Raw genomic sequence first — 41,115 nt, forward strand, 5'->3', positions numbered from 1 at the left:
ATTTTCGCCCGTATCCTGCGCGGCGAGATCCCGAATGACACCGTGGCCGAGAATGATCACGCGCTGGCCTTTCGCGACATCACGCCGCGCGCGCCGACGCATGTTCTGGTGATCCCCAAGGGGAAATATGTCAGCTTTGACGATTTCGCGACCAACGCCCCGCCTGATGAAATCACCGGCTTCATGCGGCTTTGCGCCGATGTGGCCCGGCAAGAGGGCGTGTCGCTGGAAGGCGGCAACGGCTTTCGCGCTATTGCCAATGCAGGCCCCGACGGCATGCAAGAGGTGCCGCATTTCCACCTGCACATCCTGGGCGGCCGCCGTTTGGGTGCGCTGGTGGCGGACGGGTAACGGGGGGCAGGTCAGCCCCGCGTCAATTCGACAAAGACATCCTCAAGATCGGGCTGTTCGCTGGCCACGTCGATGATTGGCACGCCCGCGCCGCGCAGCGCGTCCAGCAACTGATCGGCGCGGATGCGTGACGGGGGATAGCTGATCGCCAGTCGCCCGTCGTCGCGCCATTCGGGGCGGGCACCATCGGGCAGGGCGGGCAGATCCATCCGGCCGCCTGCGTCGATCACCAGCGTCTTGCCATCGGTGCGGCCCAGCAATTCGCGCGTGCCCTGACGCACGATCAGTTCGCCATGATTGATGATGGCAATCTCGTCGCACATCTGTTCGGCCTCTTCCAGATAATGCGTGGTCAGGATGATCGTCATACCGGCGTGATTCAGCTTGCGGACATTGTTCCACAGCATTTCGCGCAGGGTGATGTCCACGCCCGCCGTCGGCTCGTCCAGAACCAGAATGCGGGGGCGGTGAACCAGCGCCTTGGCCAGCAGCAGCCGCCGCTTCATGCCGCCCGACAGGTTGCGCGCATAGGCGTTGGCCTGATCGGTCAGGCCCACCAGTTCCAGCAGTTCATCCGTCCAGCGTTCGGATTTCGGCACCCCGTACAGTCCCGCCTGCACCTCAAGGCTGGCGCGAGGGGTGAAGAACGGATCCATGTTCAGTTCCTGCGGCATCACCCCGATGGCGGCGCGGGACTGGCGCGGGTTCACGTCCTGATCAAAGCCCCAGATCGTGACCTTGCCCGCCGTCTTGTTCACCAGCCCGGCAAGAATGTTGATCATCGTCGATTTGCCCGCACCGTTCGGTCCCAGCAGGCCAAAGATGCTGCCCGCGCGAATCGCCAGATCGATGCCCTTCAGCGCCTCTTTCGCCGGGGCATTGCCCTGCGCGGCATAGGTCTTGCGCAGATTCTGGATTTCGATGGCATTTGACATGGTTCAGGTCCTGGCAGAGCTTGCGAAAACGGGCGGTGCTGGGATAATGGGTTAGATCAGATGATGCCCTCCGCGACAAGAAGGCCCGCCATGACCCAAGTGACGCCCGGAACTTTGCTGTCCACCGATCAGGAACCCGACGCGATGAAAATGCCCGCGCCTGAAACGGTGACTGTGACCAGCCGCAAGGTGGCCTGCGACGGCGATGACGCGCTTGGGCTGGGTCATCCGCGTGTCTGGCTGGTGATCGCGCCGGAACAGGGCTTTGTCGATTGCCCCTATTGCGACAAGCGTTTCGTGCTGGATGCCGAGCACGCGCAAGAGGATCATTAACGAAATCTCGCCAGCAGTCGCCTTTTGGGGGCGCAAAGCCCCCCGGCCTGACGCTTATTGCCTGCCGCGCGCCGCATCCAGCGCGTTGACTGAACTTGCGCGGACGCCATGTTCAAAGATCAGCCATGTCTGCGACGATTTCACTTTCAGGACGCCACCATAAAATTCCATAGCGGTGGCCGATTGCAGCACCGAGAGAAAGCGGTTTTCCAGCTTCATGTCCTTGCAGGCCATCTCGGTCGAGACGATGGGCGACAGGGCCAGCAGCGGCAATTCCGCATTGTTGTCGGCGGAATAGCTGTTGCAGGGGCCCTGACCGGACAGGCGGCTTTCCTCGACCAGCATGGTCACGTCGCGCAGCGGCACGGTCTGGCCGTCCATGCCGACCAGCACGTAATTGCCGCCGGGAATAAAGCCCGTATCCCTGACGCCATCGGGCGTCGCCTGCGGCGCGGGTTCGCACGCGGCAAGGGCAAGGCCGGCGGTGATCAGAACAGTGACAAGGCCGGGTCTGGCAAGACGGGACATAATGCTTCTCCGCAAGGACAATCAGGTTTTATGCGCGGCGAATCCGCTTTGATGCCAGCACTCTAGCCCGTTTTCCGCTATCCCAACAAGCGCCGGGCGATGACCTGCGCCTGAATCTCGGCCGCGCCTTCAAAGATATTCAGGATCCTTGCGTCGCAAAGGACACGGCTGATCTGGTATTCCAGCGCAAAGCCGTTGCCACCATGGATTTGCAGCGCATTGTCCGCCGCCGCCCATGCCACCCGCGCGCCCAGCAGCTTGGCCATCCCGGCCTCAAGATCGCAGCGATGGCCGTGATCCTTTTCCCAGGCGGCGAAATAGGTCAACTGACGCGCGATCATGATTTCGACGGCCATCATCGCCAGCTTGTCGGCGACGCGGGGGAAATGGATAAGCGCCTTGCCGAATTGCTTGCGGTCCAGCGCGTATTGCAGGCCCAGCTCCAGCGCGTTCTGAGCCACGCCAATGGCGCGGGCGGCGGTTTGGATGCGCGCCGATTCAAAGGTTTGCATCAACTGCTTGAAGCCTTGGCCGGTCACGCCGCCCAGAAGGTTCTTGCCCTTGACCTCGAATCCATCAAAGCCAAGCTCGTATTCCTTCATGCCACGATAGCCCAGAACCTCGATCTCGCCGCCGGTCATGCCGGGGGTTGGGAAGGGGTTCACGTCGTCGCCCGGCGTCTTTTCGGCGATGAACATCGACAAGCCGCGATAATCGGTCGTGTCGGGTTCGGTCCGGGCCAGCAGCGTCATGATATGGGTGCGCGCGGCATGGGTGATCCAGGTCTTGTTGCCCGTCACTTTCCAGTTGTCGCCGTCGCGCACGGCGCGGGTGCGCAGGCTGCCCAGATCGCTGCCGGTATTGGGTTCGGTAAAGACGGCGGTGGGCAGGATCTCGCCGCTGGCCAGTTTCGGCAGCCACTGTTCCTTTTGCTCATCGGTGCCGCCGCCCAGGATCAGTTCTGCCGCGATCTCGCTGCGGGTGCCAAGGCTGCCGACGCCGATATAGCCGCGCGACAGTTCTTCCGAGACGACGACCATCGCCGCCTTGGACATGCCCAGACCGCCCAGATTTTCCGGTATGGTCAGACCAAAAACGCCCAGTTCAGACAGCTCGTCGATGATCTCGATCGGGATGAAATCGTCCTTCAGATGCCATTCATGGGCATGGGGTACGACTTTGTCATCGGCCCAGCGGCGGAACTGATCGCGGATCATTTCCAGATCCTCGTCAAGGCCGGACTTGCCGAAGGTTGCGGCCCCCTTGTTATCAGCGATCAGCGCGGCCAGCCCGGCGCGGGCCTCGGGCGAATTGCCGGCCATCAGCGCGCGCGCCGCATCCGAGGGCTGCCAGTCCACGCCCAGATCGGCGAGGCGGGCGAATTCGTTCTGGCTCATCAGGATGCCGCCGGCGATCTGGGACAGGTATTCGCCAAAGCCGATTTGCAGGATCAGCCCCTCGATCCCGCCCGAGACGCGGCCCGACCATGCGGCAAGCTGTTTCAGTGCCTCGACATAGGTGGCCAGCCAGGACAGGGCATGCGCGGCGTGCTGATGCGTTTCCAGCAGCGCCGCGTCCACCTTGCCGCCCGGCGCAACCACGGCGCGCAGGTTTTCGACGGCACGGGCCTGAAGGGCCTCGATCTCGGGCAGGACTGTTGCGCTAAGCTGGGACATGTCTTTCATCTCGATTCGACCTTTTGCGGCATCGCGGCATTGCTAGTGACTTCGCATGTGCAGCGCAACTATTTTGCGCCAATCGGGCAATCTGCGACCTAAAATGTCTTGCGCGCCGGCCGGGTCTGCATATTGGCCGGGCAGGATTTTCAATTTCTGTGTGCTGGCATAATGTCCGGCGCATGTTCGGGCTGGACATCTGGCAATTCTGGATCGCGTTCGCGATCACCGCCTTCGCGGGTTTCGTGAAGGGGGCGATAGGCTTTGCCATGCCGATGATCATGTTGTCGGCATTCGGCTCGGTCATGCCGCCGACCACGGCGCTGGCGGCGCTGATCCTGCCGACGCTGCTGTCCAATGTCCAGCAGACATTCCGGCAGGGCCCGGCCGAGGCACTGCGTTCGGCCACGGAGTTCCGCTGGCATATCGCCATGGTGCTGATCTTCATCTGCGTGTCCGCCGGATTTGCCCGCGCCATTCCGCAGGGCGTGATGCTGATCCTGCTGGGTGTGCCCATCGTGATCTTTGCCCTGTGGCAATTGTCGGGCAGGCCGCTGCGCCTGCCGACCGATCACCGCCGCCGGGCCGAGATCGTCACAGGCATCGTCGGAGGCTTGTATGGCGGCATTTCGGGGATCTGGGGACCACCGTTGATCGTGCTGCTGCTGTCGCTTGGCGTGGACAAGCGCGAACAGGTCCGCGTGCAGGGGGTGGTTTTTCTGATGGGGGCGGTGGTGCTGACAGCGGCGCATCTGACCTCGGGGGTGCTGAACGCCCGGACGTTGCCATTGTCGGCGATCCTGTGCCTGCCCGCATTTGCGGGCATGCTGGCCGGGTTTGTCTTGCAGGACCGGCTGGATGTGGTGCAGTTTCGGCGCTGGACGCTGGTGCTGCTGGTTCTGACCGGGCTGAATCTTGTCCGCCGTGCCTTTGCGATCTGGATGTAAAATGACCGACCCCGCCGACCTGACCGCCCGCCTGATCCGCTGCCCCTCGGTCACGCCTGACGAAGGGGGAGCGCTGATTTTGCTGGCCGATATGCTGACCGCCGCCGGATTTCATGTTCGGCGCGTGGATCGGGGCGGCACGCCCAATCTGTTCGCGCGTTGGGGGGCAAAGGGTGCCAGAACCTTTGGTTTCAACGGGCATACCGACGTGGTGCCTCCGGGCGACCCGGCATCCTGGAAGCATCCGCCCTTCAGCGGGCATCTTGCCGACGGGATGATCTGGGGGCGGGGGGCCACCGACATGAAATCGGGCGTCGCGGCCTTCGTCGCGGCGGCCATCGATTTCGTGACCGAAACACCCCCCGAAGGCGCGGTGATCCTGACCATTACCGGCGATGAAGAGGGGCCGGGCAAGCATGGCACAACCGCTCTGCTGGACTGGATGACCGATCAGGGCGAAAGGATGGATGTCTGTATCGTGGGCGAGCCGTCCAACCCCGACCATATGGGCGAGATGATGAAGATCGGGCGGCGCGGCTCGGTCACGTTCCGCATCCGGGCGAAGGGGGTGCAGGGACATGCCGCCTATCCGCACCGGGCGAAAAACCCGCTGCACGCGCTGACCCGTTACCTGAACGACCTGATCGCCGTGCCGCTGGACGCGGGCACCGACCATTTCGACCCCTCGGGCCTGCAAATCACCAGCATTGATTGCGGCAATCCGGCCTCGAACGTGATCCCCGAGACGGCGACAGCGGTGGTCAATATCCGTTTCAACGACCTGCATAGCGGCATGTCGCTGACCCGCGACCTGACCGCGCGTGCCAGCGCCATCGGCGATGAAACCGGCGTTTCCATCAGCATCGACACCGACATCTCGGGCGAGGCCTTCCTGACCCGGCCTGGCCCCTTTGTCGATCTGGTCCGGGGCGTGGTGCAGGCGGAAACCGGGCGCGTGCCGGAACTGTCCACCTCGGGCGGGACGTCGGATGCGCGTTTCGTCAAGGATCATTGCCCGGTCGTGGAATTTGGTCTGGTCGGGCATTTCATGCATCAGGTGGACGAACGAGTTCCCGTTGCGCAGATTCATCAGCTAAAACAGATTTATCAGCGCATTTTGCAGGAGTATTTTGCATGAGGATCGAACTGACCGATGACGTCGCCGCTTGCCGGGCCCTGCGCCACACCGTCTTTGTTCAGGAACAGGGTGTCCCCGAATCCCATGAATGGGACGAACTGGACAGTCAGGCAATTCATCTGATTGCGTGGCAGGATGGCGAGGCGGTGGGAACTGCGCGCATCCTGCCCAAGGGCAATATCGGCAAGATCGGCCGCGTCTGCGTTCTGCCCGAGGCGCGGGGCACGGGGCTTGGATCGGCCCTGCTGCGCGCGGCGATGGATGTGCTGCGTTCGCGGACGGGGATCACCCATGCCCGGTTGGGCGCGCAGGAACATGCGGTGGGTTTTTATGAAAAGCTGGGTTTCATCCCCGATGGCGATGTTTATGACGAGGCCGGAATCCCTCATCGCGACATGATTCGCGAACTTTGACCAGACGGCAGGCCCGGTGATGACCCAGATCCCCAGCAAGCAGCAGATCATGGAATGGGTCGCGGACAATCCCGACGCCAATTCCAAACGCGACATCGCCAAGGCGTTCGGGATCAAGGGTGCCGCCCGGATCGAGCTGAAGCGTCTGCTGAAGGAATTGCAGGCCGAGGGGCTGCTGGAGCGTCGCCGCAGGCACTATCTGGATGCTGAAAAGCTGCCACCGGTCACTGTGGTGGAACTGCTGGCCCCCGATGGATCAGGCGATCTGTTCGTGCGCCCGCTGGAATGGCGGGGCGAGGGGCCGGTACCGCGCATCCTGTACATCCCGCGCGACAGCGACCCGGCACTTGGGCGGGGCGAGCGGTTTCTGGCCCGCCTGACCGAGGTTGCGGGCGGGGATGTTCAGTATCAGGCGCGGCTGATGCGGCGCATTACCGCCGCGGCCCATCGCATCACCGGCATTTTCCGCAAAGAGGCCGAGGGCGGGCGCATCCTGCCCATCGACAAGGGGCAGGATCGCGAATGGCGCGTCCGCCATGATGCCACGCTTGGCGCCGAAAACGGCGAGCTGGTGCAGGCCGAACAAGCCGGGCCAAGGGGGCGGCTGGGTCTGCCCATGGCGCGCATCGTCGAAAGGCTGGGCGATCCTTCCGCACCTCGCGCCGTCAGCCTGATCGCCATTCATCAGCACGGCATCCCCGACGAATTTCCCGATGCCGTCATCCGTGAGGCCGAGGCACAAAAGCCCGCCACGATGACGGGGCGCGAGGATCTGCGCGGTCTGCCTCTGGTCACGATCGACCCGGCGGACGCGCGGGACCATGACGATGCTGTTGCGGCCTTTGCCGAGGATGACGGCGGCGCGACGATCTGGGTGGCCATCGCCGATGTCGCCCATCACGTCCGCCCCGGCAATGCGCTGGACCGCGAGGCCTGGGCGCGCGGCAACTCGACCTACTTTCCCGACCGCGTGGTGCCGATGCTGCCCGAGGCTCTGTCCGCAGATCTGTGTTCGCTGCATCAGGGCGTGGACCGTCCGGTCATCGCCGTCAGGATGCGGCTGGACGGGCAGGGCAACAAGATCGCCCATGATTTCCACCGCGGCATGATGAACAGCCGCGCATCGCTGGCCTATGAGCAGGCGCAGGCGGCGGCGGATGGTTCCCCCGATGACCAGACCGCGCCGCTGATGGACAGCGTGATCCGGCCCCTGTGGCACGCCTATGCCTTGCTGAAACAGGCCCGCGAAGGCCGTCAGCCGCTGGATCTGGACCTGCCCGAACGCCGCATCGAACTGACCGCCGATGGCCGGGTGAAATCGGTGAATTTCCGTGACAGGTTCGACGCGCACCGGTTGATCGAGGAATTCATGGTTCTGGCCAATGTCGCCGCCGCCGAGGAACTGACCCGCCGTCAGCGCCCGCTGCTGTTTCGTGTCCACGAAGAACCCAGCCCCGACAAGATCGACGCGCTGCGCGAGGTGGCGCAGGCATCCGGCTTTACGCTGGCAAAGGGGCAGGTCTTGCAGACCAGCCATCTGAACCGGCTGCTGGCCCAGGCGCAGGGCAGCGATTTCGATGAACTGATCAATATCAGTACCCTGCGGTCCATGACGCAGGCCTATTACCACCCTGAAAATTTTGGGCATTTCGGGCTGGCGCTGAAAAGCTATGCGCATTTTACCTCGCCCATCCGCCGCTATTCCGATCTGGTCGTCCATCGCGCGCTGATCAGCGGGCATGGCTGGGGCAAAGACGGGTTGTCCGCTCAGGATATGGACCGAATGGCCGAAACCGCGATACATATCAGCGAGACCGAGCGCCGTTCCATGGCCGCAGAACGCGACACGACCGACCGTTATCTGGCTGCCTATCTGTCCGAACGTGTGGGCACGGAAATGTCTGGCCGGATCAGCGGCATCCAGCGCTTTGGCGCGTTTGTGAAACTGGATGAGACCGGTGCCGACGGGTTATTGCCGATCCGTGAGATAGGGCAGGAATATTTCCATTTCGACCCCGACGCGCAGATGCTGATCGGGGCCGATACCGGGCTGGAAATCGGCATCGGCCAGCGCGTGACCGTCCGCCTGTCCGAGGCGATTCCGATGACCGGCGGGCTGACGCTGGAGCTGATCGAGCTGGAGGGCCGGACCCTGCCGCGCGGTCCGCAAAAGGGTAAACGCGGTCGCGCGCCGCGCCGCATGTCCACGAAATCGCGCCTGTCCGAGATCAAACGCGCGGCCAAGCGCAGGCGCAAGCGTTAGGGAGGGGGGCGGCGCGCCGCCCCCGGTTGGTTACAGCAGCAACAGCAGCCCGCCGATCACCACCCCGGTGATCAACAGCATGACCACGCAAAAGCCCATGATGTCGCGCGCCTTCAACCCGGCAATCCCCAGCATCGGCAGCGCCCAGAAGGGTTGCAGCATGTTTGTCCATGCATCGCCCCAGGCCACGCCCATGACGACGCGCGGAATATCGGCCCCCAGCGCCTGCGCCGCCGGCAGCATGACCGGGGCCTGAACCGCCCATTGCCCGCCACCCGAGGGCACAAAGACGTTCACGATTCCGGCGCTGATAAAGCTCCAGAAGGGCAGGGTCTGCGCGGTCGAGATCGAGACGAACCATTCCGAAAGGCTGGCGGCCAGCCCGCTGCCGGTCATGATCGCCATGATGCCCGCATAGAACGGGAACTGGATCACGATTCCGGCCCCGCCGCGGATGCCTTCGTCCAGCGCATTCAGCAGGTTGCGCGGTGTGCCGTGAAAGATGATGCCCAAAAACAGGAACAGAAAGTTCACCACGTTCAGGTTGATGCCGCCGTTATTGGCAAAGTGGATTGCCAGCCAGATCAGGCCGGGCACGCCGACCGCCCACATCAGTACGGGGCTGTTTTCCATGTACTCGGCCGGGGTGGCGTCACGGCCAGGGGGGGTGGGGGGCGCAGCCTCGGCCAGCAGGGCGGGGTTGACCAGAACCTGCTCGGCCGGGTCGGGCAGCATTGACAGATTGACCAGCGGTACGACGATCACCACTGCCGCCACGATGATCAGGTTCCAGACCGAAAAGATCGTCAGCGAGGTTGGGATGACGCCGATCTGTTCGGCGGTGAAATGCCCCTCGGTCGCGATGGTCAGCGGGATCGAACCCGACAGACCGCCATGCCAGATGATAAAGCCCGAATAGGCGGCGGCGACCAGAAGGCGGTAATCGACGCGGACCTGACGGGCCAGCTCCTTGGCGAAGATCGCGCCGACGACCAGCCCGAACCCCCAGTTGATCCAGCTTGCAGCGAGCGACACCAAAGACACCAGCACAATGGCCGATGCCGGGGACGAAGCCGCCCCGGCCAGCATCCGCAGCACCCGCTTGATCGGGGGCGAGCTGGCCAGAATGAAGCCGGTCACAAGCACCAGCAGCATCTGCATCGAGAATTGCAGCAGCGCCCAGAACCCGTCGCCCCACATGCGGATCAGCGCGACGGGGCTTGTGCCTTGGGTCGTGACGGCGGCAATGGCGGCAACGAGGGTCAGGACCAGAACGAAGATGAAGGCATCCGGCAGCCATCGCTCCATCAGGCGCGTGGCGGGCCGGGACAGGATTTTCAACATGAAACTCTCTCCCAGAAGTCCCTGACAGGCTGGGGCAATGTCACGAAAAGTTCAACCCGTCGGGGCAGGGTTTTCGCGCAGGCAGCGGGCGGGCCGCCTGCGCAAAGCCTCAGGATTCGCGGAAGGCGCGATTGAAATAATCAGCCAGCGGCTTCAGCAGATAGCTCATCGGGCTGCGTTCGCCGGTCTGGACGTAAACCTCGACCGGCATCCCCGGCACCAGGTCAAGATCGCCCAGCTTGTCAAGCTGTTCGGTCGGGATCGTTACCTCGGCCCGGTAATAGGGGGTGCGAGTCTGTTCATCCATCAGCGCATCAGCCGAAACCTTGGACAATTCGCCATCGATTTCCGGTGTGGTTCGCGACGAGAAGGACGAAAAGCGCAGAACGACCTGCTGTCCGACATGAATTTCGTCGACATTGATCGTTGGGATGCGGGCACCGATCACCAGTGGCCGGTCCTGCGGGATGACATAAAGCAGCGGTTCCGCCGGCCGGATGACCGAGCGCGGTGTCGTCACCTTCAGGTCATAGACGATACCCGCGACGGGCGCGCGGATTTCCAGCCGGTTGATCTGTTCGGTCAGGCTGCGCCGACGCTCGGCCAGTTCCAGTTCGCGATAACCAAGATCGCGCAACTCGGTTTCGGCATCCTCGCGGCGTTTGGCGTTCAGTTGCAGCCGCTCGATATCCAGTTCGGTCTGCTTGGTTTCGGCGGCGGCGCGATTGGCCTGCAATTCGCCGATCTGGCCCTCGATCCGCGCACTTTCGCGTTGCAGCGCCAGCACCCGAGACGCCTGTGCCAGGCCGCGATCAAGCAGTGTCTGCTGGTCTTTCAGTTCTTCGCCAATCAGGTCACGCTGAGAGGACAGCGCCTTGAGCTGTGCGTCGATCCCGACAACCTGGGCTTTCACCTGTTCGGTCTGCTTGGCAAGCTGTTCCAGCCCTTGCCGGATCGTGTCACGGCGGGCGACGAACAGGCTTTCCTGCCCCTTGACCATGTCGGCCACCTTGCTGTCGGTTCTGGCGAAGGTGACAAGCTCGTCGCTGAAGCTGATATTCTCGGCATCTGCGCGTTCGGCCTCCAGTCGACCGCGTCGCGCAAGAATTTCGAAATATTGCCCCTCGACGATGGTCAGTTCGGTTGTCAGCAATGTGCCATCCAGCCGGATCAGCGGCTCGCCGGCGGCGACCGATTTCCCCTCGGTCACAAGAATTTGCTCGACCACGCCGCCATCGGGATGCTGGACCACCTGACGCTGCTGTTCGACCTCGACCTGCCCATGGGCGACCACCGCGCCCGAGATGCGGCTTTCGACGCCCCAGACCCCAAAGCCGCCCACCAGCATCAGGATGGACAGCATGCCCACCAGCATCGGGCGGCGAACCGACCAGCGGCCCGGATCCGGAGGCGTCAGCGGCGGGGGCGGCGGCAGGGGCTGCGCGGGCGGGATCGCCGGCGGCTGGGGCTGTGGCCCTTTTTCGGCGACACCGGTCTCGGCCGGGCGGGTCGGCAATTGCCGGTTCTGGTCTGGCGGCGCGGAAGGGCCGGTTGCGGTTTTCGCGGACCCGCCCCGGACCGGCCATGGCAGGCTTTCGCCCGGACCCGGCGCTGGCTCTGCCGTGCCGCGTGTACGGCGCGGCTGTTCAGCGGCCTCGGCGTCAGGTTGTCCGTGCTTGTTTCCGGGCTTTTCGGGCCGGGTTTCGGGTGCCTCTGGCTCTGGGCCTGCTTCTGGCGCTGCCTTGCCTTCGGTGGCCGACGGCGGCTCTGCCGCAGTCTCGTCCGGGCGTGTTGCGGCTGGCTGCTGCTTTGCCGCCGGGGTGGTGGTGGCCTCTGCCGGCTGTTCTGAACCGGCGGGCTTGAGGCTTTCGTCCTCGCTCATGTCACGCCTCCTGCGCGGCCTGCCTCTTGCGATTTGAGAATCTGGGCAGAGTTCTGAACCATTTCCTTCAGGACCTGATCACGCGGGCCAAAGGCACGGCGCATGCCCTGTTCCATCACCAGAAGCAGCTCGCATTCGTTGATCGCGGCGGGGCGGTGAGCCATGATAATGACCGCGCCGCCCTGCGCCTTGACCCGGCGGATCGCCTGATTCAGCGCCTCGGATCCCTGATTGTCCAGATTCGAGTTCGGTTCGTCCAGAACCAGCAGAACCGGATCGGGATACAGCGCCCGCGCCAGCCCGATCCGCTGGATCTGGCCGCCCGAAAGCCGCCCCGAGGTCTGGCTGATTCGCGTGTCATAGCCGTTGGGCAGATCAAGGATCATCTGATGCGCGGCGGCGGCCTGTGCGGCGCGGACCACGCGGTCGGGGTCGGGTTCGGGCGACAGCCGGGCGATATTGTCGGCGATGGTGCCGTCGAACAGTGTCACCTGCTGCGGCAGATAGCCAATCAGATTGCCCAGAACGTCGGGATTGAACTGATCCAGCGTTGCGCCGCCCATACGGATCGAACCGGCCGCGACCGGCCATGCGCCGATCAGCGCCCGCGCCAGCGTGGTCTTTCCCGCGCCCGACGGACCGATGACCCCCATCGCCTGCCCCGGAGCCAGCGCAAAGCTGACCCCGCGCACCGTTGCGGCGTTCTGTCCCGGCGGGATCACGCTAAGCTGGCGGACATCGATATGCGCCTGCGGGCGGGGCAGTGGTGTCAGGTCACGGTCGGGCGGTTGCCGGCTGAGCAGCCGCGCCAGCCGGTCCCAGCCATCCTGCGCGGCCTGCACCAATGCCCAACCGCCGACAAGCTGTTCGACGGGGGCCAGCGCGCGGCCCATCATGATTGAACTGGCGATCATCGCGCCGGGCGTCACCTCTTGGCGCAGGACCAGATAGGCCCCGGCGGCCAGCATGGCGCTTTGCAGAAACAACCTGAAACTGCGCGAAAAAACGGTAAAGCCCGACGAAACGTCGGCCCCCTTGACGGCCTGTTCCTGCGCCTCGTTCCGGGCCTTGCGCCAGCGGGTATAGGTCGCGCCGCGCATGCCCAGGGCGCTGATCACCTCGCCCTCGTCGCGATAGAGATCGGCCATTCGTTGCGCCTGACCTGCCGCGATCGAGGCGTTTTGCAGCGGTGCCTTGGACATCATCCGGTTGGTGATGGTCGTGACGATCAGGATCAGGCCACCAATGGTTGCGACCACGCCCAGAAGCGGGTGGAACATATAGACGGCGGCCAGAAACAGCGGTGCCCAGGGCAGATCGAAAATCGCCAGTAATACGGGCGAGCCGATGAAACGCTGGACGGAATCCAGGTCGCGCAGCCCGCTGGCGGTCGCCATCGCCTCGTTCCCGCTGACCGCGCCCTCGCGCAGGGCGGCGGTGAATACCCGGCCCTCAAGCTGATCCATGAAGCGGGCGGCGATTCGCTGTGTGATACGGTTGCGGGCCAGATCGACCACGCCCATCATCAGGAACAGGAATACGACCAGCAGAAACAGCGCCGTCAGCGTCTCGACCGAGCGCGAGGCCAGAACGCGGTCATAGACCTGCAGCATGAACAGCGGCCCGGTCAGCATCAGCAGGTTCACCGCTGCCGAGAACAGGCCCACGGCCAGGAAAAGGTTGAACCCGGCCGCCCTTGCGCGGCGAAGTTCCTTGGCGCCATCGGCGGGAATTGGAGGTCTGGTCATTGAAAGCCTGTCATAATAATCCGTTCCGGCCGTGCCCTTCATTGCCGATCAGAGTGTGGCGCCCTTGCCGCCGGTCGTTCCGGCCAGTATTCCCTGACCAACGACCTTCCGGGCGGGCGTGACCGCCACCTTTGAAAATCCTAGCGGGAAAAGGTTAGAAATTCCTTTGCGTGTCAAGCTACAACCGGCCAGCATTTCATGCCTTGCACTGATCACTGCCTTGTCGGGCTGTGCGTCGAGGCCCGTAAATGAAAACGGGATCACGATCAACGATCCTTACGAAGGTATGAACAGACATATCCATAACTTCAACAAGGGACTGGACAGCCACGTTATCGGCCCAACTGCGGATCTGGTCAAGGGGGATGACGGCGCGCCGAAGGACGGGCAGCCGGGTCTGGCCGATATGGTCATCAATATTGGCGCGAATCTGTCCCTGCCCGGCAAGGTCGTGAACAGCCTGCTGCAAGGCCGGCCCGACCCTGCGGCGCAGAACCTGCTGCGCTTTGCTGTCAATTCGACGGTGGGCATCGGCGGCCTGATGGATCCGGCGGGGTTCCACATGGGCCTGACCGAGGTGGATACCGATTTCGGCCAGACCATGGCGGTCTGGGGTGTGCCGGAAGGGGCCTATGTCGAACTGCCGGTCCTTGGCCCCTCGACCCAGAGGGACACGGTGGGCAAGGCGGTCGATCTGGTGATCGATCCCTGGCGTTTCGCGCTGGATACGCCGGAATGGCTGGGGACGATCGGGCTGCGCGCTGCCTCAAAAGCCGGTGAGCGGGCGCGTTTCAGCGACACTGTGGATAGCGTCATGCAGGGCAGTACTGATAGCTATGCGCAGACGCGGCTGATCTATTTGCAGCATCGCCGCCACGATGTCGGAGAAAGAGGTGACGCAATTGACCCATATGCAGAAAATGACGCCGACCCCCATGCCATCGACCCTTACGCGGCAGAATAGCCGTCGTGCCTTTCTGTCGCTGATCGGCGCGGCGGGCGCGGTCGGGATGCTGCCCCGTGGCGCGTGGGCGATGACATCCGACGGCGCGCTGGCGCTGATCCGCAAGGCCACGTCCGAGGTTTACGGCGTCATCAACTCGGGTCAGGAACCCGCGCGGATGTATCAGCAATTCGAGACGATCTTTGCGCAATATGCGGATGTGAACATTATCGCACGATCCGCCCTTGGTCCCGCCGCGCGGCAGGTCGGCGCGCAGCAATTTGCCAGCTACCGGCAGGCGTTTCAGGGCTATATCGGGCGCAAATACGGCGCGCGTTTCCGGGAATTCATCGGCTCGAAGGTCGAGGTCCAAAGCGCGCGACCGCTGAAAAGCTTTTTCGCCGTTACCTCGGTCGCCTATCTGAACGGGCGCGCGCCGATGGAGGTCGAATGGCATGTGTCCGACAAGTCGGGCAGCCCGCGCTTTTTCAACCTGATCATCGAGGGCGTGAACATGCTGGCCACCGAAAGGGCCGAGGTGTCGGCCATGCTGGCCCGCGACAAGGGCGATATCGCCGCGCTGACGGCGGATTTGCAGCGGGCCGGTTAGGCCCCCGCGCCCCGCCTCGCTGGTGGCAAGGCAGGGCGAAAGCTCAGTTCCCGCCCAGAATATCCCGCAGCGCCTGACCCAGTGCATCATTGGATTCGCTGGTGGTGCTGTTGCCGGGGGTGCGTGGGGCTGTGCCGCCGCCGCCGCCGTTGATCGCATCGGCAAGGGCCGAGGCCAGCGGATCGTCGGCAGACCCCGAAGTCACGATCTTCGGCGTTCCGTTCGTGCCATCCGACAGGATGATCCCGCTGCCATCGGGCGAGACGGTGGACAGCGGCAGGACTGGCAACCCGTCATGGATTTCGGTCATCACCGCCTGCCAGATCTCGGCGGGCAGACCGCCGCCGGTCACGTCGCTGAGCGGCGTGTTGTCATCGTAACCCATCCAGACGCCGGTGACATATTGCTCGGTAAAGCCCAGGAACCACGCGTCGCGATAGCTGCTGGTAGTGCCGGTCTTGCCCGCTGCCGGACGCTCGCCCAGCTTGGCGCGGGTGCCGGTGCCGGACTGGATCACCTGTTCCATCATATAGATCAACTGGCCTGCCGCGCGCTGGCTGATGACGCGTTCGCCCAGCCCCCCCAACTGGCCCATCAGCGGCTGATCGTCGCCCTTGATGCGCAGCTCGATCAGGCCATAGGGCGCGACGGCGGTGCCGCCATTGCGGATGCCCGCATAGGCGCCCGTCAGCTCCAGCAGCGTTGCCTCGGATACACCCAGCCCCAGCGAAGGGCTGGAGGTCAGGTTGCTGACGATCCCGAAATCCTGCGCGACGCGCTGAACCGCCTTGCGGCCAATGGCCTCTTGCACGCGGATCGTGGCGGTGTTCAGCGACCGTTTCAGCGCATCGGTCAGCGTCACATCGCCATAAAACTTGCGGGTATAGTTCTGCGGAGACCAAGGCCTGCCACCGGGAATGCGGATCGTCAGAGGGCCGTCATGGACCCTGTCCTGTGGCGTATAGCCCGCATCCAGCGCCGCCGCATAGACAAAGGGCTTGAAACTGGAACCGGTCTGCCGCTTGGCCTGAGTGGCGCGGTTGAATGCGCCGTTCACCGTGGTGTCGCGCCCGCCGATCATGGCACGGACCGCACCATCCGCCGACATCACGACCACCGCAACCTGCGCCTTGCTGCCCGATTTCACCTTGCCGTCAAAGACCCGCGACATGGCGCGTTCGGCCGCGCGCTGGATGCGCTGGTCGAAGGTGGTGGTGATGGTCACGTCCTCGGTCGTTTCGCTGGTCAGGAAGCCGGGACCGGATTCCATCACCCAGTCGGCGAAATAGCCGCCCGCCCGCGCCGCCGCCGCCCGCGACAGCTCGGCCGGGTGCGTCTTGGCATCGGTATATTGCGCGTCGTCCAGATAGCCCTGTTCATGCATCAGGCCCAGAATCACGTCCGCCCGATCCTGCGAGCGTTGCAGGTTCGCGGTCGGTGCGAAATAGCTGGGGGCTTTCAGCAGACCGGCCAGCATCGCGGCTTCGGATGCCGTAACGTCGCTGGCATGCTTGTTGAAATAGCGCTGGCTGGCAGCCTCGAATCCGCGCGCGCCGCCGCCCAGATAGGAACGGTTCATATAGATGTTGAGGATGTCGTCCTTGGAATATTTCGCCTCAAGCGCAAGGGCGAAGGGAACCTCTTTGATCTTGCGCCAGATGCTGCTGACACGGCAATAGGCTTCGAACTCGGCCTCGTTCTTCCAGCGGATCGGGTCAAAGGTCTCGCCCAGGCACAAAAGCTTGGCGACCTGCGTGGTGATGGTCGAGCCGCCATGCCCGTCCAGCGCGCCGCGCCCCTCGGACCGGTTGATCCGCATCGCGCCCGCGATGCCGATGGGATCGACGCCCAGATGCATGTAATACCGCTTGTCCTCGGTCGCGATCACGGCTTCGCGCAGGACAGGGGCGATCTTGTCATTGCTGACCGCGCCGTAAATCTCGCCCCGCCAGGCGAATACGCGACCGTCGCGGTCCAGCATGGTGACGCTGCCGCGCTGTCGTGCATCGAACAGATCCTGTGGCTCGGGCAGACCCGCATAGTAATAGGCCGAGGCCCCGCCCACGATCAGCGCCAGCACCATCGTCAGCCGCCAGGCAGAGCCCCAGACGACCCGCCAGATCAGGCCGGCCGTGCCCGCGATGGTCCGCGTCAGGACATTGCCGCGCCGGGGCGGGCGGCTGCGGCGTTTCCGGGCCGGTTTCTTCGGCGGGGTGCTTGCGGTGCTGCGCTTGTCGGCAACGGGGCTGCGGCCCGTGCGCCTTGATGTGCCGGTGGGTCGTTTCATTTCTGCTTATGCCTGATCTGCTCGACCGACTGACGCGGCCATTGACCAAAGACCTTACAACAAGAATGCCGGGCAGGGAATTACCCTGACCAATCCGTGATCGGGGCGTCAGCAAAGGCCCGCTGGAAAGGCAAAAGGCCCGGTCGGAACCGGGCCTTCGCGCCTGTAGAGGGCTGGTCAGTTATAGGCGTTTTCGCCGTGGGTGGTGATGTCCAGCCCCTGCCTTTCGTCGTTATGGGGAACGCGCAGGCCGATTGCGGCCTTGACGATATGGATCGCGACAAAGGACACGATGGCCGACCAGACGATCGCGATCACCACGCCCAAGACCTGCGAATAGACCTGACCGGCCATGCTGAACGGGGCCACGCTGTCGGTCGCGTAATCCCACACGCCCGTACCGCCAAGCGACGGCGCGGCAAAAACCCCGGTCAGGATCGCGCCGACGATGCCGCCCACGCCGTGAATGCCGAACACATCCAGCGAATCGTCCACATTCATCCGCATCTTCAGGCTGACGACCACATACATGCAGATCAGTCCGGCGATCAGCCCGATCACGATGGCACCCATCGGCCCGACAAAGCCCGCCGCAGGGGTGATGCCGACCAGCCCGGCAATCGCACCGGACACCGCGCCCAGAAGGCTGGGATGGCCGCGCATCGCCCATTCGCCAAAGGACCAGGCCAGCGTGGCGGCGGCGGTGGCGACAGCCGTGTTGACCATGGCCAGCGCGGTCAGGCCGTTCGCCTCAAGGTTGGAACCGGCGTTGAATCCGAACCAGCCGACCCACAGCAGGCAGCCTCCGATCAGGGTAAAGGTCAGGTTATGGGGGGCCAGCAATTCGCGCTTATAGCCCAGACGCGGACCCGCGACCCATGCCGCGACCAGCCCCGCCACGCCCGCGTTGATATGAATGACCGTGCCGCCCGCGAAATCCAGCGCGCCATGGCCGAACAGCAGCCCCGAGGGCGCGTCAAAGGCGCTGGGGCCGCCCCACCACCAGACCATATGCGCCATGGGCAGATACGAGAAAAAGAACCAGATCACCACGAACATCAGGATCGCGGCGAATTTCATCCGCTCTGCCGTGGCCCCGACGATCAGCGCGCCCGCGATGCAGGCAAAGGCCATCTGGAAGATCACGAAGGACAGTTCGGGGATGACGACGCCTTTCGAAAAGGTCTCGATCACGGCATCGGTGCCCACACCCGCCAGAAACATCTTCGACAGCCCTCCGACAAAGGGCGTCAGCACCCCCGCCGAGGCCGCGTCGCCCGCCCCCGTAAAGGCCAGCGAATAGCCGAACATCACCCAAAGCAGCACCATCACGCAGAACACGCTGAGCACTTGCATCAGTACTGACAGCACGTTCTTGCCGCGCACCAGCCCGCCATAGAACAGCGCCAGCCCCGGCAGCGACATCATGATGACAAGGATCGCCGAGATCAGCATCCAGGTCGTATCCCCCTTGTCCGGCGTGGGCACGGCCTCTTGCGCAAAGGCGGGCAGGGCGGTCAGAAGGCCAAGGACGGCCAACAGCGAAACAGTTTGTTTCATTCGTTCAATCCCCGAAGTCACGGCGCGCTTTGCGCCGCCATTGCCGAATGCCTCGACAATTCGGCGGGCATGCACAAGGAAAGGGCAACGCCGAAAACGGCCGAAACCCGATATGCCCGAATTTTATGCAAATACGCACGCAATTGCCGATTTTGACGACAGTTCCCTTTTCCGTTCCGACCAGATGCCCCCCCGGCTTGTCCTGCCCGCGCCGCATTTCCCATCAAATAGGGGATGGCAGCCGGTCCGGCGGCTGCGCAGGCAGACAGGTGACGAACATGAAAAAGACGTTTTCCCTTATCGCGGCGCTTGGGCTGGGGCTTGCCCTGCCCGCTGTCGCGCAGGACGCCCCGACCGAGGCCGCCCCCGCTGTCAGCGCCGAAGCGGTCTATATCTTCAACACGCTGCTGTTCCTGATCGGGGGCTTTCTGGTCATGTGGATGGCGGCGGGCTTTGCGATGCTTGAGGCGGGGCTGGTCCGGTCCAAAAATGTCACCACCCAGCTTTTCAAGAACGTGTCCATCTTTGCCATCGCCGGGATCATGTATTGGCTGATCGGTTATAACCTGATGTATCCCACAGACTGGTCGGTTCCCGGCATCATCGGCGAGATATTTGCCCCGAAAAGCCTTGATCCGGTCGGGGTGGGGGTCGCGGATGACGGCTATTCCGCAGGATCGGACTTCTTCTTTCAGCTCATGTTCTGCGCCACTACCGCCTCGATCGTCTCGGGCACTCTGGCCGAACGCGTGAAGCTGTGGCCCTTCATGATCTTCACCGTCATCCTGACCGGAGTGATCTATCCCGTCGAGGCAAGCTGGCAATGGGGCGGAGGCTTCCTGTCCGAAATGGGCTTTTCCGATTTCGCCGGATCGACGCTGGTGCATGCAACGGGGGGGTTCGCGGCATTGGCGGGTGCCATCATCCTTGGCGCACGCCGGGGAAAATATCGCGCCGATGGCCGAATGCAGCCGATGCCGGGGTCAAATCTGGCGCTGGCGACATTGGGGACATTCATCCTGTGGCTGGGCTGGTTCGGCTTCAACGGTGCTTCGCAGCTTGCCATCGGATCGGTCAATGATGCCGCCGATGTCAGCCGGATTTTCGTGAACACCAACATGGCCGCCTCGGCCGGGGCCATAGCGGCGGTGGTCGTGACGCAGCTTGTCTATGGCAAGATCGACCTGACCATGGTGCTGAACGGCGCGCTGGCCGGGCTGGTCTCGATCACCGCTGAACCGCTTTACCCGTCGGTCTTTGGCGCGCTGCTGATCGGGGCCGTTGGCGGAGGGATCGCGGTCATGGTCGTGCCGATGCTGGACAGGCTGAAGATCGACGACGTGGTCGGCGCCATTCCCGTCCATCTGGTCGCGGGGGTCTGGGGCACGCTGGTCGTTCCGGCTTCGAACCCCGCGACCAGCTATGTCACGCAGTTGACCGGAATTGTCATCATTGGCGCCTTTACCTTCGTCCTCAGCGCCGTGATCTGGAGCGTTCTGAAAACGACCATGGGCATCCGCGTCGATCAGGAAGCCGAGATCACCGGCCTCGACGTGTCCGAGATGGGCATGGAGGCCTATCCCGACTTCGTTCAGGCCAAATGACCCGGACGACAACCTCTCCTCCCTGGGAAGGGTGGGCTTTGGCCCGCCCTTTCTGGTGGGTCAGGCGACCCGGCTGACGACGAAATCGGCCAGATCGGACAGCATCGCACGGATCGGATGCGACGGCAGGGCCGACAGCGCCGCCTTGGCGCGGCCCGCCCATTCCAGCGCGTCGGCCTGCGCGGCCTGCATCGCGCCATGCCGCGCCAGCAGGGTCAGCGCATGTTCCAGATCGCCGTTGCGCTGATCGCCCTGTTCGATGACCCGCTGCCAGAAGGCGCGTTCTTCGGCATCCGCCTTGGCAACGGCCTTGATCACCGGCAGGGTCAGCTTGCGTTCGCGGAAATCGTCGCCGACATTCTTGCCGATCGTTTCGGTGGCGCCGCCGTAATCCAGCAGGTCATCGACAATCTGAAAGGCGATGCCCAGGGCGTCGCCATAGTCGAAAAGCGCACGCACCTGATCCTCGGGTGCGTCCGCAATCACGCCGCCAACCTCGGTCGCAGCCGAAAACAGGGCGGCGGTCTTGCCGCGAATGATTTGCAGATAAACCGCCTCGTCGGTGCGCAGATCCTGTGCCGCCGACAGTTGCAGCACCTCGCCCTCGGCGATCACGGCGCTGGCATTGGCCAGAATTTCCAGCGTGCGCAGATTGCCCGGCTCGACCATCAATTGAAAGCTGCGGGCGAAAAGGTAATCGCCGACCAGCACCGAGGATTTGTTGTCCCACAGCAGATTCGCTGTGGGCCGCCCCCGCCGTTGCCGGCTTTCATCGACCACATCATCATGCAGCAGAGTGGCGGTGTGGATGAATTCGACCGTCGCGGCCAGATGCACATGATATGCGCCGCCATAACCCAGCAACCTGGCCGCCGCCAGCGTCAGCATCGGTCGCAACCGCTTGCCTCCGGCGTCAATCAGATGGGCCGTCACCTCGGGAATGCGCGGCGCGTGCCGACTGGACATGCGGTCGCGGATCAGTTCATTGACTGCCTCCATCTCGACCGACAGGGCCGAGGCTAACTGATCCAGTGGTTTCAGGACGGTTTCGTTCACACCCATGACCATACCCCGTTTCTGGCCAAAGGCATTGCCACGCCATCGACAATTGCGCAACAGCAACCTAACATTTTCGCGATGAAAGAGCTGTTCCGAACCACCGATATCGTCCGTTTGTCGCATGCGGTCAGCGTGTTGCGCGATGAGGGGATTTGTGCATTCGAAATCGACCGGCACATGAGCGTGCTGGAGGGATCCATCGGAATCCTGCCGCGCCGCCTGATGGTCGCCGACCGCGACGAATTCATGGCGCGGGCGATCCTGCGGGACACGGGCCTGCATGAATGACCTGCGCGATGACGGCTTTCTGAATGGCCGCCTGCGGATCTGGCAGCCGGCGCGGGGCTTTCGTTCGGGTGCGGATGCGGTGATGCTGGCGGCGGCCTGTCCGGCGCGGACGGGGCAGGCGGTGCTGGAACTGGGCTGCGGGGCGGGCGTGGCCAGCCTGTGTCTGGGCTGGCGCGTGCCGGGGGCGATTCTGACCGGGCTGGAACAGCAAGGGGATTATGCCGCGCTGGCTCGACAGAACGCGGCGCGAAATGACATCGGGATGCGGGTTCTGACCGGCGATCTGGCCTGCATGCCGGGGGAATTGCGCGGAACATCTTTCGATCACGTCATCGCCAACCCGCCTTATTTCATGGCCGGAACCCCCGCCGCCGATGCCGGGCGTGCCGGTGCCCGGCAGGAAATGACGCCGCTGTCGCAGTGGATCGATGCCGGGTTGCGGCGATTGCGACCGGGCGGGTTTCTGACGGTCATTCAACGCACGGACCGGCTGGATGCACTGATTGCCGCGTTGACGGGGCGGGCCGGGGGAATCACCATTCTGCCCATTGCCGCCCGCGCGGGGTACGAGGCGGGGCGCGTCATCCTGACCGCGCGCAAGGGCGCGCGCGGTCCGCTGCGGCTGCTGGCCCCCTTTGTGATGCATCAGGCCGAACGGCATTCGCGGGATGGCGAGGATCTTTCCCCTGCCGCCATTTCGGTTCTGCGGGACGGGCAGGCGATCAATTTTCCGCTCACTCGCATTTGAAACAAATCACTTTGCGAAACAATCGTGACAAAGGAATTGATCTGTGCTGCAATCGCGATGTTCGACACCAACCACCGAGGAGGGCGCAATGTCGGTTACTTCCCATGTCGAGGAACTTCGCAAAAAGCATCAGATGCTGTCGGAGGCCGTTGAAAAGGCTCAGAAAAGCCCTGGATCCAGCGACTTCGAAATCAGTCAGATGAAGCGCGAAAAACTTCGCCTCAAGGAAGAGATTTCCCGGCTGTCCCACTGATCGTTGAACAGATCCGTTGAGCAGTGACATTTATATGCACACGGCCCGCGCGATGCGCGGGCCGTGATCGTTTTTCTGGGTCTGATGACAGGTCAGACGAAGAACTGGCCACCATTGGCGCTGATGGTCGAACCGGTGATGAAACCAGCCTCATCCGAGGCCAGGAACACGACGCAGCGCGCGATTTCCTCGGGCTCGCCCAGACGACCCACGGGGATCTGCGGGATGATGCGTTCGTTCAGCACCTTTTCATCAATCGCCCGCACCATCTCGGTTCCGATATAGCCGGGGCAGATCGCGTTCACGGTGATTCCCGCCCGCGCACCTTCCTGAGCCAGCGCCTTGGTAAAGCCCAGATCGCCAGCCTTGGCCGCCGAATAGTTTGCCTGACCGGCCTGACCTTTCTGTCCGTTGATCGAGCTGATATTGACGATGCGACCGAACTTGCGATCGCGCATGCCGGTCCAGACCGGATGGGTCATGTTGAACAAGCCCGTCAGGTTCGTGTCGATCACGTCTTTCCACTGCTGCGGGCTCATCTTGTGGAACATGGCGTCCCGCGTGATGCCAGCGTTGTTGACGAGAACGGCAACCGGTCCCAGCGTGTCCTCGACCTGCTTGATGCCTGCGGCGCAGGCGTCGTAATCGGCGACCGACCACTTGAAGGTCTGGATTCCGGTTTCGGCGGTAAAGGCCTTGGCGGCATCGTCATTGCCGGCATAGTTCGCCGCAACGGTGTAGCCCGCATCCTTGAGCGCCTTCGAGATGGCCGCGCCGATTCCGCGCGATCCTCCCGTCACCAATGCAACTTTAGACATGTATCCTCCCTTTGGAATTGGATCAGCATGTAATCTTGCTACCGAACGACGTCCCTGCGCGCAAGATCATTGCGCGCAGGATTTTTCGTTCAGCGTTCGACACACAGGGCAACGCCCATGCCACCGCCGATGCACAGCGTCGCAAGACCCTTTTTCGCGTCGCGTCGCTTCATCTCGAACAGAAGGGTGTTCAGGATGCGGCAGCCCGATGCGCCAATGGGGTGGCCGATGGCGATGGCGCCGCCATTCACGTTCACGATGGCCGGATCCCAGCCCATGTCCTTGTTCACCGCACAGGCCTGGGCGGCGAAAGCCTCGTTCGCCTCGACCAGATCCAGATCGCCGACCTTCCAGCCAGCCTTTTCCAGCGCCTTGCGGCTGGCGGGAATCGGGCCGGTGCCCATGATCGCCGGGTCCAGGCCGGCCGTGGCATAAGAGGCGATTCGCGCCAGCGGGGTCAGGCCGCGGCGATTCGCCTCATCCTCGGTCATGACCATCACGGCGGCGGCACCGTCATTCAACCCCGAGGCGTTGGCGGCCGTAACGCTGCCATCCTTGGTAAAGGCGGGGCGCAGTTTCTGCATCGCCTCGATGGTTGCGCCGTGGCGGACATATTCGTCCTTGTCCACGACGATGTCGCCTTTGCGCGTCTTGACCGTATAGGCCATGATCTCGTCGTCGAACCGACCTGCCTTCTGCGCGGCCTCGGCCTTGTTCTGCGACCCGACGGCTAATTCATCCTGCATGTCGCGGCTGATCTGCCACTGGTTCGCGACGTTTTCGGCGGTCTGACCCATGTGGTAATTGTTGAACGCGTCCCACAACCCGTCCAGGATCATGGTGTCCAGCATCTTCATATCGCCCATTTTCTGCCCGGCCCGCAGATAGGCCGCGTGCGGCGACAGCGACATGCTTTCCTGACCGCCGGCCAGAACGATGGTGGCATCGCCCAGCAGAACCTGCTGCGCGGCCAGCGCCACGGCCCGCAGCCCCGAGCCGCAGACCTGATTGATGGTCCAGGCCGACGATTCCTTCGGCAGGCCGGCATTCACATGCGACTGACGGGCCGGGTTCTGCCCCTGCGCAGTGGTCAGAACCTGTCCGAGGATGGTTTCGCTGACCTCGGCGGGGTCGATTCCGGCACGTGCGACGACCTCTTTCAGGACGGCGGCGCCGAGATCATGGGCGGGCACATTCGCAAATGACCCCAGAAAACTGCCGACCGGGGTGCGGGCGGCGGATACGATGACAGCTTTGCTCATTTATTAGGGTCTCCCTTTGTCCTGAAGCTTGGGCAGGTCGGGACAAGAATGCGGGTTAACGTGGCAACGTCAAGCGGATCACCTGCGGCAATTCCGCAGACAGCGCGGAATTACGGATAGGACGATCCGGGGGCCAGTCAGCGCATGGCAACCGACGGCGGGCTTTTCCATGGCGGCGCGATGGTCGGGGCACCGAAATAGTATCCTTGCAGGCAATCGATCCCCATGTCGATCAGGAACGCAGCGTCATCTGCCGTTTCGACCGATTCGGCGACGGTGAACATGTCGAAATGATGCGCGATGGATTGCAGCGCGCGGGTCAGCACCTGGTTGTCGGGATGTTCGGCGATCTCGCGGATGAACTGACCGTCGATCTTGATCATGTCGAAACAGAAATCACGCAGATAGCGGAACGAGGTATAACCCGCCCCGAAATCGTCCAGCGCAAGGCTGACGCCATAACGCTGCACCTCGCGCATGAATTCCTTGACCTGATCCGGCATGCCCATGGCCGAGCTTTCGGTGATTTCAAGAATCAGCCTTTCGCCCACATGAGGATCATTCGAAACGCCATGCCGCAACGTGCGGATCCATTCGGGATAACCGATCGAGCGCGCCGACATGTTCACCGACAGCCGCAGCGTCGGATCCTCGGACAATGCCTGAAGGCCCAGTGACAGCGACAGGCAGTCGATCTGGCGGCCAAGTTCCTTGGTTTCCGCAGCGGGCATGAAATCCTTCAGCGGAACGATCCGGCCGGTGTCATCGATGATTCGGATCAACCCCTCGTAAAAGGCCGGGCGGGACGTTCGCTCGGCCTGGACGATGGGCTGATAGGCCAGAATACCGCTGCCCCGTTCGACCGCCGCGCGCACGGCGGGCAGGGTGATCAGGGTTTTCTGGGTCATTGCATAGTCCAGTGGAGAGCCACTGGTTGGGCTGCCGTCGCTCACATCGGGCCTCGTATTCAGTCAGGGTTTCGTGCACTCTGCCCATGATTGCCTAATTTCGCGTGAACAAGCAGCGTTTTTTTCAACTTAAGGTTAACAGAACATGGCGCGATGCATCTGGTGCGGGACCGATCCGCTGTATGTCGAATATCACGACACCGAATGGGGCGTGCCCGAACATGATTCACGTGCGCTGTGGGAAAAACTGGTGCTGGACGGGTTCCAGGCGGGGCTGAGCTGGATCACCATCCTGCGCAAGCGCGAAGAATTTCGCCAGGAATTTGAAGGGTTTGATCCCGAAAAAGTTGCCCGCTGGGACGAGGCGCGGATCCAGCAGGCACTGGAGAATCCCGGCATTATCCGCCATCGCGGCAAGATCGCCTCGACCGTCAAGGGCGCGCGGCTGTTTCTGGAAATCGAAGAAAAACAGGGCTTTGCCCCGTGGCTGTGGTCCTTTGTCGGCGGCAACCCGATCCAGAACCGCTTTGCCAGCATGGCCGAGGTGCCAGCCTCTACCGAGATATCGACCCTGATGTCCAAGGCGCTGAAAAAAAAGGGTTTCAACTTTTGTGGCCCGGTAATTACCTATGCGTTCATGCAGGCCACGGGCATGGTCAATGATCACATGACCGACTGCCCGAGGCATGCCGAACTCAGTCTGCCATCAACTGACGGATAACCTGTTTCGCGGCCTCGCCGGACCAGTCCGCATCGCCCGGCAGGCGCGCGACCTCGACCCCGTCGCGGTCGATCAGCACGCTGACCGGCAGGCCGAGAATACCCATCGACCGGGCAAGCTTCTGCTTTGGATCAAGCAGAACGGGCAGGCTTTTTACGCCGGTTTCATCGAAAAACTTATCTATTTTCTCGGGCGGGTTGCGGCCGGTCGCGATGGTCACGACCTGAAAATCCTCGCCGCCCATTTCAGTCTGCAAGGCGTCCAGCGAGGGCATTTCCTCGCGGCAGGGGGCGCACCATGTCGCCCAGAAATTCACCAGCACGACCTTGCCACGATAATCGGCAAAGCTGTGCATGCCTCCATCGCGGTCGGCAAAACCGGTTTCGGGCAGCGGTGGCGCGTCCTGCGACGGGACCAGCTTGACCAGACCGGCATCATGCGCGGCCTGCCAGTCCACCTGTCCCGCGAAGGCGGTGTTTGCACCGATAACCAGTGCCGTATAAAGCAGGGCAGAACGCAGCATTTGACCTCCGAAGGACGTTTTGAATGACCGACCGGCCCCAGACCCAGGACGCCGCCAACAGCATGTGGGGCGGACGCTTCGCCGCCGGCCCCGACGCGATCATGGAGGCGATCAACGCCTCGATCAGCTTCGACCGGCGGCTTTACGCCCAGGATATCCGGGGCAGCCGGGCCCATGCCGCCATGCTGGCCGCACCAGGCATCATCACCGATAGCGACGCCAGGGCCATCGGGGAAGGGCTTCTCACGGTCTTGTCAGAGATCGAGGCAGGGGATTGTCCGTTCAGCACCGCGCTTGAGGATATTCACATGAATGTCGAGGCGCGGCTGAAGGACATCATCGGAGAGCCTGCGGGCCGCTTGCATACGGGCCGGTCGCGCAATGATCAGGTGGCGACCGATTTCCGGCTGTGGGTGCGCGATCAATGCGATGCGGCGATTGCCGGGCTGACGGCGCTGATCGGCGCGGCGCTTGGGCAGGCCGAGGCCGGGGCGGATTGGGTGATGCCGGGCTTTACCCATCTGCAAACCGCCCAGCCGGTTACATGGGGCCATCACATGATGGCCTATGTCGAGATGTTCGGCCGCGATCTGTCGCGCTTTCAGGACGCGCGCCGCCGGATGAACGAATCACCCCTTGGCGCGGCGGCGCTGGCCGGGACGGGCTATCCCATCGACCGCAGCGCAACCGCGAAGGCGCTGGATTTCGATCGCCCCATGGCCAACAGTCTGGATGCCGTCAGCGATCGCGATTTCGCGCTGGAATTCCTGTCGGCTGCCTCGATCTGCGCCGTCCATCTGTCGCGGCTGGCGGAAGAGCTGGTGATCTGGTCCTCGGCGCAGTTCCGCTTTGTGTCGATGTCGGACAAATGGTCCACCGGGTCGTCGATCATGCCGCAAAAGCGCAATCCCGACGCGGCCGAGCTGATCCGCGCCAAGATCGGTCGAATCCTTGGCGCGACCGTTGCGCTGTTCACGGTGATGAAGGGGCTGCCTCTGGCCTATTCCAAGGACATGCAAGAGGACAAGGAACAGGTCTTTGACGCGGCCGACAACCTGATGTTGGCGCTTGCCGCGATGGCGGGGATGTTGTCCGATCTGACCGCCAGTCGCGACCGGCTGGAGGCTGCGGCCTCGGCGGGTTTTTCCACCGCGACCGATCTGGCCGACTGGCTGGTCCGCGAGGCCGGTCTGCCCTTCCGCGACGCACATCACGCCACTGGTGCGCTGGTGGCGCTGGCCGAAAGGAAGGCATGTGATCTGGACAAGCTGTCGCTGGCCGAGATGCAGGCGGTCAATGCCGCGATCGATCAGTCGGTCTATTCGGTTCTGGGCGTCCATAATTCGGTCGCTTCGCGGCAAAGCTATGGCGGAACCGCGCCCGCCCAGGTGCGCGCGCAGATCGCCCGTTGGAGACAGGCGCTGGCGCAGGGCTGAGGCGGCACTGGTCCCGCCCTGTGCCAAGGTAGCCGGGGGCTGGCGAATCGCGGGTGAAATTCAACAGATTGCCATTTTGCGCCCCCTGATGTTCTGTGCTAACAGAACCCGGCAACGCACACCTTCGGGGTTGGCAGCACAGCAGAATCGCAGGGCAGGATGAATATGGCGCGCTCGAAAATATCGGCTACGATTATGGCTGCTGCACTGGCAGGGATGGCTTTGGCCGGATGCTCGGGCGGGTTGTCGCAAAGCCAGAAGCGTAATCTGGACCGCTATACCGCCGAGGAAATCTACAAGCGCGGCGAATACGAGCTGGAAAATACCAACAAGCCCGAAGACGCGGTCTTTTATTTTTCCGAGATCGAACGGCTCTATCCCTATTCCGAATGGGCCAAGCGCGCGTTGATCATGCAGGCCTATGGCTATCACAAGGCCCGTGACTATGAAGAGGCACGGGGTGCCGCGCAGCGGTTTGTCGATACCTATCCGGGCGACGAAGATGCAGCTTATGCGCAATATCTGCTGGCCCTGTCCTATTACGACCAGATCGACGAGGTCGGGCGCGATCAGGGCCTGACCTTTCAGGCGTTGCAATCGCTGCGGCAGGTGATCGAACAATATCCCGACACTGAATATGCCCGCAGCGCGATTCTGAAATTCGATCTGGCCTTCGACCATCTGGCCGGCAAGGAAATGGAGATCGGGCGTTTCTATCTGAAGCGCGGGCATTATACCTCGGCGATCAACCGGTTCCGGGTCGTGGTCGAGGAATATCAGACCACCAGCCAGACCCCCGAGGCGCTGCTGCGTCTGGTCGAGGCCTATCTGGCGCTTGGGCTGACCGATCAGGCCCAGACGGCGGGCGCGATTCTGGGCCATAATTTTCAGTCCTCGCCATTCTATCTGGACGCCTATGCCCAGTTGCGTGGCCAGGGGCTTGCCCCCGAGGCGCGTGGTGACAGTTGGCTGACCAATGTCTATCGTCAGATGGTTCAGGGACAGTGGATGTGATCCGCATCCGTTAGTGGCCGGGGGGCCGGTGCGCCGCCATGTTAAGATCGCTGGAAATTCGCGACATGTTGCTGATCGATCGGTTGAGGCTTGGCTTTGCGCCGGGGCTGAACGTGCTGACCGGCGAGACGGGGGCGGGCAAGTCGATCCTGCTGGATTGTCTGGGTTTCGTTCTGGGCTGGCGCGGACGTGCCGATCTGGTCCGGCAGGGGGCCGCGCAGGGCGAGGTGACGGCGGTGTTCGATCTGCCGCCGGGTCATCCCGCGCATGATGTTCTGGCCGAGGCGGGGATTGATACCGACGAAGACGAACTGATCCTGCGCCGGGTGAATGGCGGCGACAGGCGCAAGACCGGCTGGGTCAATGACCGGCGCGTCTCGGGCGAGGTCTTGCGGCAATTGTCGGGCTGCCTGGTCGAATTGCACGGCCAGCACGATGACCGTGGGTTGCTGAACCCTCGTGGCCACCGCGCCCTGCTGGATGCCTTTGCCGCCATCGACCTGACCGTACTGCGGCAGGCATGGGCGATGCGGCGCGAGGCGCGGCGGGAACTGGCCGAGGCCGAGGCCGCGATGGAGGCCGCCCGCAAGGAAGAGGAGTTCCTGCGCCACGCCGTTGCCGAACTGGACGCGCTTGACCCGCAGCCCGGCGAAGAGGCGGCGCTGGACACCAGCCGCCGCGCCATGCAGGCGGCCGTACGCATCCGCGAGGATGTGGCCCGCGCCTTGCAGATGCTGGGCCCGGACGGGGCCGAGGGCGCGATGCTGGACGCGAACCGCTGGCTTGAGGGCGCGGCGGACAAGGCCGAGGGCCGGCTGGACGCGCCCATCGGGGCGCTGTCGCGTGCGTTGATCGAACTGGGCGACGCGCATCGGGGGGTCGAGGACGCGCTGGCAGGGCTGGATTTCGATCCCGCCGCGCTTGAGCAGGCCGAGGAACGGCTGTTTGCGCTGCGAGCGCTGGCCCGAAAGCACGAGGTTCTGGCCGACGATCTGGCCGGGCTTGCCGATGACCTGCGCGCGCGTTTGACCCGGATCGACGCGGGCGGTGAGGCTTTGGCGGGGCTGACCCGTGCCATGACCCGCGCCGATGCCGCCTATGCCGCTGCCGCTGACACGGTCACGGCGGCGCGGCGCGAGGCGGCAGAGCGGCTGGACGGTGCGGTGATGGCCGAACTTGCGCCGCTGAAGATGGAGCGCGCGCTGTTCCGAACCGAAGTGACCGGTGCCCCTGCCGGTCCCGAAGGTCAGGATGCCGTGGCATTTTCGGTGGCGACGAATCCCGGCGCGCCGGCCGGTCCGCTGGACAAGATTGCCTCGGGCGGGGAATTGTCGCGGTTTCTGCTGGCGCTCAAGGTCTGTCTGGCGCGTGGCAATGACGCGTTGGTGCTGATCTTCGATGAAATCGACCGGGGCGTGGGCGGGGCGACGGCGGCTGCGGTGGGGCGGCGGCTGCAACGGCTGGCGGGGGATGCCCAGGTATTGGTCGTGACCCATTCGCCACAGGTTGCGGCGCTTGGTACGCAGCATTTCCGGGTCGCGAAATCGGTGGCCGGTGGGATGACGACCACTTCGGTCGGGGCGCTTGAGGCCGATCAGCGGATCGCCGAAATCGCCCGCATGCTGTCGGGCGACCGCATCACCCCCGCCGCAACCGAAGCCGCGCGCGCCTTGCTGGAGGGCTGACACCACCCCACCAGCGCCTCAGGCGGCAAGGCACCGGATGAGCGCGGTCCGGACTATGCCCGCAGAAGGTATTCAGGGCTGTGTCCGGCCTTTTCGGTCATCGCTCTGGTGTCGGCGCGTTTGTTGAAACTCGGGTTATAGCCAGGCACGCTTAAAATGATCATGTTGTCTGGCTAAAGCCGGTATGACAGGCCAATCGGACGCATGGGGGGCGATGTGACCAAAATCCTGCATTTGAGGGCCGTTATCGCGGTCACGCGGGCGGGCAGTTTTCGCAAGGCGGCGGACCGGTTGCACAAAAGCCAGCCGGCCCTGACCCGTGCCATCGCCCAGTTTGAGGAAAAGATCGGTCTCGCCATATTCGAGCGCAGCCCCAGCGGCGTCACCCTGACCAGCGCGGGCGAACGGATCCATGACCGCGCGCTGTCGGTCATCGCGGCGCTTGGGCGGCTGGAGGATGAGGCCAACCAGTTGCGCGGCAAGCAGCTTGGAACCGTGCGAATCGGCGTTTCTCCGGTGGCGGGGACGACCCTGCTGCCCGGCGCGCTGGTCCGGTTCCGCCGTGACTGGCCGGGGGTGCAGGTGGATGTGATGAACTCGCTTTATCCCGATTCGCTGATCCAGTTGCGCGAGGGGTTGCTGGATATGGTTGTCGGTCCGGTTCCCACCGGGCGGATCGACGATGCGATTCTGGTCGAGCCGCTGTTCGAATTGCAGGTCGTGCTTGTGACCCACAAGGCTCATCCCCTGCGCGGGGCGCGACGCATGTCGGATCTGGCCGGGGTCAACTGGTTCATCCACGGTCCCGCCGAAGGGCCGAGCAATCTGTTTCACGAGGTCGGGCAAGGCGTTCTGGCCGGGGCAGGGATGTCGCTGACCCGCTGTCATTCGCTGGCGACCTTGCTGGAGCTGATCGTGCGCTGCGACGGGATCACCTTCCTGTCGGAACCGATCCTGCAAACCTATGCCCGACAATTCGGGCTGGTGCGCATCCCGGTACAGGATCCGCTGCCCAGGTTCAATGTCGCGCAGCTCAGCCGTCGGGGCGAGGCACCCACCCCCGCCGCGCGCGACCTGATGCGCTTTGTCCTGATGCAGGCGCGGGCGCAGCGGCCCGCCGGTTAAAGCGGCCAGACCAGCGGAATGACGGCAGAGGCGGTCAGTGCCATCAGCACGTTCAGAGGCAGGCCGACACGGATGAAATCGGTAAACCGATAACCGCCGGGACCATAGACCAGCGTGTTCGTCTGATAGCCGATAGGCGTTGCAAAGCTGGCCGAGGCCCCCATCATTACCGCGATGACCAGCGGGCGCGGATCGACGCCAAGCTGATGCCCCAGCGAAATGGCGACCGGCGTGACGATGACGGCGACAGCATTGTTCGTCACCGTCTCGGTCAGCGCCATGGCCAGCAGATAAACGGCCAGCACCAGTCCCCAATGCGGCACCTCGGCCAGGAATGGGGCAATGACCCGTACCACCAGTTCGACCGCGCCGGAATTCTCCAGCCCGGCCCCCACCGCCAGCATGGCAAAGATCAGCGCCATCAGTCGGCCATCGACAAAGCTTAGCGCCTCGTCCGCGTCGATGCAGCGCGTCCCCAGCACCACCGCCACGCCGATAAAGGCCAGCAGCAGGATCGGCGCGACTTCGAAAGCCGACAGCAGTACCACCGCCACCAGAGTCGCCACGACGATGGGCGCGTGATTGCGGCGAAAGGCGCGGTCCGAGGGGGCGTTGACCTCGACCATGTCCATGTCGCTGGCCAACCGCTGAATATCCGCCGGGGCGCCTTCCAGTAACAGCGTATCGCCCACGCGCACGACCAGATCGTCAAGCTGGCGACCGATATTCTGGTTCTTGCGATGCGCGGCCAGCACATAGACGCCGTATCGCCGCCGCAGTCGCATCGAGCCGATGCTGCGCCCGACCATGTGGCAGCCCGGCGTGATCAGCACCTCGACCGTCGATGTCTGGACCGAGGACAGCTTGTCCACCATGCGCAGATCCTTGTGGCCCTGAAGGCCCAGAACCTCGGACATGGGGGTGCGCAGGACGACGCGATCGCCCGCCTCAAGCCGCACCGGGGCCAGATCGCGCCGCAGGCTGGCATCGCCGCGCAGCACGTCGATCACGCGGGCGGTGTCGCGGGTAAAGATGTCGATCTCGTCCAGCGCCTTGCCGATCAGCGACGATTCTTCGGGGATGGCGACCTCGGTGAAGAACTTCATCTTGGTGCGCCCGGACATCAGTTGCGACATCGAATCCCGGTCGGGCAGCAGCCTGGGCGCGACCAGCAGCAGATAGGTGATGCCGACGATGGCCATAGGCAGACCGACCGGGGTGATTTCAAAGATCGTGAAGGGCGTCATCCCCGAAGATCGTGCCACCCCGTCCACCAGCAGGTTGGTCGAGGTGCCGATCATCGTCATGGTGCCGCCAAGGATCGACAGATAGGACAGCGGGATCAGCAGTTTTGAGGGGGATTTGCCCATCTCTTTGGCTAGCTGCATGAAGATGGGCATCATGACCACGACCAGCGGCGTGTTGTTCACAAAGGCCGACATGACACAGACCACGACCGAGATCATCCCAAGCGTCACCGCCGGATGGTCGCCGGCATGGCGTGCCGCCCTCTGGCCGATCCAGTCCAGCGCGCCGGTACGGACCAGCCCGCCGACGATGATGAACATGAAGGCGATGGTCCAGGGTGCCGGGTTCGACAGCACCCCCGAGATATGGGCGGGATCCAGAATCCCCAGCACCAGCAGCACCACGGCACCCAGAACCGCCGTCACCTCGGGGGGATAGGTTTCGCGGACGAACAGGGTCAGCATGCCCGCGATAATGAAGATCGTGGCGATGGCCGCCACCGTTCCGGTGAGTTCAATTCCGAACATTCAGAGCTCTCGTCAACGGCGGTTTGGATCAATCGGCATCATTCTGCGTCGAACATGCCGGGCTTCGCAAGGAAAGAAAGCGCGGAACTCAGGCGCTGTCCCCGTGGGTCCGGGACAAACGCCCGCCATGGCGAACGGGTTCAATCCGCTTCGCCAGCCCGGTCCGGTCATCGGTTTCGACCAGCACGCCAGCCAGCGTTGCCTCGCCCTCGGCGGGCGAGAAACGGTCGCGGACCATGCCGGTGACAAAGCGGCGCAGGGGCTCGACCTTGTCCATGCCGATGACACTGTCATAATCGCCGCACATGCCGGCATCGGTCAGATAGCCAGTGCCGCGTGGCAGGATCTGGGCGTCGGCGGTGGGCACATGGGTATGTGTGCCGACGACAAGGCTGGCCCGGCCGTCGCAGAAATGTCCGGTAGCTGTCTTTTCGCTGGTGGCTTCGGCATGGATATCGACAATTGCCGCCTGCACCATCCCGCCCGGCGGATGCGCGCGCAGCACCGCATCCAGCGCCGAGAACGGGTCGTCATAGGGCCGCGACATGAACACCTGCCCAAGCGCCTGCGTCACCAGTACCTTGCGCCCGCGCTGGTCGGCAAAGACGCCCGCGCCGCGCCCCGGTGCTTCTCTGGCATAGTTCAGCGGGCGGATGATCCGGGGTTCCTTGTCGATAAAGGCCAGCATGTCCTTCTGATCGAAGGCATGATCGCCCAGTGTCAGGACATCCGCGCCCGATTGCAGCAGCAATTGCGCATGGCCCGCCGTGATTCCCCGCCCGCCGCTGGCATTTTCGCCGTTCACGATGACAAAATCGGCCTTCAGCCGCGCCCGCAGCCCGGCCAGATCCTCGCTGATGGCCCGCCGACCGGACCGGCCCATCACATCGCCAAGAAACAGTATTTTCATGTCTGAGCGATAGGCCAAATCCCGCCGGTACTCAACCAGCTTGTGCCTGTCGCGGAATGCGGGCCATTACTATGGCTGATCCGGCGGGGCCAAAGGCTCGCCGATGCGGATCACTTCCCATTGCAGGTCGTGGCCGCTGGTTTCCATGACCCGGCGGCGGACCAGTTCGCCCAGGGCCTCAAGCTCGGCCGCAGTGGCCGCGCCGGTGTTCAGCAGGAAGTTCGGATGCTTTTCCGACATTTGCGCCCCGCCCCAGCTATGTCCGCGCAGCCCGGCCTGATCGATCAGCGACCAGGCCTTCAGTTCATGGGTGTCATCCTCGCGCCCCGTAGAGCTGAATCCTGCCGGGTTGCGAAAGGTCGAACCGGCGCTGCGGTCTTTCGTCGGCTGGGTTTCGTCGCGTTTGGCCAATTGCTGCGCCATGCGGGCGTGCAATACATCGGGATCGCCGCGTTCGGCGCGGAATGTCGCGCCGGTCAGCACCCAGCCATCAGGCAATTCGGAATGGCGATAGGCAAAGCGAAATTCCTGCGGGCCAAGCACGACCTGCCGACCGTCGCGCGTGACCGCCTGCGCCTCGATCAGGTGATCGGCGGTATAGCTGCCATAACAGCCGGCATTCATGCGGATCGCCCCGCCGATACTGCCCGGAATGGTGCGCAGAAAGGTCAGGTCAAGACCCGCATCCGCCGCCCGCCGGGCCACATGCGCGTCCAGCGCCGCCGCCCCCGCAATAACCGTATCGCCCTGAACCTCGATCCCGTTGAAGCCGCGCCCCAGCCGGATCACGACACCGCGAATGCCGCCATCGCGCACGATCAGATTGCTGCCGACGCCCATGGGAAAAACCGGAACGCCAGGATCCAGCGCGGCCAGAAACGTCGCCAGATCCTCGGGATCGGCGGGTTGAAACAGCCAGTCGGCAGGCCCTCCGACGCGCAGCCAGGTCAGGCTGTCAAGGGGGCGGTCCGCCGTCAGCGTCCCTCGGGGCGTGGGAATGTCAAAGCTCATGCGCCGCTGGTAGCCAGCCCGGCAGAGCCCGTCAACACCCGTGCATGGACACCTGCGCCCGCCCGCGCATGCGCCGCTTGCAGCGCCGCCGCCGCGCGCCTATATTGGCAGGGTCCGGAGCGATCCGGGCTATGGACATAAACGCGCTCGTCATAAGCGGATCGGACCCGGGGGCGGTACCCGGCGGCTCCACCAGATCACCCTCGTTGGGGGAACAGGGGGCCGAAACAGGATCGACGAACGTCTAAAGGGGTTAGCTTTGTCCCGGTGAGCTACCACCGTTATCGGTGCGAATTGTACAGTTGCCAACGACAACCGTGCTCCGGTCGCTCTGGCTGCGTAAGCAGCTCGGGTAACCGAAACCTAACTCCTTGCGCCTAGCAGCGTAAGGCGGGGCCCGCAGGAGCCTTGCAACAGAATCCTGCACCTTTCCCCCATATTCAAAGCAAATTCGCGGCGCTTCAGGGGCCGGACAGCGCTGCGCGGTGTTCCGGGGCGGCGATGGCGGTCAGGGCGGCGCGGCGGGCCTTGGGGGACAGGCAGCGCAGGTCAGCCGCACCGTGTTCGGTGATGACGACGTCAGTGTCGAACCGCCCCAGCGAGACAGGGCCGCAGGCATCCCGCGCCCGCACGATGCGCGAGACTGTGCCCCGTGCGGCGGTTGCGGGCAGTGCGATGATGCGCAACCCTCCGGTGCCGCGCGCCCCTGCGGCGAAATCCGAGGCTCCGCCGGGCCCCGAGAACGGGCCTTTCGGCGTGGCCTCGGCATGAACCTGCCCGTCCAGATCAAGCTCGGTAGCTGAATTGATGGTCACAAGGCGGTCGATACCCGCCAGCACCGCCAGGTCATGCGTGAAGGATGGCGGGCGGAAAGTGAAATCCGGCGCCGAAATTGCGTCGTAAAGCGTGCTTGTGCCAATGGCGACCCCGGCGGTGACGGGATTGTCGGCGCGCAGCGCACCCGCCCGCAGCAGATGCAGGGTCGAATCGCCGATCAGGCCCGAATGGATGGCCAGCCCGCGCTTGCCCGTCAGCCCGCGCAGCACGGCTTCCGGTACGCGCCCGATTCCGGCCTGAAGCGTCACCCCGTCGGGGATCAGCGCGGCGGCGTTCCGCGCGATGGCTTCGGCCACGGGATCGCTGCCGGGATCCTGACTGCGCAGATCCTGCGGGGCCTCGATCACGGCGGACAGGCGGTCGAACGCGATCCCCGGTGTGCCGCGCGTCGCGGGCATGCGGGGGTTCACATGGGCGATGATCGTGTCGCATCCCGTCAGGATATCGGCGGCGAAATCCGTGACCGCGCCAAGGCTGCACCTTCCGTCCCTGTCGGGGGCCGAAACCATGATCAGCGCGGCCGATGGCGGGTTGCGGGTCAGCCACAGCCCGATCTCGCGATAGGGCAGCGGCAGGAATTTGACCGGTGCCGCGCCCGCCAGCTCGGGCAGCATGAAGAAGGTGACGACCCGCGCCCCGGTCTCCAGCAGGTACGAGGGGCGGTTGAGGCCGGGCACAAGGACCGACACGAAGGTCAGGCCAGGGCGCGACAGCCCCGCCAGCCCGTCGCGGAACGCGTCCGATTCGCCCGAACATCCACTGATCCAGACAAGGCCGCGCTTTGGCAGCACCCGGTCCAGCCCGGCAGAAGAGATCCGCGCAGGCATTGTCAGCCGGCGAATTTGTAGAAATCGGGTTTACGCTTTTCGTTGAAGGCGCTGACGCCCTCTTGCGATTCGGAGGTGGCGTAATACAGCTTGACCGCGTGCAGCGCCATGTTGCTGATCCCCCTGATATTATCGCTGTCGGCGTTAAAGGACCGTTTCAGAAAGGCCAGTGCCGTGGGCGAGCGTTCGGCCAGCGTGTCGGTCCAGCGGGTGATGGCCGCGTCAAGTTCCTGCATCGGGACGGCCTTGTTGATCAGGCCCATCGCCTCGGCCTCGGCGGCAGAGTACATGTCGTTGAGGAACCAGATCTCGCGGGCCTTTTTCTCGCCCACGATGCGGGCCAGCAGGGCGGTGCCCCATCCAGCGTCAAAGCTGCCGACCTTTGGGCCGACCTGCCCCATTTTCGCCGAATCCGCCGCTATGGCCAGATCGCACAGCGTCACCAGCACATTGCCGCCACCAATGGCAAAGCCGTTCACGCGCGCGATCACAGGCTTGGGGATGTCGCGGATCAGGCCCTGCAATTCGTCGATGGGCAGGCCGACCACGCCGCGCCCGTCGTAATTGCCATCATGCGCGGATTGGTCGCCGCCGGTGCAAAAGGCTTTTTCCCCCGCGCCGGTCAGCACGACCGAGGCGACCTGCGCGTCATTGGCCGCCAGGTTCAGCGCCAGGATCATTTCCTCCAGGGTCTGCCCCCGGAAAGCGTTATAGACCTTTTCGCGGTTGATGGTGATCCAGGCGGCGCGGCCTTTCACCTCGTACAGGATGTCGGTGAATTTGGGAAGCGTGGACATCGGTCTTTCTCCTCACTCAGCGGCGCGGTGGCCGGAATTGCGTTTCTTGTAAATGCCGTTGCAGCGCGCCACTGGCTGCCCCCCGACGCGGATCAATGCCTGAAAGAAGGTCAGCGAGCGGGTGTCGCGGGTGATTTCCGGCCGCGCCTCGACCCAGTCGCCCGGATGGACGGGGGCAAGAAAATCCAGCGACAGGGTAATGGTCGGCGCGGCACCCGAATGGTCGCCCACCCTGATGCCATAGCCCAGCATGTCGGCGAAAACCGCCAGCAGCCCGCCATGGCAACTGCCCGCAGCGTTCAGATGCCGCGCCTTGCAGCGAAAGCCAAGCGTCGCGCCCTGTGGGTCGCTGCGGATGTAATAGGGGCCGTTGAATCTTTCGCCCTCGGTTGCGTTCGCCAGCGGGGCAAAGCCTTCGGGCGCGTCGTCGCCATTGGTCATACCATGTTCATCCCGCCCGAGACCGATATCGCCTGCCCGGTGATGAACCCCGCATCAGACGAGGCGAGGAAGGCGACGATGCCTGCGTAATCCTCGGGTTCGCCCATGCGGCGCAGGGGAATGCCGCGCAGCATTGCGTCCTTCCACTTGACCGCCTGTTCGCCCGTGCCCAACACCTGCTGCATCATCGGCGTGTTGGTCGGGCCGGGGCAGACCGTGTTCAGCAGCACGCCCGACCGCGCCAGTTCCCGCGCGATGGATTTCGTGAACGAGATCATGCCGCCCTTGCAGGCGGAATAGACGGCCTCGGTCGCGGTGCCGACGCGTGCGGCATCCGAGGCGATATTGACCACGCGCCCGCCACCGCGTTCCACCATGCCCGGCAGCACCGCCTTGTGGGTGTTCAGCGGGCCGTTCAGATTGATGGCAATGATCTTGTCCCACAGATCGCTGTCGGTTGACAGGAACGGCGCGGGCTTGTCCCAGCCGGCATTGTTGACCAGCAGCCATGTCGGGCCAAGATCCGATTCGGCGGCCTGAACGGCGGCCTCGACAGCGGCGCGGTCGGCGACATCGACCCCATAGACCCGGACCTCGCCGCCTGCGGATTTCGCCTCGGCGGCGGTCTGTTCGGCGGTTTCGGGCTTCAGATCGAACACTGCGACCTTGCAGCCTTCGGCTGCCAGACGCAGCGTAATCGCCTTGCCGATTCCCTGTCCGCCACCAGTCACGATGGCCATTTTTCCCTTCAGATCAAGCATGTTGCCTTCCCTTTCCCCGTGCTCGGGCGCTGATGCGCAGGTCGTGAAAACATCTGGTTCTTAATTAATATGCTTGCGTATGGTATGCTTGCAAGGTATTTCTTGCCCTGACCCGAGGGAGGCATGGCGATATGACCGGGACAAGTCTGAAATCGGTGGCGGGCTATCTGCCGCTGCTGCGGTTCGATCGGAGGGCCGCACGGGATGCGTTGCACTGGTCCGGGCTTGGCGGCTCGGGCCGGGGGAGGCGCGCGGTGGCCGGATGGGACGAGGATCCGGTGACGATGGCGGTCGAGGCGGCGCGCGGGGCGCTGGCCGATGACCCGCCCGAGGCGGTGGTCTTTGCCTCGACCTCGGCACCGTTCACCGACCGTTCGCAGGCGGGAATCGTGGTCGATGCGCTGCATCTGCCGCCGGCGCTGATGACGCAGGATGTGGCGGGCAGCCGTCGCGCTGCGGTGACGGCACTGCTGCGCGCGCTGCGGGGTGGCGAGGCGGCGCTGGTCACGGCGGCGGAAAAACGCCCCGCCGCGCCTGGTAGTGCGCAGCATCTGGGTTGGGGCGACGGAGCAGCGGCGGCGCTGACGGGCAAGGGGCCGGGACTGGCGTGCCTGCTGGGCGCTGCGACGCTGCATGCCGATCTGCTGGACATCAACACCACCGCAGAACGCGGCCTGCCCTATCCCGCCGAGGATCGCTTTGTCCGGGACGAGGCGGTGGCGCGGGTCTATGTTCCCGCAATTCGCGCGGCGCTGGAGGATGCGGGGCTGGGCGGCGGCGACATCGCGCTGGCCGTGGTGCCCGAGCCGGTGCCCGGAACATGGCGCGCGGTGGCAAAGGTGCTTGGTCTGACCGCGCCAAACCTGTCCGAAGAAATCGCCGCTCAGGCTGGCGATCTGGGGGCGGCGATGCCGTTATTCGGGCTGGCGCTGGCGCTGGACCGGGCCGGACCGGGCGCAAGGATCCTGCTGGCGGGGTTCGGCAACGGGGCCGATGTGCTGGTGCTGGAGGCGACCGGCAAGGGTGATGGCGGGGCCACGCAGGCGCTGGCACAGGGGGCGGTTCTGGACAACTATGCACGGTTCCTGAACCTGACCGGCATGCTGTCGCTGGACTGGGGCCCGCGCGCCGAGGTCAACCAGAAGGTTTCGGCTTCGACCCTGCTGCGGCACGGGCGCGATATGCATGGCTTTGTCGGAGGGCGCGACCGGGGCGGCAATGCGCAGTTCCCAAAGACGCCGATCCCCGTTCGCCCCGACGCGACCGGTCCCGAGGATTACGACGACATCGTCCTGCGCGACGTTCCTGCGCAGGTGGCTTCGATCACCGCAGACCGGCTGAATTTCACCCCCGA

Annotated in this window: 39 protein-coding genes and 1 other RNA gene; 19 read left to right on the forward strand and 21 right to left on the reverse strand. The window is 64.0% G+C overall.

Annotation, left to right across the window (positions count from 1 at the left end; translation table 11 throughout):
- Positions 1-351 (forward strand): HIT domain-containing protein (locus ACK5L9_RS14110; RefSeq protein WP_416912105.1); only part of this gene is annotated, 351 nt, incomplete at its 5' end.
- A gap of 11 nt (positions 352-362) precedes the next feature.
- Here the strand turns inward: ACK5L9_RS14110 and ACK5L9_RS14115 are convergent.
- On the reverse strand, positions 363-1,286 hold the full coding sequence (locus ACK5L9_RS14115; RefSeq protein ID WP_416912106.1) for an ABC transporter ATP-binding protein: 924 nt from the start codon (positions 1,284-1,286) through the stop codon (positions 363-365).
- Between the two features lie 90 nt (positions 1,287-1,376).
- Here ACK5L9_RS14115 and ACK5L9_RS14120 point away from each other — a divergent pair, with 90 nt between their 5' ends.
- A complete protein-coding gene (locus tag ACK5L9_RS14120) occupies positions 1,377-1,619 on the forward strand; it encodes a zinc-finger domain-containing protein (protein ID WP_416912107.1) in 243 nt (80 codons plus the stop codon).
- A 54-nt stretch (positions 1,620-1,673) separates the two neighbouring features.
- Here the strand turns inward: ACK5L9_RS14120 and ACK5L9_RS14125 are convergent, their stop codons facing one another.
- Positions 1,674-2,147, reverse strand: coding sequence for an META domain-containing protein (locus ACK5L9_RS14125; protein WP_416912108.1), 474 nt, complete (start codon positions 2,145-2,147; stop codon positions 1,674-1,676).
- 77 nt (positions 2,148-2,224) lie between these two features.
- Positions 2,225-3,832, reverse strand: a complete 1,608-nt coding sequence (locus tag ACK5L9_RS14130; protein WP_416912109.1) for an acyl-CoA dehydrogenase family protein — start codon at positions 3,830-3,832, stop codon at positions 2,225-2,227.
- A 173-nt stretch (positions 3,833-4,005) separates the two neighbouring features.
- Here ACK5L9_RS14130 and ACK5L9_RS14135 point away from each other — a divergent pair, with 173 nt between their 5' ends.
- Genes ACK5L9_RS14135 through rnr form a run of 4 tightly spaced genes read left to right on the forward strand, consistent with a single transcriptional unit; the run spans position 4,006 to position 8,584 of the window.
- On the forward strand, positions 4,006-4,770 hold the full coding sequence (locus ACK5L9_RS14135) for a sulfite exporter TauE/SafE family protein (RefSeq protein WP_416912110.1): 765 nt from the start codon (positions 4,006-4,008) through the stop codon (positions 4,768-4,770).
- Position 4,771: 1 nt separating this feature from the next.
- The gene (dapE, locus tag ACK5L9_RS14140; RefSeq protein WP_416912111.1) at positions 4,772-5,908 is read left to right on the forward strand and encodes a succinyl-diaminopimelate desuccinylase; all 1,137 of its coding nucleotides are present in this window, start codon (positions 4,772-4,774) and stop codon (positions 5,906-5,908) included.
- Positions 5,905-6,321 (forward strand): GNAT family N-acetyltransferase, encoded by a 417-nt coding sequence (locus tag ACK5L9_RS14145; protein ID WP_416912112.1) that lies wholly within the window; start codon positions 5,905-5,907, stop codon positions 6,319-6,321. Before dapE ends, ACK5L9_RS14145 begins: the two co-directional genes overlap by 4 nt.
- Positions 6,322-6,340: 19 nt before the next feature.
- Complete coding sequence (rnr, locus tag ACK5L9_RS14150; RefSeq protein WP_416912113.1) at positions 6,341-8,584, forward strand: ribonuclease R; 2,244 nt, start codon at positions 6,341-6,343, stop codon at positions 8,582-8,584.
- A 30-nt stretch (positions 8,585-8,614) separates the two neighbouring features.
- Here the strand turns inward: rnr and ACK5L9_RS14155 are convergent, their stop codons facing one another.
- The 4 genes from ACK5L9_RS14155 to ACK5L9_RS14170 all read right to left on the reverse strand — a co-directional run bounded on the left by ACK5L9_RS14155 (position 8,615) and on the right by ACK5L9_RS14170 (position 13,822).
- Positions 8,615-9,928: a short-chain fatty acid transporter gene (locus ACK5L9_RS14155; protein ID WP_416912114.1), complete on the reverse strand. Its 1,314-nt coding sequence runs from the start codon at positions 9,926-9,928 to the stop codon at positions 8,615-8,617.
- 109 nt (positions 9,929-10,037) lie between these two features.
- A complete protein-coding gene (locus ACK5L9_RS14160; protein WP_416912141.1) occupies positions 10,038-11,303 on the reverse strand; it encodes an HlyD family type I secretion periplasmic adaptor subunit in 1,266 nt (421 codons plus the stop codon).
- A 503-nt stretch (positions 11,304-11,806) separates the two neighbouring features.
- The gene (locus ACK5L9_RS14165) at positions 11,807-13,558 is read right to left on the reverse strand and encodes a type I secretion system permease/ATPase (RefSeq protein WP_416912115.1); all 1,752 of its coding nucleotides are present in this window, start codon (positions 13,556-13,558) and stop codon (positions 11,807-11,809) included.
- A gap of 48 nt (positions 13,559-13,606) precedes the next feature.
- On the reverse strand, positions 13,607-13,822 hold the full coding sequence (locus ACK5L9_RS14170; protein WP_416912143.1) for a hypothetical protein: 216 nt from the start codon (positions 13,820-13,822) through the stop codon (positions 13,607-13,609).
- On the opposite strand from ACK5L9_RS14170, the gene ACK5L9_RS14175 reads away from it, so the two are divergent.
- A complete protein-coding gene (locus tag ACK5L9_RS14175) occupies positions 13,779-14,522 on the forward strand; it encodes a VacJ family lipoprotein (RefSeq protein ID WP_416912116.1) in 744 nt (247 codons plus the stop codon). The genes ACK5L9_RS14170 and ACK5L9_RS14175 overlap by 44 nt on opposite strands.
- Positions 14,494-15,111: an MlaC/ttg2D family ABC transporter substrate-binding protein gene (locus tag ACK5L9_RS14180; protein ID WP_416912117.1), complete on the forward strand. Its 618-nt coding sequence runs from the start codon at positions 14,494-14,496 to the stop codon at positions 15,109-15,111. Before ACK5L9_RS14175 ends, ACK5L9_RS14180 begins: the two co-directional genes overlap by 29 nt.
- 43 nt (positions 15,112-15,154) lie before the next feature.
- On the opposite strand, the gene ACK5L9_RS14185 is transcribed toward ACK5L9_RS14180, so the two are convergent.
- Positions 15,155-17,398: a transglycosylase domain-containing protein gene (locus ACK5L9_RS14185; RefSeq protein WP_416912118.1), complete on the reverse strand. Its 2,244-nt coding sequence runs from the start codon at positions 17,396-17,398 to the stop codon at positions 15,155-15,157.
- A gap of 177 nt (positions 17,399-17,575) precedes the next feature.
- Positions 17,576-18,958 carry an ammonium transporter gene (locus ACK5L9_RS14190; protein ID WP_416912119.1) on the reverse strand — a complete coding sequence of 461 codons (1,383 nt, stop codon included), beginning with the start codon at positions 18,956-18,958 and terminating at the stop codon, positions 17,576-17,578.
- Positions 18,959-19,236: 278 nt separating this feature from the next.
- On the opposite strand from ACK5L9_RS14190, the gene ACK5L9_RS14195 reads away from it, so the two are divergent.
- Complete coding sequence (locus ACK5L9_RS14195) at positions 19,237-20,562, forward strand: ammonium transporter (RefSeq protein WP_416912120.1); 1,326 nt, start codon at positions 19,237-19,239, stop codon at positions 20,560-20,562.
- Between the two features lie 60 nt (positions 20,563-20,622).
- Here the strand turns inward: ACK5L9_RS14195 and ACK5L9_RS14200 are convergent, their stop codons facing one another.
- Positions 20,623-21,624, reverse strand: coding sequence for a polyprenyl synthetase family protein (locus tag ACK5L9_RS14200; RefSeq protein ID WP_416912121.1), 1,002 nt, complete (start codon positions 21,622-21,624; stop codon positions 20,623-20,625).
- 75 nt (positions 21,625-21,699) lie between these two features.
- Here ACK5L9_RS14200 and ACK5L9_RS14205 point away from each other — a divergent pair, with 75 nt between their 5' ends.
- From ACK5L9_RS14205 to ACK5L9_RS14215, 3 genes are all read left to right on the forward strand, one after another.
- Complete coding sequence (locus ACK5L9_RS14205) at positions 21,700-21,909, forward strand: DUF2007 domain-containing protein (protein ID WP_416912122.1); 210 nt, start codon at positions 21,700-21,702, stop codon at positions 21,907-21,909.
- Positions 21,902-22,657: a tRNA1(Val) (adenine(37)-N6)-methyltransferase gene (locus ACK5L9_RS14210; RefSeq protein WP_416912123.1), complete on the forward strand. Its 756-nt coding sequence runs from the start codon at positions 21,902-21,904 to the stop codon at positions 22,655-22,657. Before ACK5L9_RS14205 ends, ACK5L9_RS14210 begins: the two co-directional genes overlap by 8 nt.
- Before the next feature lie 88 nt (positions 22,658-22,745).
- Positions 22,746-22,910, forward strand: a complete 165-nt coding sequence (locus ACK5L9_RS14215) for a YdcH family protein (protein WP_416912142.1) — start codon at positions 22,746-22,748, stop codon at positions 22,908-22,910.
- Between the two features lie 92 nt (positions 22,911-23,002).
- Here the strand turns inward: ACK5L9_RS14215 and phbB are convergent, their stop codons facing one another.
- The 3 genes from phbB to ACK5L9_RS14230 form a co-directional block, all read right to left on the reverse strand.
- Positions 23,003-23,728: an acetoacetyl-CoA reductase gene (gene phbB / locus ACK5L9_RS14220; protein WP_416912124.1), complete on the reverse strand. Its 726-nt coding sequence runs from the start codon at positions 23,726-23,728 to the stop codon at positions 23,003-23,005.
- Between the two features lie 89 nt (positions 23,729-23,817).
- On the reverse strand, positions 23,818-24,990 hold the full coding sequence (locus ACK5L9_RS14225) for an acetyl-CoA C-acetyltransferase (protein WP_416912125.1): 1,173 nt from the start codon (positions 24,988-24,990) through the stop codon (positions 23,818-23,820).
- 137 nt (positions 24,991-25,127) lie between these two features.
- Positions 25,128-25,898, reverse strand: coding sequence for an EAL domain-containing protein (locus ACK5L9_RS14230; RefSeq protein ID WP_416912126.1), 771 nt, complete (start codon positions 25,896-25,898; stop codon positions 25,128-25,130).
- A 145-nt stretch (positions 25,899-26,043) separates the two neighbouring features.
- On the opposite strand from ACK5L9_RS14230, the gene ACK5L9_RS14235 reads away from it, so the two are divergent.
- Complete coding sequence (locus ACK5L9_RS14235) at positions 26,044-26,619, forward strand: DNA-3-methyladenine glycosylase I (protein ID WP_416912127.1); 576 nt, start codon at positions 26,044-26,046, stop codon at positions 26,617-26,619.
- Here the strand turns inward: ACK5L9_RS14235 and ACK5L9_RS14240 are convergent.
- A complete protein-coding gene (locus ACK5L9_RS14240; protein ID WP_416912128.1) occupies positions 26,594-27,142 on the reverse strand; it encodes a TlpA family protein disulfide reductase in 549 nt (182 codons plus the stop codon). The genes ACK5L9_RS14235 and ACK5L9_RS14240 overlap by 26 nt on opposite strands.
- A 23-nt stretch (positions 27,143-27,165) precedes the next feature.
- Between ACK5L9_RS14240 and argH the strand changes: the two genes are divergently transcribed.
- The 4 genes from argH to ACK5L9_RS14260 all read left to right on the forward strand — a co-directional run bounded on the left by argH (position 27,166) and on the right by ACK5L9_RS14260 (position 32,402).
- The gene (gene argH, locus ACK5L9_RS14245) at positions 27,166-28,578 is read left to right on the forward strand and encodes an argininosuccinate lyase (protein WP_416912129.1); all 1,413 of its coding nucleotides are present in this window, start codon (positions 27,166-27,168) and stop codon (positions 28,576-28,578) included.
- Between the two features lie 195 nt (positions 28,579-28,773).
- Positions 28,774-29,592, forward strand: a complete 819-nt coding sequence (locus tag ACK5L9_RS14250; protein ID WP_416912130.1) for an outer membrane protein assembly factor BamD — start codon at positions 28,774-28,776, stop codon at positions 29,590-29,592.
- A gap of 38 nt (positions 29,593-29,630) precedes the next feature.
- Positions 29,631-31,277, forward strand: a complete 1,647-nt coding sequence (gene recN / locus ACK5L9_RS14255) for a DNA repair protein RecN (RefSeq protein ID WP_416912131.1) — start codon at positions 29,631-29,633, stop codon at positions 31,275-31,277.
- 216 nt (positions 31,278-31,493) lie between these two features.
- Positions 31,494-32,402 carry a LysR family transcriptional regulator gene (locus tag ACK5L9_RS14260; protein ID WP_416912132.1) on the forward strand — a complete coding sequence of 303 codons (909 nt, stop codon included), beginning with the start codon at positions 31,494-31,496 and terminating at the stop codon, positions 32,400-32,402.
- Here ACK5L9_RS14260 and ACK5L9_RS14265 read toward each other — a convergent pair.
- The 3 genes from ACK5L9_RS14265 to murB form a co-directional block, all read right to left on the reverse strand.
- The gene (locus ACK5L9_RS14265; protein WP_416912133.1) at positions 32,399-34,177 is read right to left on the reverse strand and encodes an SLC13 family permease; all 1,779 of its coding nucleotides are present in this window, start codon (positions 34,175-34,177) and stop codon (positions 32,399-32,401) included. The two genes, ACK5L9_RS14260 and ACK5L9_RS14265, sit on opposite strands and share 4 nt — an antisense overlap.
- Before the next feature lie 88 nt (positions 34,178-34,265).
- Entirely contained in the window at positions 34,266-35,087 is an 822-nt protein-coding gene (locus ACK5L9_RS14270; protein WP_416912134.1) for a TIGR00282 family metallophosphoesterase, read from the reverse strand.
- Between the two features lie 69 nt (positions 35,088-35,156).
- Positions 35,157-36,098 carry a UDP-N-acetylmuramate dehydrogenase gene (gene murB / locus ACK5L9_RS14275; RefSeq protein WP_416912135.1) on the reverse strand — a complete coding sequence of 314 codons (942 nt, stop codon included), beginning with the start codon at positions 36,096-36,098 and terminating at the stop codon, positions 35,157-35,159.
- Positions 36,099-36,171: 73 nt separating this feature from the next.
- Between murB and ssrA the strand changes: the two genes are divergently transcribed.
- Positions 36,172-36,526: a transfer-messenger RNA gene (gene ssrA / locus ACK5L9_RS14280) on the forward strand.
- 33 nt (positions 36,527-36,559) lie between these two features.
- Here the strand turns inward: ssrA and ACK5L9_RS14285 are convergent.
- The 4 genes from ACK5L9_RS14285 to ACK5L9_RS14300 are packed head-to-tail and all read right to left on the reverse strand — an operon-like array spanning position 36,560 to position 39,761.
- Entirely contained in the window at positions 36,560-37,762 is a 1,203-nt protein-coding gene (locus ACK5L9_RS14285) for an acetyl-CoA hydrolase/transferase C-terminal domain-containing protein (RefSeq protein ID WP_416912136.1), read from the reverse strand.
- A gap of 2 nt (positions 37,763-37,764) precedes the next feature.
- A complete protein-coding gene (locus tag ACK5L9_RS14290; RefSeq protein ID WP_416912137.1) occupies positions 37,765-38,559 on the reverse strand; it encodes an enoyl-CoA hydratase-related protein in 795 nt (264 codons plus the stop codon).
- A 12-nt stretch (positions 38,560-38,571) separates the two neighbouring features.
- Entirely contained in the window at positions 38,572-39,000 is a 429-nt protein-coding gene (locus ACK5L9_RS14295) for a PaaI family thioesterase (protein WP_416912138.1), read from the reverse strand.
- Positions 38,997-39,761 carry a glucose 1-dehydrogenase gene (locus ACK5L9_RS14300; protein WP_416912139.1) on the reverse strand — a complete coding sequence of 255 codons (765 nt, stop codon included), beginning with the start codon at positions 39,759-39,761 and terminating at the stop codon, positions 38,997-38,999. The genes ACK5L9_RS14295 and ACK5L9_RS14300 overlap by 4 nt, the downstream gene beginning before the upstream one ends.
- A gap of 131 nt (positions 39,762-39,892) precedes the next feature.
- Here ACK5L9_RS14300 and ACK5L9_RS14305 point away from each other — a divergent pair.
- Positions 39,893-41,115 (forward strand): hypothetical protein (locus ACK5L9_RS14305; RefSeq protein WP_416912140.1); only part of this gene is annotated, 1,223 nt, incomplete at its 3' end.

Origin of the sequence: Paracoccus sp. (in: a-proteobacteria) (assembly GCF_047973135.1) — a bacterium.
GTDB lineage: Bacteria > Pseudomonadota > Alphaproteobacteria > Rhodobacterales > Rhodobacteraceae > Paracoccus.

What these genes read in the sequence shown, in the direction of transcription:
- ACK5L9_RS14290 (WP_416912137.1), bottom strand. Translation starts at nt 38,559, where the DNA reads ATGTCCACGCTTCCCAAATTCACCGACATCCTGTACGAGGTGAAAGGC.
- ACK5L9_RS14125 (WP_416912108.1), bottom strand. Translation starts at nt 2,147, where the DNA reads ATGTCCCGTCTTGCCAGACCCGGCCTTGTCACTGTTCTGATCACCGCC.
- ACK5L9_RS14215 (WP_416912142.1), top strand. Translation starts at nt 22,746, where the DNA reads ATGTCGGTTACTTCCCATGTCGAGGAACTTCGCAAAAAGCATCAGATG.
- ACK5L9_RS14185 (WP_416912118.1), bottom strand. Translation starts at nt 17,398, where the DNA reads ATGAAACGACCCACCGGCACATCAAGGCGCACGGGCCGCAGCCCCGTT.
- phbB (WP_416912124.1), bottom strand. Translation starts at nt 23,728, where the DNA reads ATGTCTAAAGTTGCATTGGTGACGGGAGGATCGCGCGGAATCGGCGCG.
- ACK5L9_RS14160 (WP_416912141.1), bottom strand. Translation starts at nt 11,303, where the DNA reads ATGCTGGTGGGCATGCTGTCCATCCTGATGCTGGTGGGCGGCTTTGGG.
- ACK5L9_RS14195 (WP_416912120.1), top strand. Translation starts at nt 19,237, where the DNA reads ATGAAAAAGACGTTTTCCCTTATCGCGGCGCTTGGGCTGGGGCTTGCC.
- ACK5L9_RS14145 (WP_416912112.1), top strand. Translation starts at nt 5,905, where the DNA reads ATGAGGATCGAACTGACCGATGACGTCGCCGCTTGCCGGGCCCTGCGC.
- ACK5L9_RS14235 (WP_416912127.1), top strand. Translation starts at nt 26,044, where the DNA reads ATGGCGCGATGCATCTGGTGCGGGACCGATCCGCTGTATGTCGAATAT.
- ACK5L9_RS14190 (WP_416912119.1), bottom strand. Translation starts at nt 18,958, where the DNA reads ATGAAACAAACTGTTTCGCTGTTGGCCGTCCTTGGCCTTCTGACCGCC.
- dapE (WP_416912111.1), top strand. Translation starts at nt 4,772, where the DNA reads ATGACCGACCCCGCCGACCTGACCGCCCGCCTGATCCGCTGCCCCTCG.
- argH (WP_416912129.1), top strand. Translation starts at nt 27,166, where the DNA reads ATGACCGACCGGCCCCAGACCCAGGACGCCGCCAACAGCATGTGGGGC.
- ACK5L9_RS14285 (WP_416912136.1), bottom strand. Translation starts at nt 37,762, where the DNA reads ATGCCTGCGCGGATCTCTTCTGCCGGGCTGGACCGGGTGCTGCCAAAG.
- rnr (WP_416912113.1), top strand. Translation starts at nt 6,341, where the DNA reads ATGACCCAGATCCCCAGCAAGCAGCAGATCATGGAATGGGTCGCGGAC.
- ACK5L9_RS14165 (WP_416912115.1), bottom strand. Translation starts at nt 13,558, where the DNA reads ATGACCAGACCTCCAATTCCCGCCGATGGCGCCAAGGAACTTCGCCGC.
- ACK5L9_RS14130 (WP_416912109.1), bottom strand. Translation starts at nt 3,832, where the DNA reads ATGAAAGACATGTCCCAGCTTAGCGCAACAGTCCTGCCCGAGATCGAG.
- ACK5L9_RS14295 (WP_416912138.1), bottom strand. Translation starts at nt 39,000, where the DNA reads ATGACCAATGGCGACGACGCGCCCGAAGGCTTTGCCCCGCTGGCGAAC.
- ACK5L9_RS14230 (WP_416912126.1), bottom strand. Translation starts at nt 25,898, where the DNA reads ATGACCCAGAAAACCCTGATCACCCTGCCCGCCGTGCGCGCGGCGGTC.
- murB (WP_416912135.1), bottom strand. Translation starts at nt 36,098, where the DNA reads ATGAGCTTTGACATTCCCACGCCCCGAGGGACGCTGACGGCGGACCGC.
- ACK5L9_RS14155 (WP_416912114.1), bottom strand. Translation starts at nt 9,928, where the DNA reads ATGTTGAAAATCCTGTCCCGGCCCGCCACGCGCCTGATGGAGCGATGG.
- ACK5L9_RS14115 (WP_416912106.1), bottom strand. Translation starts at nt 1,286, where the DNA reads ATGTCAAATGCCATCGAAATCCAGAATCTGCGCAAGACCTATGCCGCG.
- ACK5L9_RS14240 (WP_416912128.1), bottom strand. Translation starts at nt 27,142, where the DNA reads ATGCTGCGTTCTGCCCTGCTTTATACGGCACTGGTTATCGGTGCAAAC.
- ACK5L9_RS14200 (WP_416912121.1), bottom strand. Translation starts at nt 21,624, where the DNA reads ATGGGTGTGAACGAAACCGTCCTGAAACCACTGGATCAGTTAGCCTCG.
- ACK5L9_RS14270 (WP_416912134.1), bottom strand. Translation starts at nt 35,087, where the DNA reads ATGAAAATACTGTTTCTTGGCGATGTGATGGGCCGGTCCGGTCGGCGG.
- recN (WP_416912131.1), top strand. Translation starts at nt 29,631, where the DNA reads ATGTTAAGATCGCTGGAAATTCGCGACATGTTGCTGATCGATCGGTTG.
- ACK5L9_RS14120 (WP_416912107.1), top strand. Translation starts at nt 1,377, where the DNA reads ATGACCCAAGTGACGCCCGGAACTTTGCTGTCCACCGATCAGGAACCC.
- ACK5L9_RS14135 (WP_416912110.1), top strand. Translation starts at nt 4,006, where the DNA reads ATGTTCGGGCTGGACATCTGGCAATTCTGGATCGCGTTCGCGATCACC.
- ACK5L9_RS14180 (WP_416912117.1), top strand. Translation starts at nt 14,494, where the DNA reads ATGCCATCGACCCTTACGCGGCAGAATAGCCGTCGTGCCTTTCTGTCG.
- ACK5L9_RS14210 (WP_416912123.1), top strand. Translation starts at nt 21,902, where the DNA reads ATGAATGACCTGCGCGATGACGGCTTTCTGAATGGCCGCCTGCGGATC.
- ACK5L9_RS14250 (WP_416912130.1), top strand. Translation starts at nt 28,774, where the DNA reads ATGGCTGCTGCACTGGCAGGGATGGCTTTGGCCGGATGCTCGGGCGGG.
- ACK5L9_RS14205 (WP_416912122.1), top strand. Translation starts at nt 21,700, where the DNA reads ATGAAAGAGCTGTTCCGAACCACCGATATCGTCCGTTTGTCGCATGCG.
- ACK5L9_RS14300 (WP_416912139.1), bottom strand. Translation starts at nt 39,761, where the DNA reads ATGCTTGATCTGAAGGGAAAAATGGCCATCGTGACTGGTGGCGGACAG.
- ACK5L9_RS14265 (WP_416912133.1), bottom strand. Translation starts at nt 34,177, where the DNA reads ATGTTCGGAATTGAACTCACCGGAACGGTGGCGGCCATCGCCACGATC.
- ACK5L9_RS14225 (WP_416912125.1), bottom strand. Translation starts at nt 24,990, where the DNA reads ATGAGCAAAGCTGTCATCGTATCCGCCGCCCGCACCCCGGTCGGCAGT.